Below are 46,652 nucleotides of genomic sequence, written 5' to 3' on the forward strand. Positions count from 1 at the left end.
CCGGCATCACTTCTCGGCCCGCTGGGTGATGGCCGCCTCGGTACGGTCCCCCAGGAACTCGTACCAACGGCGTTCGAGGCAGACGTAGCGCACGTCCGCTTCGACGAGGCTGAGGAAACCCGACACGGTCTCGGTGAGACGTTGCTGCAACCCCGGGTCGGCCAGCGTTCCGTCTTCGGCGAAGGCCTGGTAGCTGTTGGCCACGCTGAACATGTCCGGGTAGACGCGGGTGCCCAGGTGCTCCAGGGGAATCCTCAGAGCCCACAACCCGCGGTTGCCGCCGACCAGCGACGGCGACGCTGAGACGAGCAGCGCGTGCTTGGTCTTGAACGGCTGCGGCCGGACACGCGAGACCCAGTCGATCGCGTTCTTCAGCACTCCCGGCACGGAGGCGTTGTACTCCGGCGAGGAGATGACGAAGGCGTCGCTCCGCTCAAGCCGGTCGCGTAGGGCGAGTGCGCCGTTCGGCAGCCCTTCGCCGGCCTCCATGTCGCCGTCGTACAAGGGCATGTCGAAGTCGCGCATGCCGGCGAGGTCGACGGCGGCACCGGTGTCGGAGATGAGCCGGGCCACGAGGGAGGCGAGGCGGGCGTTGGCCGAATCGGCCCGCAGTGCCGCGCCGAAGACCAGGAATCGCAGCGGGCCGGGAAGCGTGTCCGTGGGCATGGGTCCGTCCTTCCGTCGCGGGCACGCGCCTCGAAGAGGGCGCCCCACCGACCAGTGTGGTTCCCCGGCGGACGCCACGCGACAGGGCCGAGAACCGACAGGCCCGAGCCGGTCAGGACGATGGCCGGGCCCCGTGCCACCGCCCTCCTGGCCGCTCAAGCAATCTATTGGGTCGCGGCCGGTGGCGTGGCAGGTCAGGACGCGGTCGTGGTCACTCCATTTTTGAACATCCAGGGACGGGCCGAGGATGGTCCGCATCGCTGTCCTTGCTGCGGCTACCTGACGCTCGACGAGCGTGGCAACTTCGAGATCTGTCCCGTGTGCTTCTGGGAGGACGACGGCCAGGACGACCACGACGCCGACCGAGTTCGGGGCGGCCCGAACGGCCGGCTGAGTCTTACGGAGGCGCGTCGGAACTTCCAGGACATGGGAGCCTGAGCCTGTGACGAGCGGTGCACCCAGTTCGTACGCGCCCCTCTGCGCCGCGAACACCGCATGCCTGGTCCTGCTGGGATGTGAACCCACGGTGACATGGCTGTCACGGGGAGCTTCGCCCGGCAGGGCCGTGCGGGACGTCGCGGGCGTCCTGCCGAGATGAGTCAGGCTGTTCCGCCGGACCGATCTCGTCGAGCAGGCCCCGGATGCGCTTTTCGATCTCGTCGCGGATCGGGCGGACGGCGTCGACGCCCTGTCCGGCCGGGTCGGGGAGTTCCCAGCCGAGGTAGCGCTTTCCGGGGAAGACGGGGCATGTGTCGCCGCAGCCCATCGTGATCACGACGTCGGACGCCTGAACGGCCTCGACGGTCAGCACCTTGGGCATTTCGGCCGAGATGTCGGTGCCCGCCTCGGCCATGGCCTCGACGTCCGCCGCGTTGACGGCGTCGGCGGGAGCGGAACCGGCCGAGCGGACCTGGCAGCTGCGGCCAGGGCCTGTCCGGCGGATCCTGCCGAACAGGCCCCTGGTCCCGAGGAGGGCTCAGCGCTTGAGCGTGAAGGTGAAGTCGTCGGAGAGCTTGCCGCTCAGCCGGACTGCCGAAACGAGCTTCCCCTCCGTGATCAGTCTCTCGACCTCGGCCCGCGAAAGACCGCAACCTTCGGCGATCAGTCGCACCGGCCGGACAGGGATCCGCGCCGCAAAGCGGACCGAGACGTCGATCACCTCGCGGTCCAGGTGATCCGATCCGCCGGTGTCGAGGCGCCAGGCGTTGTCCCAGTCGAGGGCGATGCGATTACGGCGCCGCACGACCGGATCCCGGAGCAGTTCGGCTGCCAGGCCAGGGTCGTTGTCATGCATCCGGTCCAGCAGCTCAGGTCGTACGGAGCGCACGTTCATCCGCTCCAGGACGGTGAGCTTTGCCGTGTCCCCGCAAGCGGTACAGAGCACGAGGAGCCAGGCGTCGAGGAGCTTGTGGTTTGCGTTGACGCGAAATTTGCCGTTGGCCCGGAAGCGCTCGCACGCGCACGCGTGGCAACGGCGGAGGACGGTCGGCAGGCAGGTGGGCATGACCACCCAGCTATTGAGCACAGAAGTACACCGGTTTCAGTGAGAAGTCCGCAGCAAAAAGGAGCGCGGCGCACATGCGCGACGCGCGACACATCAGCTCTCGGGGGGTCTCACAGGGTGTACAACGGCACGTCCTTGCCTTGACGACTGGGTTCGGCAGCACGGTAGTGGCGCACAGCGGCGCTGCTCCACCGGTTTTCGAGCCTCACCGCCGGACAGGCCCCAGGCGTCAACACCACGCCCGTGACTGATGCGGGTGTTGCCGCAACATCTGACAGTGCACCAGTCCTGAGCTGTGGATCGGGAGTGTTGCGGCCTGTAGGGCGGCGGCCGCAACGGGCCTTGGATGTTGCCGGTTTGCCGATTGCCTGGCGCAACGGATTCATCTGTCGTCATTGTGTGGCTCGCAGTAAGGCGGGCCCATTCGGGGCGCGCTGCCCCGGCTGGTGTCCGGTGGGGTGAGGAAGGGAAGGTTCGATGGATCGTTCGCTTGTGTCGGTGAGGGCGGCGCTGGTGCTGTTACTCGCTGCGCTGGCCGGTGTGGGGGTCGGCCTGTTGTCGGTGCTGGCCGGAAACGGGGTGGTGGGCGGTGTGCTCGCCGGGCTCACTGCCGCGGGCGGGGCCGTGCCCGTGTTCAACCAGGTGATCGCCCCGGATGCCACCCACAGCAGCCCGGTTGTACGCGGGGCGGGAACGAAGGGCGGTAGCGCCCGTGGCTGAGTTGCGTCCTCTCGCCCCGGACCTGACACCGGAATCCCGTGCACTGGCCATGGCGCTGCGGGAGCTGTTCGAAGGTCTGGAAGTCTCGGTCCGCCGCTACGCGGCCCGCCGCGTTCGGGATGCCGGCACCTTCTCCCGCTATCTCGGTGGCACCCGCGTGCCGCCGTGGGAAGTGGTGATGGACCTGTTCACCGACATCGCCGAACACCGTGGCATGGCCGCCACCCCGCACGCCATCGAACTGGTGCGCCGCCTGCACCGGGCAGCCGTCGAGTCCAGCACCTCACCCCGCCACGCGGTCGCGGTACTGGAGCAGCAACTCGCCGAAGCCGACCGTGACTCACGCCGCTCCACCGCCCGCGGCGACGCACTGAGCGACGCGCTGCTGGACCGCAAACACCGCATCGCCGACCTGGAGGTGCGTCTGAACCAGCTGGAAGCCGAATGGAGCGCGGAACGCGAACGAGCCGAACGCCTGGCCGCAGCCAACCCGGACGTCAGCGAGCTGCTCCACGAACGCGACCAGCTGCAGGACGAAGTCACCCGCCTGTCCGCCCAGCTCCACGAAGCGCAAAAACAGCGCGACGAAGCCGAACAGCGCTGCACTCTGCTGGAACGACAGCTGGAAGCGGTGGAACAGGTCCAGACCGTCGCCGCCGTGACCCCCGCGGTCTCGCGGGTCATGCCCAAGGTCCTCATCGTCGACGATCAGCCGGACAACCTGATGGCCATGACCGCCGTCCTGTCCACCCTCGACCAAGAACTGGTCGCCGTCTCCTCCGGCCGCGAAGCCCTCAAAGCCCTTCTCGATCACGACGACTTCGCCGTGATCATCATGGACGTCCAGATGCCCGACATGGACGGCTACGAGACCGCCGCCCACATCAAACGTCGCCCTCGCACCCATGACGTCCCCATCATCTTCCTCACCGCCATGGGCACCGATCCCGAACACTCTGCCCGCGGTTACGCCGCCGGAGCGGTCGACTACATCGGCAAGCCCTTCGATCCCTGGGTCCTGCGTGCCAAAGTCGCGGTCTTCACCCGTATCTACCTCGAACAACGGCGCCTTGCCGGAGACCAGTGACCACCGGGTCCAGCGTCACCGACCAGTCAGCACCAACAGCGGGCCGACTGGTCGGCTCTTCGGCCGGCCCGGCCATGACAGCCAGTCGCGTGTTTCTCGGTGGGGGCGGGCGGACAGAGAGTCGGTCAAGGCCGTACGGACTCCCTTGCGATCCCTGCATACCCCATCGCACCGGCCGCGGTACCGCCAGAGCCGGACCGTGCCTGCCCCTGCTCCCGCGTCGACGGAGCACGCACAGAAGTGAATGCGAGTGATTCCGTTAACGGGCAAGGCCGCACAGGACGTTCACTGTTGCTCTCCTTCCGTAACGGTATCTCGCCTCCCTAGCCTCGGACTTCGCGACTCGATTGTCGCGATCATGCCATTACGTGGCGAGTGGGTCCGCCGACGGGGAGGGGATCGCATGCGCAAAAGACATGGCTCCATCAGGCACGCCTGCACGGCTCTGACCACCAGCCTGCTGCTCTTGGTCGGCGGGCTGGGACTGTCGGCGGCGCTGGCCGCCCCCGCACAAGCGGCGACGGTCGGTACGGTCGTCGATGTCACCCGCAGCGCGGGCAACCAGGCCGAGGGATCCATCGCGGTCGATCCGACCGACCCGAGCCGACTGGCGGCCGTGTCCAACAACGGCGACGGGGCCGGAGACGGCATGACCGCCGCGTACAGCACGGACCATGGCGCGACCTGGACGCACCGGGCCATCGCCGACGGCAACGACGGCCTGCCGAAGGCATGTTGTGATCCCGGTCTGTCCTGGGACTCCTTCGGCAATCTCTTCCTGGTCTACCTGGACGCCGACACGAACGCCGGCGGCGTACACGTCCTCCTGTCGACGGACGGCGGCAAGACCTTCTCCCGGCTGGCCGACCTCGCCGCCGGTGACAAGCCCGACCAGCCCACCATCACCACCGGGGCCGGCAGCGTCTGGGCCGTGTGGACCGACGGCGGCCACTCCGATGAGATCACCGCGGTCGGCGCCAAGGTCACCGGCGCCGGAGCCTCAGGCGTCGGGGCCTTCTCCGATCCCCAGAGAGCGGGCACGGGAGACTTCGGGGACATCGCCGTAGGCCCCACGGGCGCCGTCATGGTGACGTACCAGCGGCCGTACGGCGATGACAAGCCCAGCAAGCTCTACACGGCCCTCGACCCGGACGGTCTGGGCGGCGGGGGATTCCAGTCCGAGGTCACCGCCGTGGATCTGCACATCGGCGGGTTCCACCCGATCCCCGCGCAGAGCAGCCGCACCGTCGACGCGGAAGCCGGGCTGGCCTGGGACCGCAGCGGCGGTGCGCACAACGGGCGGCTGTACTTCCTCTACACCGATGCCCCCTCCAACGGCAGCGCGGATACGAACATCTTCGTGAAGTACTCGGACGACTCCGGGGCACACTGGACTTCACCGGTCCAGGTCAACGATGACAGCGGGATCAACAGCCAGTTCCTGCCGAAGATCGCCCTGGACCAGACGTCCGGCAAGATCGCGCTGTCCTGGCACGACGCGCGCAACGCCGGCTCGGCGAACAACACCGCACAGCTGTACGCCACCACCAGCGACAACGGCACTGACTTCGCCGCCAACGACCGGGTGAGCGACGGGACCTCGAACGCTTCCCAGGCGCACAACGGCATCGACTACGGCGACTACTCGGGACTCGCGTACGAGGACGGCAGTTTCTACCCGTTCTGGGCGGACAACTCCAACAGCACCGGCGACAACCCGGACGGCGCGGGCAACAGCTTCGACATGTACACGGCCCGGGTCCAGCCGGCCAAGCCGCCCACCGCGAGCAAACTGACCTACACCGGTCCCACCACCGCCGACTACCACGACGCCTTCACCGCCGGCGCCCAACTCACCTCAGGCGGCAGCCCCGTATCCGGTGCGAACGTCGACTTCACCCTCGGCAGCCAGAGCTGCACCGGCACCACCGACGGGTCCGGGAACGCGAGCTGCTCGCTGACTCCGCAGGACGTCCCCGGCCAGACCACGATCACTGTCAGCTTTGCGGGCAACGCCACCACAGCCCCGAGCAGCACCACCGTGGCGTTCACCATCACCAAGGAGGAGACCGCACTCGCCTACACCGGCCCCGCCAAGATCGCGAACGGAACCCCGGTGCACCTGTCCGGAGCCCTCACCGAGGACGACACGGCCCCGATCGCCGGACGCAAGGTCTCCTTCGCACTCGGCACGGGTATCTCCCAGCAGTCCTGCACCGGCACCACGGACTCCGCCGGACACGCGTCCTGCACCATCGACAAGGCGAACCAGCCGCTCAACGACGCCGCCACCGTCCCGATGACGGCCTCTTTCGACGGTGACCCCTACTACCTGCCCTCCAGCGCGACCGCCCAACTCAAGCTGGAGTACTACACCGGACGCGCCTATGGGATCACCGGCAAGGTCGACCTGCTCCTGACCCGGCTCGACCTGAAGCCGACCCCGGACACCGGCGCCGTTCGCACGGCCCAGGCATCGAGCAGCGACACGTCGTGCACCGCGTCCGTCGACGCGTTGATCATCACGGCCCATGCACTGTGCCCGAAGGTGGTGACGACCCTTGCGCCGGGGACGTCCAAGGCCACCACCACCGTCAAGGACGCCTCCATCGGCATCCCGGGCCTTCCGGTCATCGGCATCAGCGCACTGACCGCCTCCTCCACCAGCACCTGCCAGAGGACGACCGGGAGCGCCACCCTCACCCTCACCATCGCGGGTCTGCCCACCACGGTGCCCACCGCCCCCAACAGCACCATCGACCTCGGGGGCGGCGCCAAACTCGTCATCAACGAGCAGAAGCCTGTGCCCGGCGCGGACTTCGGCCTGACCGTGAACGCCGTGCATCTCACCGCCGCCGGAGGGCTCGTCGACGTCGTCGTCGGCTCCGCCACCAGCGACACGCACAACTGCGTCTGATCCCCACCCCAGTGCCTGGGGGCGGTGCCCGGCAGGGAACGCCGGGCACCGCCCCCACGTCGAACCGACAACGCCACCCGTGGTCCGGCGTCCCGCACGCGGGCCGGACAAGGAGGAACCGATGTCTGCCCGCCGTCAACTCCTGCCCACGGCGATCGCGTTCGCTGCCGCCGCACTCCTGCTCGCCGGCTGCTCCTCCGGAGACGGCGGTGGCGGAACCTCCGCGAGACCGAGCCCCACCCCTACGGCACCCACGACGTCGGCAACGAACACGGCACCGTCGGCAACGCACACCACACCGGCCCCCGGGACACCGAGCACGGCCGAACCGTCACGGCCCGCCACCACCCCCGAACTCAACATCACCACACTGCGTCCCGGCGGGACCGTCACCCTCCCCGCGACGGTCGGCTATACGATCAGCGGCCTGCACTTCTCCGCATCCGACGGGTACCAGCTGCGCCTGAGTCTGGGCGGCTCGGCCTCGTACAGCCTGGATCTCCCGATCAACAGCCCCGCCGGCTCGGTGACCATTCCGCGCGACAAGATGCTGCCCGGCAAACGCGACCTCACGTTCACCGTCGTACGCGAAGGCGGGGCGTCGGCATGGTCGACCCGGCATGCAGTGCATGTGGACGACGTCACCATTCATGGCCCCAAATGACTTGACGTTCGGCTCACTGCACCGGATACGCCGCCACACTCAGCCGGAGCGTGAAAAGGGGCGTGCTCTGCGGACCCCAAATGACGGTCACCGAGCCGGTGCGCGCGGCCCGCACCGTGACCCGGGTGACGCCCTTGCCGTCCGTGGAGGTCGAGGTCACCAGTGCGAGCATCGGGTTACTGCTGCGCGGCTGCGGCCAGGGACCCTGTGCCCGGGGCTCCAGGATCACGTTCACCGTCGTACCGGATCGCACACACAGGGTACGGACGGAGGTGTCGCCGGGGCCGTGGGTGACGGTGGCGGAGCCCGCGACGCACCCCGGGGACGCGGAGGCTGCCCCATGCGGGGACGGGGCTCGTGTCGACGGAGACGACGGTGGTGCCGCCGGCCTTGTCATGGAGGGCGAGCTGGGGGTTCCCGGCGTGCTGGGCCCGCTCGCGGAAGGGGCGGTGGTCGGTGGCTTCGCGGAAGGACGCGGCGGTGGCGGGTCCGCCTCGGAGCCGCCGCCGCTGCCTGCGCAGGCGGTCAGGAGGCAGGAGAGGGCAACCAGTGCGGCCGAGAGCGAGGGCCAGGATCCTCGGCCTCGTCTGCAGCTCTCCATCATCATGACCACTCCCTTGTGCCCAGGACGTCACTGCGACGTCCTCGGCCGCAGTTCGGTTCCGTCGGCACCCGAGGAGTGGCGGAGGCCTCAGCGGATGCCCGAGTCGAAGGGGATGACGATCGTGGTGAACCGCCCGCTGGTGACGGTGACGGACATCGGTTGGGCGATCGGGGCGACGGCGCCGGTGAGGTTGGCGGGGCGGATGGTGTAGGTGCCCGGCGGCAGCGAGACATGGAAGTGGCCGTCGGCGTCGCTGGTGGTCTCGGCGACCGTCCGTTCGGGATCGCCGCTGGTGATGGACAGCCGGGCGCGCAGGGGCCGGCCGGGACAGGGGCTGTGCTCGCGGATCACAGGGCAGCCGCCGTCGACCATCGTGCGGCCCTTGATCCCGGAGTCGGGCGCGTCCGGCGATCCGGCCCCCTCGGAGTCCCCGCACCCGGCGGCCGAGACCGCAGCGGCGAGCGCCAGGGCGGCGAGCGCGGTCCGGAGGTGGCTCTTCATGAGGGTTGGACTTCCCATGGTGCTGGTCGGTTCCTCTGCCGGCATGGCCCGGGGGCGGGCGGGAGCGGTCCCCCCGCCCGGCCCTCGGGTTGCTCACTGTAAGTGATGCTAGGAGAACAGAACGTTGTGCGGCTCGGGGTAGGCCCCGGTGGCGCCGCAGTTCCCGCCCTTCATCGCATAGCCGGCGGCGACCCAGCGGGTCGGGTCGGCCTTGTACGTGCGGACGGTGAGGTAGTCGCCCCAGCGGGGCAGGCCGGCGTAGGTGCAGGTGTTGCCGGCACCCCACAGGTAGTAGTTGGGATTGGTGTCGATGGCGTTGGCGGGCTGGGAGTTGATTCCGCTGCCGGGGTAGTAGTGAGCGCCGCCGGTGCCGCCGCCCCAGGCGAACTCCAGGCCCACCCTGCCGAGCGAGTTGGGTGCGAGCGAGGCGAACTGGATGGCGCCCCAGCTGCCCCACAGGTCACCGGAGCCGTTGAGGTTCTTGTCGGATTCGTTGAACCAGACGAACCGGGTGTAGGGGAACGGGTGGCTGCCGTCCTGCTTCGCGTTGAAGGAGAAGCCGATGAGCCCGCCGGCCCGGTAGGCGCCGAGGACGCGGGAGTCGGCGTACTGGCACCAGTTGGTCACCACGCCGTCGGTGCTGGCGCAGTTCTGGCCGCTGTTGCGGGTGTAGAAGCCGTACGAGGGGACGGTGCGGTCCCACCAGGAGTAGTTCCCGGAGCTTTCCGGCCACGCGAACACGCGGAAGGAGCTGCCGTTGGTCTGGCCCCAGTTGCTGCCCCAGTAGAGGGTGTCGGTGGAGCCGGGCACCAGCTTGAAGGTGAGGTTGTCGGTGCGGGTCAGGTAGCTGTAGCCGAAGCCGCTGCAGGTGCTCATCGGACTCTTCGGCAGTCGGAGCAGCCCGGCACCGCTTCCCCCGCTGCTGGGGAAGAAGTTGGTGGAGATGTTGACGTTGCTGTTGCTGATGGACATGTCGTTGAAGTCCAGCGCGGTGGTGTTCGCCAGACCCATCCAGCTCGGGGTGATGTTCCAGTAGCACCAGCCGGTGTACGCGCCCGATCCGGAGGCCGAGGCGTTGGCGATCACCAGATGGTCGCTGAACTGGAGCAGCCAGAACTGCCTGCCGGTCGCCGGGTCGTACTGGGTGACCTGGTCGCAGCAGAACCCCGACCCGAACAACGTGTACGGGTCGAGGTAGGACCAGGTCGCGCCGTTGTCGATCGAGCGGGTGGCGTACCAGTTGCCGGTCTGGAAGATGTTGGAGCCGTTGGCGTCGGTGCTCGGCTCCTGCGTCGACGACAGGTAGGAGGCGCCGCCCGATATCCCGGACGTCGGGATGGCGCTGTCGCGCACCGTGGTGGCGAACGACCGCACCGAGGACGGCTGGGCGACCGCGGTACCGAGCGGGGCGTGCCTGGGCTTGGGCCCCGCCTTGCCCTTGTCCATGCTGTCCTCGTCGTACAGCCGGGAGTTGAGCTGGGCGAGCTCCTCGGCCGTGTACTGCCGCGGCTTGTCGGAGACGGCAGCCGTCACCCGAGCACCGCCGCCGTGCGCCGCCCGGGCGGCATGGCCCTGACCGTGCGGGGCGGCCGACGCGGGCATGGAGTCGATGCCCGCCAGCCCGAACGACAGGATCAGGAGCACGACCGCCCAGACCGACAGTCTTCGACGTCTGGGCCCGGCCAGGGGCATGCGGATGGAACCGGACATGCTGAAATCCCCCCTTGATGATGGGTGAATCGGACGCACGACGACATCGATCGCCACTCACCCCACACGTGCTGGGCAGAGCACTGCCGCCGCACGGCAGCGAACCTAGCGATCCGTGACCGGCCCACCAAGAGCCTTCGGAAAGGAACCGAAATAGGTCCGAATTCCCTTCCTATGAAAGGGAACTGGAGCATCACCAGGCCCGAAGGACGGCGGCAGTCACGATGCCTTGGGGCCGCAACAGCGCATAGCGGCCAAGTTCTCACTGCAACGCGTGGCCGAAGTGCGCTCCGGCGGACACCGGAACGCACCTCGAACGGACAGCGGAGAGATCAGCGCCGGAGCGGCAAGGGGACCGATCCGGCGGTCCTGTGCGGTGCGACGACGGTTGCCGCGCCGTGGGACGTGGAGGGCGTGCTGCCGCCGGTGACGGTGAGCGGGCCGGCGGTGTAGAGGGCCTCGTCGAAGGCCTGCCCGTTCGTCGGTGTCCTGCCTACGGCGAATACGGAGACCGCTCTACCGCCGACGACGGAGGTGGACAGGTAGTCGCCGACCATACGGCCCTGCGTGGAGTCGGCGATCCGGGACAGGGACATGGGCCCGGCGACAGTGGTCGGCGTGCTCCAGGTGCTGCCACCGTTGACGGAGGAGACGTAGCCGACCTCCAACTGGCAAGTGGAGGCCGAGCAGTTGGCGCTCGGGTAGAAGTAGTAGTAGAGGCCGATCTTCGCCGTGGCGCCGGAGGTGGCGGGGTCGATGCCGATGCCGGGGATGAAGTGGTCGACGCCGCTGGTGGTGGCGTCGATCGGGACGCGCGTCACCGACGACCAGCTGGTGCCGTTGGCCGAGGTGGCGTAGACGATGTCGTTGGCCGGGCAGCCGGAGCGGAAGCGGCAGTCCTGCCAGGCGACGTAGATCGTGCCGGATCCGTCGATCTCGGCGGACGGCAGTCCCTCACCGTCGCGCAGGTTGCCGGCCACTGCGTGGCTGCTGATGTTGGCGATCAGCGTGCTGGAGGACCAGCTGGAGCCGCCGTTGGCCGAGCTGAAGGCTCGGACGGAGGAGCCGTTGGCGGAGTAGGGGACCACGACCGTGCCATTCGGCTGGACCAGCGGCTGGCCGCCGAGCCCGCTGGGGTTCCCCGAGGGTGAGACCGGGCTCGACCAGGTGGCGCCGCCGTCGGTGGAGCGGCTCATGACGATGCGATTGCCGGACGAGGTCACGTCGACCTCGATGTAGCAGGTGCCGTAGTACGGGCTGGTGGCCGTGTTGTCGCAGACGATCCATTCCTTGTCGTAGCCCTTGCCGTCGTTCCCGACCGCCATGACGGGGCTCTGCCAACTCGTGCCGTTCGTGGAGCGGCTGACCGTCACGCCCGCGCCGTTGACGCTGGAGTCGATGACCAGCCCGGCGACCATCCAGGTGCTGTGCTTGGCGTCGTACGCCACGGCTGGGTCGGACACGCGGGCCCAGGTGCCGCCCTGGTAGGTGGTGATGCCCGGCAGCATGCCGTGCTGCCAGGTGGTGCCGCCGTCGGTGGAGGTGTTCCAGCCGATGTCGGAGGCTCCGCCGTCGGTGAACCGGCCGACCTGGGAGGAAGCGACGATCGTGTTGCCGTACGCGAAGGTGTCGGGTTCGAGTTCGGTGGCGTGCTGGCTGGAGGCGTTGGTGAACGGGTCGGTGCTGACCTGGGTCAGACCGGGCGGCGGTGCGGCGGTGGTGAAGGCGACGTCGTCGTAGAGGGTGTAGGTGGCGTCGCCGGTGTAGTTGTCGTCATGGCTGACGAGTTTGAGGGTGTAGCTGTGCCCTGCGGTCACCGAGGACGTGACCTGTTTCCAGCCCTGGCCGTTGGTGCAGGTCTTGGCGAGCACGGTCGTCGTGGTGCCGACGGTGGTGTCGGTGAGCGTGGCCGTGGCCCAGTCGTAGGTGAGGGTGTCCGGGCAGGTGACGCTGTACCAGAACGACAGCTGGTTGGCGCCGGTCGGCGCGGTGAAGGTCTGGGCGATCGACGAGTCACCGTTGGTCGGTGACGTCCCGCCGACGCGGGCGGCGTAGGTGCCGCTGTGGGCACCGGAGCTGACCACGGAGGTGGTACCGGTGGTGGTCCAGCCGGTCAGGCTGCCGGACTCGAAGCCGCCGTTGCTGACGTCGGCCAGCGCCGGGTGCGAGGCGAGCAGGAGGCCGCCTAACGAGACGAGGACGGTGGTGGTGGTCGCGACGGATCTGCGGACAGCGGTACGCGACATGAGGAGACCCCTTGTCGTTGGTGGGGTTCGGGTGGAGTGGACCGCCGGCGCCGGGCCGGCGGTCCACCCCTGAGGACGACGTCGACGGATCAGGAGAGGGTCACGTCGTCGTAGCGGGTGTACGTGGCGTCACCGGACCAGTTGTCGTCATGGCTGATCAGGGTGAGCGTGTAGCCGTGCCCCGCCGTGACCGAGGCGGACTTCTGGAGCCACCCGGAGGACGACACACAGGTCTTGGCGAGCACCGTGGTGGTCGTGCCCGTGGTGTTGTCCTTGAGCGTGGCCCTGGCCCAGTCGTAGGTGACCGTGTCCGGGCAGGTCACGTTGTAGTAGAAGCGCAGCGTGCTGGTCCCGGACGGAGCGGTGAACGTCTGGGCGATCGACGAATCACCGTTGGTCGGCGAGGTGCCGCCGACGCGAGCCGCGTAGGTGCCGCTGTGCGCCCCGGAGTTGACCACCGAGGTCGTCCCCGCGGACGTCCAGCCGCTCAGCGTGCCCGTCTCGAAGTCGCCGTTGGTGATCGAACCGCCGCCGCTGCCGTTGACGGTGAGCGTGTACGTCGCCGTGTGCGTGGCCGAGGAACCGGTGCCCGTCACGGTGATGTTGTATGTGCCGGCCGGCGTCGACGAGGACGTGGCCACCGTCAGCGCGGACGAGCCGCCCGCGGTGACAGAGGTCGGGGTGAAGCTCGCGGTCGCCCCACTGGGCAGCCCCGAGGCCGACAGGTTCACCGACTGCGCCGCGCCGGAGGTGACCGCGGTGGAGACCGTCGTCGTCGCCGACGAGCCGGCCGTCACGCTGGACGAGGCCGGGCTGACCGACATGGAGAAGTCGTTGGTCGCCGAGGAACCGCAGTTGGGCAGAGTGAACGAGGCCAGCCTGGTGTGCCAGTTGAAGTTCCCGTTGGACGGAATGTACTCGCTCGTGTACCAGAACGTGCAGTCGTCCACCGGGTCCACGGACATCGAGGTGTAGTCACCCCAGCGGCTGTAGCTCGTCTGCGATCCACCGCCGGTGATCGCCGTGACCTCACCCTGCGTCATCGAGCCGAGCGTGTCACCGGCCAGCCGACCGGTGTACCGGATCGACGGGTGCACCGCGGAGGAGGACTGGGAGTAGCCGAGCGCGATGTTGCCGACCTTGTCCTCGGCGATCGAACCCATCCAGCGGTAGGTGGAGTCCGGCGCATACGTGCCCTGCTGGAAGACGGTCGGATTGCCACCGGACATCCGCAGCTCGTACCACCGGACCCCCACCGAACTGCCCGCCGTGACCGCGTGATTGACCACCAGCGACTCGTGGTCGCCGAAGTTGCGGTAGGCCAGCCGGAACATCAACCGGTCCGAGAGCGAGTCGAGCTGCGTACTGGTCCCGCTCTGCGGGATGCAGGTGCCCGAGCTGCCGCAGGCCGTGGTGTATGACGCCACGGTCAGCGAAGTCGGGCCGGTGAACGTCGAGTTGGCAGGGGTCGTCCAGTCGGTGTGGAACTTCCAGTACGCCAGTGTCGTACTCGTCGTCCCCAGGCCCACCATCAGCTCAGGTGCCCCGGACGGCGGTGCGGTTGAGCCGTCCAGGTCCGCGCCCAGCAGACCACCGTAGGAAGACGAGGTGGTGAAGCACTGCTGGGTGGCGCTCGCGCCGGTCAGCATGGCGGACCGATTGAGCGCGCATGCCTCGGCGTTCAGGAAGCTGCCGGAGGCGGTGAACATGTTGTACGTGATGTAGTACGCGTCCGGCCACACCGAAAGCTTCGGGTAGTCGGGGAAGTTGGCGTACTGGAACGAGTAGCGGTAGTAGCTGCCGGTCGCGTCGGCGCTGGTGGAGACGGCCACGCACTCGTAGTACGGGCCGGCGGACGAGGAGACGTTGGCGAACTGCGTCACCGCCCAACGGTTGGCCATGGTGTCCCAGCGGACCACCGCGTCACCGTCGTTGGTGGACTGACACGAGCCGCCGAACCCCGACCACAGGGTGCTCGTGTCGGTCGGCGCGAGCACGGTGGCCCCGGACTTGGAGTACACCGCGTGGGCAGTGTTCACCGTCTCGACGATCTGCGTGGAGCCGACAGCGGAGTTCGGGTCCGGCGGGACACCGGTGATCGAGTAGTTGCCGGCGCCGATGCCCTCGAAGTTCGTGCCCGTCGAGGGGACGGACGGGCCACCGGGGCTGGACTGTACGACCGGGTCGGGGAGGGGAGAGGCGGGCGGGTGCGGCAGCCGCTCCTCGCCGGGATCGTCGTCCTGCTCCTTCTTGCCGTGGTGGCGGTGGTGCGCGTGGGCGGCCATGGAGCGCAGAGTCGGAGAGGTGTCGTGCCGGACGGCGGGGCCGGTGTCGGCCGAACGGTGGGCCGCGGGGATGTGGGGTGCGGGGTCGGCCTGGGCCGCTGGAGCGGCGAGCCAGAGGGCGGGGACTGCGGTCAGGATCGCGGTGAGCGCGGCTATCCGGCCGCGTCTGCGTCTGGATCGGGACACGGAACATCCTTTCGGGCAGCCGGAGATCATCCGGTCTGTGGGGTAGAGAAGGACGTTCACGCCGATAGAGCGCGTGTTCGCAATCCGGGATGCTTGCACCGGACATGACACACAACAAGAGAAGTTGCGGCTGTATCGAGCCAGGCAACCGAGAATTTACGAAGCACAGTCAACTCACAGTAAAAACACAGGGTTTCTCCTGTATTGGCACGGGGGCCTCCCTGCGTGCCGAGGGTCGGCTGCGCCCGCTACGGATCAATGTGCACGAGCAGTGGCCACAGCCGGGTCTGCGGACCGAACCGGTCCCCGTGGAATGACGACGTCGAGCGCAACTCCGCCTCCCCGGGAGCGGTCGCCCGCACAGCAGCCCGGGCGGTTCCCGCGACCGCTTCCGTCTCGATCAGTGTCATGGGGCCGGGGACGACCTCGACCGGGGTCCAGCCGTAGGCGGGTGACCCGTACAGAGTGATCGAGACTTCATGACCTACCCGCAGCCGCAGCTGCGGGCTCTGTGGGTCTCCCGGGCGATAAATGATCTCCACACGTGCCGAACCGTTGTCGGACATGGCGCGAGCCTAGCGGAGGGTGTCCCTATGCCTTTGGTCAAGGGAAATGGGGGTGCGTTGGGCCTGGGAGCCGGGCAGCATGGCGGCGTGGCTGATCTGCTGTGGGATGACGTGAAATGTTTCTTCGACCCGGACTTGATGGGGTCGCTGCCGGATGTGCGTGTCCCGGATGCCTCGGTGGAGGACTGGCAGGCGGTTCTCGACCTTGTTGCGGAGAGGGGCTGGAAGTGCCAGTACTCCGAGGGAGAGACGGTGCTTCCGGTGCCCCGGGCACAGGGCGTGCTGTCCCGCCCGGTGGATGCCGAGTGCCCGGAGCTGCGGGTCTGGCCGACTGCCGATGTGCTGGCGATCTTCCGTTTTCATGCCGACGACGAAGTCGACTTCGACGTCGATCTGCGGGAGTTGCAGGGCCAGGAGCGACTTGGAGTGTTCTGCGGCTTCCTTCGGGAGATCGGGCGACGGTTGGGCAAGCCGGTGCTGATGGATCCGGAGGGCGACTACGGCCATCCGGTGCTCGGCTTCGACGTCGAGGCTGATCGAGTCGTTCTCCTCGCAGAGCCGCTGATCAGGTGACTGAGGCCGACGGCTGGGGTGGGAGCCGTCAGGTGTCCCACCGCCTCGTGTGCTCCCTGTGCGCCTCGGTCAGGCCGTCCCGGAAGAACCGTTCGTAGTAACCGAGTTCGGGATGGTGCGTCTGGAGCCAGATGCCGGGCACCTGAATGGCGTCGACGTGTGCGGGGAACCGGTCGTGCGTGGAGTGGATGTACTCGCACACGTCGCGGGCGCACTCGATGACCCGCTGGTCGTACTCGCGGGCCTCGGCGAGGTAGCGCTGCCCGTAGTCGTTGCGGTAGATGCCGGTGAAGAGGTCCTTGTCGTGGTAGATGCCCTTCGGGCCGAACTTCGCCTGGACGACCGCGTCCACGGCCTCCGACATCGACGGGTGGTACGGGGGACAGGCCGCTGTGATCAGCGGTTCGCCGTCGATGCTGAGCCCGACCGGATGGGACCGCCCGGTCGCGAACCGGGGCAGAGGCAGCTGCCAGCGCGGGAGGTCCAGCGGGCGCCAGCGGGGGGTGACGAAGTCGAAGCCGAGCATCCGCCCGTACCGGGCCGAGAACTTCGGGTCGCCCAACATGATCTGGGGGTTGATCGAGGCATGGATCCACGCGCCTAGCCCCATGGCGTCCGCGGTCAGCATGAGGTTCTGCAGCAGCAGCTCGGCCTCGATCTGGGTCCGCAGCGGGCCCAGCACACCCAGCGGAAGCTTGAGGTCCTTGTTCAGGAAGCCGTTGCGCACCCACTTGCGCACCCCGGCGGGGCGGTAGAAGTTGCGGTCGTCGACGAGCGTGGGCCGGGCCCCGTCCGGCTGGGTGAGCAGGTACATCAGGCCGTTGATGTACTGGTGCGAGAGGTCGACGACCGGCAGGAAGACGGTGCTGCCCGGCAGGTTGGACAGCACGCGGTTGGAGTCGAGGTAGGCCGGGAAGTCGCGCATGCCCTCGGCGACGTCCAGTCGGTGGTCCAGGACCCGCACCTTGGCCTGCCGAGCCCGCTCGACCAGCGCGCCGGGCTCGAAGGTGGCGTCCGGGGACGGCGGCAGCTTGCGCAGATAGTAGGTGCCACTGTCGTTGATCATGAAGAAGTGGGTGCCCTGTGCGTTGTCGGGACTGCCTGCCGTCCGGCCGAGCATGTTGAGGTTCGGCTTGGCCATGATGGGCTTGCCGTCGCGCGGATCCTCGAACGGCCGGTCCGGCATGGTGAGGCCGGTGCAGCCGGTGAGGGCGATCAGCACCGCCTCCTCCAGCTCGCCGAGTGGGAGCGGGGCGTCGGACGAGCGATAGCTCATCGAGCCGGCGGGGACGGCCGCTCCCCGGCTGACCCGGTGGGTGCGCCGCCGCCAGATGGTCTCCAGGAGCGGCCGCGCCAGCAGCGCTTCGAGCCCCCGATGCCGGGTGGACACCGTCATGGTCCTCTCCTTGCCTCAGGAACACCCTGCGACTCAGGACACCCTTTGACTCAGGACTCCGTTTGACTCAGGACTCCGTGGTGCGGTGACCGTTCGGCGGTGCCAACACCGGCCGCCACGGTACGAACGCGCTCGCGTCCCGGGGCAGGAAGCTCGCCAGCTCCGGGCAGTGCCGCAGGATGACCTCGGTCATGCCACTGCGCTCGATCCAGTCCATGCCGAGCGGTGTGTACAGCTCGGGGCGGTAGTCCACGGTGAGGAAGCGGTCGCTCTGCAGCCTCCGGGACGCCATGAGGATGAAGATGCGGAAGGCCGTGTCGCTGAATCCGAATCCGGTCGGCGGATTCTCGGCGAACAGCCCGACCATGGTGTCGATCTCGTCGACCGACCGGTAGACCTCCTTCAGCCGCGCCAGCGTCCCGGGTTCTTCCGTCAGGTCCTCGAAGCGGCGGACAGGCTCCTTGTGCAGGCCGGCCCGGAAGTCGTTGTAACGGGGTACACCACGGCGGCGGTTGCGTACCAGGTCGACGACGGACAGGTCGATGATCTCGCCGTCCCGCTCGAAGTGCTGCAGCGCGCGCGGGAAGTTGTGCAGGGTGATCGCGCCCGGATGGGCGATGCCGAACGAGTACAGCGAGTCGGGCAGCCCGGTCTTGCGGATGAGAGGCTCGGCCGCGGCGCCCTGCACGTCGTCGAAGCCGAGGACGTCCAGCCGCCGCCCGAAGCGGTGGTCGCAGATCTCGAAGTCGTCCGGGATCAGCGGATGCATGCGGTAGACGGTGACGAAGTCCTCGGTGAGGGAGTAGGGCGCGCCGTGGTGGTCGGGCACGGTCTGGGGGATGCCGGTCAGCGAGTGCGCCTCGAACAGCCACAGCCCCAGCCGCTCCAGCCACTTCGCGGGCGGACCCTGCCAGTTGGTCTTCAGCGCGATGTCGATCGCCTCGGTGGCGAGGATCGCCGGTGTCCACTCCACCGTGTGGATCTTGGCGATGAGCGCGGACACGACGAGCCGCGCCGTGTGGTAGACGCGCTCCTCCTCCATACGCGGATACTCGCGCCGCAGCGCCGCGCACACCGCGTTGTGCTCCCTGGCGAAGAGGGTGTGCATCAGGCTGAGGCCCAGCCACCAGTTCTCGCGGACCCCGGTGAGCGGGATGCCGTTCGGGCCGAGCGGCAGATGGCCGTCCTCCAGGCGCAGGCCGGCGCCACCGTCGGCGTCGCGCAGGGAGCGGGCGGCCTTCTCGTCGCCGCCGTACAGCTCCGAGCCGTCCCACCAGTGGGAGGCCGAGTCGGCGAAGTGGACCGGACCGCCGACGCCGGGCATCGCCACGTTCTCGGCGAAGCGCATCATGTGCTCCGCGGGACCGCCCGGGGTGTTGTGCCACTCGACGCCCGGCGGGAGGGGTACCTCCACGCTGGAGGTACCCGTCGGGTAGCGGCTGTGGTTGACCCAGTCGTGCACCTGGAACTGGATCCACGCGGCGGCGAGCAGGTTCAGGGACCGTGCGGGCAGGAACACGTCGCGGTGCAGCAGCAGCCTGCTGACCTCGTACGGGCTGGGTTCGTCGAACAGGTCCGGGCGCAGCACGGGCGGCATGTTGCGGCCGAAGGCCGCGCCCACGGCCCCCATCGCGGGTGCGGACAGGTCGTTGAACGTGCCGTCGTAACTGCGGGCGACCCGCAGCGACTCGTCGATCGGCGGCGACACCGGGACGGGCCGCGGCGGTGCCTCGTGGTGCTCTGTGTCGATGAGGTTCTTCGTACGCAACGTCTTGCGCAGGAAGACGAGGTTGAGCAGGCCGGCCGGCAACGGCAGCCGGTACCAGGGCACCCACCGGTTGAGGACGCGGAAGCCTGCGCCGACCGGAGCGCTCAGCACCCTGTTGCGCCGGGGCTCGTCGGTGGTGAAGCGGTAGCCGAGCCGCTGCGCGCTGCTCGCCTGGTAGGCGGCCTTGCGGGCACGGTTGAGATTGCCCAGCGGTCGGAACTCCTCCGTGGTGTGCCAGGGGTTGAACGCCAGCTCCTCGATCCGGCGCGCGGCCGCACGAGCCTCGGCGGTGGCCACGTTCTGCCGGGGGATGGTCAGCGTGGCCACGGGCAGCGCGGGTGCGACGTCCTCACGCCATTCCACCGAGCCGTCCTCGACCGGGGTGATCGCCTCGTTGACATACCGCTGCACGAGCAGCTCGAAGGCGACGTCGCCACGGGCCAGGCGCTGCGCGAGTTCCCGGCTCAGATGGTCCGGGTCGGCGCGGGGCGGTGTGGGCGCGTCCGGTGCGCCGCGCACGGGGCGCATCTGGTAGCGCACCGGGCCGGCCTCGCCCCACAGGATGGCGCCGCGGCTCCAGTACGTCTCCAGAGCCAGGCTGCGCACACCGCCGCGCGCACCGGCCCGCACGTTGCGGCGCATCCGGGCGGCGGTGGACCAGCCGACGGCGAAGGGCAACTTGACGAACAGCGCGAACGCCTTCTGGAGGCGGGTGCGGGCGCCCGCCATCGCCTTGGCGAACGCCACGAACTCCCGGGCGTTGCGCGCGTGGGACACCGGAAAGTTCGTCATGAGAAGGTCGTGCGTGCCGTCGGTGGCCTCGACGCGGAGCGCTGCGCCGCGCATGTCGGGCAGGGAGTCTGCCTGCGGGGCGCCGCCGGCGTTCGACAGCCGGACCGTGACCGGGTACTCGGCACCGGGCCGGACGAAGCCGGTCTGCAGCTCCGGTGGCACCTGGTCGTGGATTCTCAGCCGGGCGTGCTCCACGCCGAGCACCGGCTTCGCATGGAAGGTTCTGGCGAAGGCCGCTGCCCCGCCGGCCTTCCTGATCCTGGCCTGGACACGCATCAGTTCCTTGGCCAGTTCCTCGAAGACCAGCCGCTCGGCCTCCGCGCTGCCGCCCTCGTACCGCTCGTACTGCTCTGTCCTGCCCATGGTTGCGCCATGCCTTTCCTACGCCGGTCAGCGCTACCGCCCGCGCTTCACGCCGCGGACGCTGCCCGCAGGCGTCCAGGACCGGGAGCAGCTCCGCAGGCAGACCGCATACGGGATCCTCCATCCTCCGGCGGGGGTGGAGCGGCACTGAGCCTCCGATTGAGGAGGGGCAGCCGACGGGTCTCCTCACCGCCGAGCCACTCGACCATGTTCGCGCAACCGGTCGCCGCTCGCATTTCGCGGCGGCCGCGAGACCGGATGCCTACGCGGCAGGTCTGTTCTACGCTGAAGAGCGGGAAGATCCACCCCGCACAGCTCGCGCAGGCGATCGGCCGGATGCTGCCGCCGCAGGGCGTGCTGCTCGCGGACGCCGGGGCTCATCTGGCTTGGCTCGGCTATTACGCGGAGCTGGAGGAGGGCCAGAACTTCCGCAAGGCCGGGGCCTTCGGGCCGATGGCCATCGGGTGGAGAGGCTCGACGAGTTCGAGAAGGCGTTCCGAGCGGCACTGGCCTCACCAGTACAGCAGCCACCGGTCGTCGCACCACACGCCGTGCCCCTGGAGGGTGAGCCGTTCGTCGTCGGGCTCGACGCGGGGGCTGGGGGCGACCTGGTGCAGTGTGTGGCCGGAGTGGATCACCATGCGGCCGACGGTGTAAGGGATGTACCGCGTGGCGTGGAAGCGCCTGAGATCGGCCACGGACTCGATCCAGCCCTTCTCCAGCGCATGCCGGAACTGGTCGTGACTCACCTCCCAGAGGTTCAGGCCGCCGCCTGCCGCGGGCAGCCGGACCGGCAGGGTGAAGGAGATCTGCCGCTTCAGATCCGTGCCGGGGGGCCAGGAGAAGGCCCGGTACTGCAGATCGAAGTGCAGGGGTGCGGTCGGCTTGGTGAACACCGCGGCGGACAGCCAGACATGGAAGCCCGGTAGTGCCAGGTGCTCGGGGTAGTGGACAGGGGCGCCGAGATGCTCGCCGAGGACGTCCGCCAGGCGCTCGTACAGCCAGCCGAAGGAGTTCTGGAGCACGGGCCGTGAGATGTCGGCCCGCTTCTGGTAGACGCCGGACTCCGGGTCCGGTGCGAGGTCGAGGTAGCTCGGCGCGCCCAGGGTGAAGAAGGCGGCCGGTTCCGGGCCGCGAGAGGTCCAGTGCCGGCGCAGGCTGTGCACGGTGTCGCGCAGTGCGGCGCTGTTCGCCCCGGTGAGTACGGTCAGCGAGTCGATCACGGGTGGACCCCCTGCAGCAGCCCGAGGAGCGACGCGCTGATGGCTCCGCCGAGCCGCCGGTCGTACCAGTCGTACGCGGGCATCGGGTTGACCTCCAGGCACCAGTAGGTGCCGTCACCGGCGACCTTGAAGTCCCAGCCCGCGAAGGCCATGCCCAGATCAGCGGTGTGGCGGACCACCTGCCCGGCGAGCGGTCCGGGCAGTTCGCAGGGGGCGAACTCCGCGTCCCGGTCGGTCCGGTAGTCCACCGAGCCGGAGACGATCTCCTCGGCGTGCACCCGGTCGCCGACGACATGGGCGCGGACGTCCCGGCCGGCGACGTACCGCTGGAGGTGCACCGGGCCCTGCCCGGGTTCAAAGCCGTCCAGGTCGGCCGTGCTCACCAGCCTGCTGGTGGCCCGTACCCCGGAGACCGCCTTGACCAGGGTCGGCCCGGCCGCGGCGAAGGCCTGCAGACGCTGCGGCGACGAACTGGTGATGCTCGCAGGCACCCTGAACCCGGCCTGGGACAACGACCGTTCGTGCAGCGGCTTGGACCCGTTGTCGGAGCGGATCGAGGGCCGGTTGACCACCAGGCCGGGAATGTGGTCCAGCCACGCCGCGAGCGCCGTCGTGAGCCAGCGCCAGCGTTGCGCCGACTCGCGGTCCTGCTGAAGGGCCGCCAGATCGGCGACCCGGCAGTAGTAGGACGCCTCCGGGTCGAGATCACGGCCGCCGAGACTGGCCGAGCGGTCCCCGCCCACGACCAGGCGCCAGTCGCCCGCCTCGACGGCCTGCCGCAGGTCGACGACCCGGACCGGTACGCCTCGCTCCTCGGCCTCGGCGGTGAAGTGCGCGAAGGTACTCTCGGCGGCGAGGCCGACCGCATAGATCATGGGAACAGCACCTTTACGAGTTGGGGTCCGAGCCCGAGCCACACCATGCGCAACTGCTCCACGTCGGGGAACGGTTCCACCACGATGGGCCGTGCCTGGGCGAGGTCGTCCGACAACCGCCAGACCACGGACGAGAGTTGGAGTCCGAGCCGGGCGACCATCTCCGTGCTGCGCTCCTGAAGACCGAGGTGGTCCAGATCGACGGGACTGCTGCGCCAGGCCTGGTCGCCGAGGACGACCACACTCTCGAAGAGGGGTTCGGGGTCCGACCATCTCGCCCGATAGGGGCCGGAGCCGACCGCCGAGGGGGCGAGTGAGTCCGAGAGTTCGTGCCAGGGGCGCGTGGTCCAGGAGTCGAGGTCCTGGACCCACCACTGGTCGCCCTGGCCGTCCGTGGGTTCGCCGCGCGGCCCGCAGGGCCGGGAGGAGAAGATCTCCGGTGAGCCGTCGCCCAGACCTGCCCGCAGTTCGGTGAGTGCCGCGGACGCGGACACGCGGGTGCCCAGGCCGCCGGGCTCCGGGCGGTTGATCACGGGCGCAGGGGTCAGGGCGGCGACGGCCCACAGGTGGGCCAGGCATTCGCTGAAGTGGAACTCGGCGTCGAAGCTGATCCGTTGCAGGGGCGGGGCGGGCAGCCGGAGGAACATCGGCAGCGCGGGCTCGACCACCGCGCTGGAGCCGTCGACGGTGACGGTGAACAGCTGCGCGGCGTCGAACACGTCGAGGATCGTCGCCTCGCGGCCGCTGTCCTGTACGAAGTCGCGTACTTCGATCGCGACGGGGTCCTCGGGGTCGGCGACGACGACGAGTCCGGTGGGATCGCCGCCGGGTGCCTCAGATGACGACACCGCGCCTCCTCAGCAGGCGGTTGATGCGCGAGGCCCGCAGTGCCGCCGCGGCCTGCTCCGGACCGTCACCCGGCAACTCGGCGGCCATCGCGAAGCGTTGCGGCATCCCCGCCGAGCCGGGGGCCGACGGCTCCTGCGGCTGCCGTACGACGGCGGCCGGACCGGGCGGGGCCATCGCACCGTCGAAGCTGTCCTTGCCGTCCTTGAAATCCTTGCCGTCCTTGTTGTCTTTCGTGTCCTTCCTGTCCTTGCCGTCCTTCGTGTCCTTGACATCCTTCATCTCCTTCATTTCCTTCACCTCCTTCCCGTCCTTGCCGTCCTTGTGGTCCTTGCCGTCCTTGAGGTCCTTGAAGCGCTTCCGGGCCTCCGGCGGGCGGCCGGCATCGGGCACTTCGGTGTCCTGCTGCCCGGGGAAGGCCCGGCCCGGTTGCGGGGCGTTCCACAGCAGCGCCGGGACATCGTGCCGCTCGTCGGCCGTGAGGAACGGCCGCACCCGTGACTCGTCGATGGTCCAGGTCATGTGCTCAGCACTCCTGTCGTCGGACGGGACGCCGCGCGGTACAACCGCAGCGCAGCGGCCAGTTGCCGCTGTGTGTCCCTGTGGTGCGGATTGAGGTTGAGGACCAAGTGGTCAACGCCGAGTGACTCGTACGTCAGGAGGCCATGCGCAACGTCCTGCGGTGAGCCGCTGAGGATGTCGGTCGGTGGTGGTGCCGTTGCGTCGGCGTCGAGCCGAGTGCCGTCCTCCACCCTGACGTTGACGCCGAGCGTGATGCCCAGCGTCGCCGGATCGCGTCCTTCCCGCCGGCAGCTCTCCCTCACCCGGGCCAGGGACTCCTCGGCGCTTGAAGGGGAGCCGAACCAGCAGGCGTTCCACAGGTCGGCGTACCGGGCCGCGAGCGCGGTCATCCGGGGGCCGCGCGCCCCCACCAGGACGGGTGGACCACCGGGGCGCGGACCGTGGGGGCGCAACTCTCCGTCATGCACCCGGTGATGGCGTCCTGAGAAGTCGGTGCGGCCCGTCCGCAGCAGCGCGAGGATGATCTGCAGCGCTTCCTCGAAGCGGTCGACCCGGTGGTCGAAGGGGATGCCGAAAGCCTCGAACTCCGGGGCGTGCCATCCGCATCCGAGGCCGAGGACGAGTCGGCCGCGGCTGACTTCGTCGAGGGTCACGGCCATCTTGGCCAGCACCGCCGGGTTGCGGAAGGCGGTGCACAGCACGAGGGTGCCGAGTTCGACGCGATCTGTTGCCTCGGCCAGGGCCGACAGCACCGTCCAGGACTCCCAGATGCCCTCGCTCGGTCCCTGGGCGTCGCGGAACAGCAGGTGGTCGAAGACCCAGACCGAGTCGAAGCCGGAGTCCTCGGCCTGGAGGGCGAGCGCCCTGATCTCCCCGTAGGACGGCTGTCGCCACGGATACTCGGCGAGCGGCAGAACCAGGCCGACCTTCATCGTCCCCCCCAGGTGACGAACCCGGAACCCGCAGCGAGATTACATCGGGCGACGGGGCGTCACAATGGGCGCACAGGCGGTTGGTTGGGCATATTTTGCGCTCCGTTTCTCTCGACACATTGCGGGCATTACGGCGATCCTGGTCGGGGCGGGCGTGGGGGCTTGCCCGGCCTCGGGGGAGAGGGGTGCCGGACCATGGCGGCAGCATCAGGAGGGGCCAGGATCGCGGCGGCGGTGGCGGTGCTCTGCGCCCTGTGTGTGCCGGGGCTCGTGCTGGTCGCGGTGCTGGTCGACCTCGACACCGCCGACCGGATGGCGAGTCTGGCCGGGGCGGCGACCGGGCTGGTCGGGCTGGCGCTCTCCGTGCTCGCGCTCCGGCGTGCGGATCCGGCGGCTGTCCGGGCGAGCGGAGACGGCGCCATCAGCGTGGGCGGGAGCGTCGGCAACAGCGCGGTCGCGGCGAACAGCAGGGTCAGGGGCCGGTCCGCCGCACCGGCGGCCGGAGCAGCCGCCGCCGGCCCCGTCGTGGCCGAGGGCGGCAGGGCGTTCGCGGCGGGTGGCGACGTCACCGGCAGTGCCCTCGGCGAGGGGAGCGAGGTCGACGGCCGGTGATCCCGTTCGACTGGTTACGGCGCCGCCGACGCGGACCGGGCGGTGGCGCCGCCGACCCGCCGGCCGGTGTGATGCCGCCACCCGTGCCGGCCGCCGGGACTTCCCCGCGGGTGACGGCAGACGGCGCCCGCGCCATCGGCGTCGGAAGGGACGTCAGCGGCAGCGCGCTGGGCCAGGGGAGCAGCGTCACCAACTACTACGGCCCCCACCCCGAGCCGCCGCCCGACGAGGACGAGATCCAGCGCGAGCTGGCTCGGTACGCGGCCCGCGTCCGCGCGTCCCACGGCCGGCTGGACCTGGAGGTGCTGATCCCCTCCGAGGTGGGGGAGCACCCGGCGGTGGAGCTGCAATCGGTGTTCGTCCCTCCGGAGTTGCGCGCGGACCCGCCGCCCGTCGAACTGCCCAGGGAACTACGGCAGCGACTGGAAGGCCGTGCCGAGGAACTGCCGTGGGGCGAGTTCCCGCCGGGCCTCGACGAGGAGTCGTTGGAGCGGGCGCGTCTGGCCTACCGGGACCGGCCCCCGGTCGAGGCACTGGAGGTGCTGACCGATCCACAGCAGCCGCGTGTGGTGCTGCTGGGCGATCCCGGGGCCGGGAAGTCCACGCTCGCCCGCTACCTGGCGCTGACGCTCGCCTGCGGGCCCGTGCCGGAGCAACTGGCCACACTGGCCGGCCGCGTGCCGGTGGTGGTGGAACTGCGCAGATACGCCGACGAACGGTGGCACGACCGGTCCTTCGAGGACTACCTGCACCACCTGAGCACCTTGGAGCTGATGTCGGTTCCGCGTGGTGTCCTGGAGACGTTGCTGCATGCGGGTCGGATGCTCGTGGTCTTCGACGGTCTGGACGAGTTGTTCGAGCCGGGAGTGCGGGCCGAGACGGGGCGGCGGATCGCCGCCTTCGCCGAGCGGTACCCGGGCGTGCGCATCGTGGTGACGTCCAGGGTCATCGGCTACCAGCGGGCGACCCTGGACACGGCCGGCTTCCGGCACTACATGATCCAGGACCTGACCATGGACCAGATCAAGGAGTTCACGCGCCACTGGTACCGCGCCGTCTGCCCGGGCGACCCGGCCACGGCGCGCCGTCTCGGAAAGCGGATGACCGTCGCGGTGGAGTCCTCCCGGCCCGTACGGGACCTCGCCGGCAACCCGCTGCTGCTCACCATTCTGTCGATCATCGGCCGGCGGCGGGCGCTGCCCCGCGACCGGCAGGGCGTGTACGGGCACGCCGTGGACATCCTGGTCGCCCGCTGGGACCAGGAGGCCAAACACCTGCCGCACCCGGGGCACGCCGAGATGCCGTACATCAACGACGTGGACCGCAGGGCTCTCCTGCGTCTGTTGGCCCGGCGGATGCAGGAGGGCGAGGGCGGCATCGCCGGCAACCACATCCACGGCGAGGATCTGGAGGCGGTGTTCACCGGTTACCTGGAGGAGCGCTACCGCCTGCCGAAGCAGACCGCGGTCACTGCGGCGAGGGAGATGATCCGGCAGTTCCGGGAGCGGAACTTCATTCTCAGCCGCTTCGGCGACGAGGTGTACGGCTTCGTCCACCGTGCCTTCCTGGAGTACCTCGCGGCAGACGACATCGCCCGCCGCTACCAGCGGGACCGTGAGTGGGGGGAAGAGGAACTGATCCGGGAGGTGTTCGAGGCCCGGGTGAAGGACCCCGCCTGGCACGAGGTGCTGCTGCTCCTCGTCGGAATGCTGGGGGAGCGCGACGCCGGACGCGTCGTCGACGCACTCCTGCGACTGCACGCCCAGGAAGTCCGGGTGGGCCGGCACGACATGCTCGCCCTCGCCGTACGGGCGCTGGCGGAGGTCGACCGGATCGACCTCATCGAGGTCCAGAGCACCGCGGTGGTGGACGCCCTGACCGACTCGCTGGAACGCCACTTGGGCTGGACGGCGCTGAACGCGCTGGAGAGCACCCTTCCCGCCCTCTCGGTTTTCGGCCCCGAGTGGCCCGGGCGGGAGCGTTACCTGCGGTGGTATCTGCTGCGCGGCCAGTTCCAGGCGGAGCACCGCATCGCTTCGGCGATCGTCTGCGGAGTGCACTCCGCCCCCGAGGGCCTGCTCCTGCTGGCGGAGCACACCCCTGATCCCGCGAGCCGTACGGAGTTTCTGCGCCTGGTGGTCGAACGGTGGCCCGACCTCCGCCCTGCCTGGGACCTGGTGCTGGGAGAGGTCGACGCGCCGTACGCGGAGTCCCGCAGGGGCGCGATGGGGAACCTCGCCCGGTACTGGCGCAACGACGCGGACGTGCGCCCGCTGCTGTTCGAACGCGCCGTGTCCGACCCGGACCCGGAGCCGCGCAGACAAGCACTGGAGTCCGTGGCGGCACGATGGCCGGACCGCGAGGACACCCATGAGCTGGTCGTCCGGCGGGCCTGCGCCGACCCCGACCCGGCTGCCCGCCGGCTGACGCTTCAGCTCCTGCTGCGCCACTGGCCGGACCGCGAGGACAGCTGGGAGATCATCACCGACCGTGCCGTCACCGACCCGGACCCCGCACCCCGGCAGGAAGCCCTGCGACTGCTGGCCACGCACCGCGCGACCCGCCAGCCCGTACGGCTGCTGCTCATGGAGCGGGCCGTGGCCGACCCGGACGCGGCCCCTCGGGCAGAGGCGCTGATCAGCCTCGCTCGCAACTGGAAGGACGTCGGTGATGTCATCGAACTGGCGCTCCGGCAGGCGGTCGCCGACCCTCACCCCGAAGTCCGGCGGGCCGCACTCGAAGTACTGGCCTGGCGTGGGACGGAGCACGAGGGAGTCCGGGAGGTGTTCTTCCGGCGGGCGCTCGCCGACCCGGACCCGGTCCCCCGGGCCGAGGCGCTGGAAGGGCTCATCTGGCGCTGGCGGGACGAGGAGGAGACCTGGGAACTGCTCCTGCGGCGGGTGGTCGCCGACCCCTGTCCGGATGTCCGACGCGGGGCGATGCAGTTCCTGGCCCGCCGAGGGGGAGATCGCGAGGCCGTACGTGACCTGCTGTTCCGGCAAGCGGTCGCCGATCCGCACCCGGAACCGCGGGCAGAGGCGCTCTGGCTGCTGGCGGAGTTCTGGAACGGCCACGAGAGTGTGCGCAACCTGCTGTTCCAGGCCGTGACCGACCCGAACCGGGAACCACGCTGGCTGGCCCTGCAACTCCTGGCCCGCTACTGGCCCGAACGCGAGGACGTCCAGCGGCTGATCCGGGACCGTATGACCGCCGATCCCTCGGCCACCAACAGGCGCAACGCCCTGAACTGGTGCGCCTGGCTGCGGGATGCGGAGCCGGACACCCACGAGACCATCCGGTCCGTGGCCCTCAGCGACCCCGCCGCAGGGGTTCGCGTCACCGCACTCCGCGTGCTGGCCTTCGGCTGGCCGCGGCTGTCCGCCACCACCTGCTTCCTGCGCGAACGCGCCGACGAAGACCCGGACGAGAGAGTGCGCGAGGCGGCCGTACTGGCCCTCGGGACCGCCGAAGCCTTCGCGGCGCTACCGGACGGCACCAACTGACCAAGGAGACGCATGGATCCGCTGCCGGTGGAATCGCTCGTGGTCGACGTCGACGTCCTGGACGAACGGGGGTGCGCCGAGGTGAGCGACCGCCTGGAGGTGCTGCGACCGAACTGGCTGACCCGGGGCATCGGTTGCGCCACGTTCGGTCTGGCGACCTACCTCGACGTCCTGGCCTCCGAGTCTCCGGAGAACACGTACTTCGGCCGGCTCGACCGGCACAACCACCTGATACGTGAGCACTTCGGCGACCTCCTCGACCGGGTCGCCGAGTCGCTCGCCGAGCTGCTGAAGACACCGACCCGGTACGACGAGAGGGTGGCGCTGCCCGGCTTCCACGTGTTCGAGGGAGAGGGCATCGCCACCACCCCCAGGCCGAGTCAGCACTTCGACCTTCAACACCGGTGGCTGCGCTGGCCGTTCCCGATCGCTCCGGTGGAGCAGGCCGTGTCGTTCACGCTGCCCCTTGCCCTGCCGCGCCGCGGTGGAGCCCTGGATGTCTGGGACATCACCGAGGCGGACATGCTCCGGCTGGAGCGACTCGGCCAGACGTCCGAGACGATCGAGACGACGAGGCCGGCCCGGCGGCACGAATACCGGGTCGGCAGGATGGCCGTACAGCTCACGCCGATCCTGCACCGCATCGCAGCGATTCCCGAACGGCAACCCGACGACCGGCGCATCACCCTGCAAGGGCATGGAATCCGCGATGCAGACGGCTGGGTCCTCTACTGGTGACCGTCCGGAGTGGGCCGGTTACTGGATCCGCTGGTCACCGTGGTGGTCACCCACCCCGTCCGCCCGAACCAGATCGACGACTTCCTCGACTGGCAGCACCACATGGTCCAGGAGGAGAGCAAGTTCGAGGAGTTTCGCGGGACCGAGCTGGGCCTGTACCCGACCGTCGTGCTGCTGACGCTCGCCCTGTCCCCGCTGCACCTGCGGCTCTGGATCGGTCTGCTCGTGGGCAAGCTGCTGTCGAGCTTCATCATGAGCTTCCTGACCATGCCCTACTACGTGAACCCGCTGCTCGGGCGATGGCTGCGGCCACCGCCGCACGAACCGGCGGCAAGGAGCAACCTCCATGGCCTCGGGGTCGTAGCAGTGGCGATGGTCTTCTGGGCTGCCGTCTTCTACCTCGTCACGGTCCGGTTCTGGACACTGCCCTGACCGCAGGCCTGCCTTCCAGGGATGCCCAAGTCTGCCTGGATGCAGGCTGTTTTGTGCACCCCGGGCTTACCACGCCTTGACGATTCGTTCCATGAGGGTTCAACCGGCCGACTGTGCCTGCGTTGTGAGCCGTCCCTAGGGTCCCTGAAGGTTTCGAAAGCAGGGACTCGAAGAAGGGACTCATGGACACACTCCTCGCAGTCCGGGCTCGCGGGATCACCAAATGTTTCGGCGACGTCGTCGCGCTCGACGGCGTCGATCTGGATGTGGCGCAGGGTCAGATCCACGGCCTGGTCGGACCGAACGGCGCCGGCAAGACGACCTTGCTCGGTCTCCTGCTGGGCCTGGCCGTCGCCGACGGCGGCCGCCTCGAGATCCTGGGTACGCCGGTCCAGCGGGCACTCGACGCTCCCGACGGTGTCGCCGGCTTCGTGGACGGGCCCGGTCTCTACCCCTCGCTCACCGCCAGGCAGAACCTCACCTCGCTGGCCGCTCTCCGCGGCCGCGACGCCAGGACGGCGGGGGTGGACGACGTGCTCGACCAGGTCGGGCTCACCGATGTCGCCGACGACCAGGCCCGCGGTTTCTCCCTCGGCATGCGCCAGCGACTTGGGCTCGCCGCGGCCCTGCTCACCAAGCCCCGGCTGCTCGTGCTGGACGAACCGTCCAACGGCCTCGACCCGGCCGGCAAGAAACACGTACTCGGTGTCCTCACCCGGCTCGCGGCGGACGGAACCGGCGTCGTGCTCTCAAGTCACCGCATGGACGACCTCCAGGCACTGTGCTCCGAAGTCACCATCATCGCCACCGGACGGGTCGTCTTCTCCGGCCCGCTCAGCAAGCTGGCCGCCGAGAACCGTGAACTCGACTACCGGCTGCTCACCTCCGACCCGCAGGCCGCCCGGCGGCTCGCTGTCGACGCGGCCGGGATCCGGATCGTCGACGACGCCGGGGCACGGCACGACACATCGGCGCTCGTCGTGCGCGCGCTGGTGCCCGCCCTGGACGAACTCGTGGTGCAACTCGTGCGCGCGGGCATCGCGTTGCGCGAACTCGCACCCGTGGTGTCGCCGCTCGAAGCCGCGTTCCTCGCCCTCACCGAGCCGGCGGGGACCGGCCGGTGACCGCGACCGTCGCCGCCGACAACGTTGCCTCTGCCCGCCCCGTCTCGATTTCGCGCGGCTACCGCTTCGAGCTGGTCAAGCTGGTCTCACAATGGCGGATCCGCTTGCTGGTCCTCGCCTGCTGGATCGCGCCGGCGCTCTTCGTCGCCGCTGTGAGCCGGCAGAGCACGCTGCCTGTCGACACGCTCTTCGGCCGCTGGATGCACGCCACGGGATGGGCCGGACCGCTGGTGATGCTCGGGTTCGCGGGCAGTTGGGCACTCCCGCTGCTGACCTCGGTGGTCGCCGGCGACGTGTTCGCCTCCGAGGACCGGCTCGGCACGTGGCGCCACCTGCTCGTGGTGGTCCGGTCGCCCAGGCGGATCTTCGCGGCGAAGGCACTGGCCAGCCTCACCGTCCTGCTGCTGCTCGTGGCCGGGCTGGCCTGTTCCAGTACGGCCGGTGGTCTCCTTGCAGTGGGCGACCAGCCGCTGGTCGGTCTCGACGGCCACCTGCTGACGCCTGCGGACGCGGCAGGGAAGGTCCTGCTCGCCTGGGTCTGCGTACTCGCCCCGACGCTGGCGCTCGCCGGGATCGGACTGCTCGGGTCCGTCGCGCTGGGGCGTTCCCCGATGGGGCTGCTGCTGCCCGCCGGTGTCGCGCTTGCGATGCAGCTCGCGCAGATGATGCCGCTTCCCGCCGCCGTACGACTGGCCCTGCCCAGCTACGCCTTCATCGCCTGGAACGGTCTGTTCACCAGCCCGGCTCAACTCGGCCCGCTCCTGATCGGCATCGTGGTCGGCCTGGTGTGGGCGGTGGTCGCGACGCTGCTGGCCTATCTGCTGTTCGTGCGGCGCGACTTCACCAACGCCGCTTACGACGGCTCGGGGCGCCGCGCGGTCACCGCCGGAGCCCTGCCGCTGGCCGGGGTGGTCGCGGTGAGCGTCGCGGTCGTGGCCGCGACGACCGGGGCCACGGGCTCCGGCGTCGAACAGGACAAGGTGCAGCGCTCGCTGGCCACGGCGTTCGCCCACCTCTATCGCATGCAGACGAAGCAGCTCAACCGCCCCGACGTCACCGAAGCGCAGGTGAAGGCCACGGCGACGTGCAACAAGGGCAGCGTCAGGGTCACTGCCGAGGGACCGGGCAACGACTGGCGCTGCGTCGTCTCGTGGCATCTCCCCGGCGTCGAGGCCGCAGGCACGGCCATCTATCAACTCGACGTCACCCCAGACGGGCGGTTCATGGCCGACGGCGATGGACCGAAGGAAGTGAACGGCTACTTCCTGGTGCGGACCCCGACCGGCGACGCACCGAACCCACTTTGGCAGTTCGACGGCAACGTCGAACTTCTCCGCGTCCCGAAGGAATGACTCCATGCAGGTAACCCGCAACCGCAGGACTGTCGAGACGAGCCTTCTCAGCAGACGACTCGGTCGCCGGAGCACCCTCACGGCAGCCGCCACCGCGGTCGTCCTCGCCGTCACCGCCGGCATCGGTTACGCCCAGACGCACCAGTTCGGCACCGATCAGGTCGGTCAGACCACCGACCGGGGCCAGGTCATCTCCAGCGACCAGTACATCGCCCCGTACGGTGACCGCCTCGTCATCAACAACGGCAAGATCATGTCGTCCTCCGCCAGCCCGGACGGCACCCACCTAGCGGCTGCGGTCACCGACGGCGGGAGTGCGCTGGCCATCGTCGATGTGCAGAACTGGAAGGTGCAGCAGGTCGTCGGCACCGCCGCGTCGTCGGTCCCGCGCCTCAGCAGCAACAGTGTGGGACAGGAAGGCCCCACGTACTCGCCCGACGGCAAGCAGCTGTGGCTGGGCCAGACCGACGGCTACACCCGGTTCACGGTGAACCCGGACGGCTCCGTCACCAACCCGACGTCGATCAAGATCCCGGCGGACGGGTCCAAGCACGCGCTGGTCGGCGAGGCGGTCTTCTCGTCCGACGGCTCCACCGTGTACTCGGCGGTCAACGGCCAGAACCGGGTGGTCGCCATCGACGCGGCGACCGGTGCCGTCAAGCAGAGCTGGGCCGTGGGCAACGCCCCGCGCGACATGGTCCAGGTCGGCGGGAAGCTCTACGTCAGCAACGAGGGCGGCCGACCGGCCAAGCCGGGCGACACCACCATGAACTCGTACGGCACCCAGGTTCCGGCCAACCCGAAGACCGGTGCCACCACCACCGGCACGGTCAGCGTCATCGACCTGGCGAACCCTCAGGCCGCCCCGTCGAGCATCGACGTCGGCCTGCACCCGACGGCCCTGTACGCCAAGGGCAAGGCGCTGTTCGTCACCAACACCGCCACCAACGACGTGTCGGTCATCGACACCGGCAAGGACGAGGTCGTGCAGACCATCGACACCCGGCCGTGGCCCGAGGCGTCGGTGGGCTACGAGCCCAACGCGGTGACGCTCACCGACGACGGTCGTCTGCTGGTGACGCTCGGCCGCGCCAACGCGGTCGCCGTCTACCGGTACAAGAGCGCGCAGGAGCCGGTCAGTTACGTCGGCCTGCTCCCGACGGACTACTTCCCCGCGGAGATCACCACCGTCGGCAACCAGGTGCTGGTCTCCAACACCCGTGGTGTCGACGCCCGCCGGCCCACCAACAGCGCCGGGCACGGCACCCACGACACCACGTCGAGCGTGCAGCGCTTCACGCTGCCGGACGACAGCGTCATCAGGTCCCAGACGGCCAAGGTCTTCCAGCAGAACGGCTGGACCCCCGGCTCGGTCAGGCTGGCCAAGGGCACGAGCCACAGGATGCCGGTCCCGGTCCCGCAGCGGCTCGGCGACCCCTCGACGATCAAGCACGTCTTCCTGATCGTCAAGGAGAACCGGACCTACGACCAGGTCTTCGGTGACATCCCGGAGGGCAACGGCGATCCCTCGGTGACGCAGTTCGGCGAGAACGTGACGCCGAACCAGCACGCGCTGGCCGACCAGTTCGGCCTGTACGACAACACCTACGACATCGGCACGAACTCCGCCGAGGGTCACAACTGGCTGATGCAGGCCGACGACCCGGAGTACACCGAGTCCTCGGCCGGTGAGTACGCGCGCAGCTACGACACCGAGAACGACGCTCTCGGCCACCAGAAGTCCGGCTTCCTGTGGACCGGTGCGCAGGCGGCGGACAAGACCGTACGGGACTTCGGCGAGTTCCAGTCGATCGAGAGCAAGCCGTCCGACGCCTCCTGGCAGAACCTGTACTGCGATGCCAAGAACATGGACGCGACCGGGCAGAACACCGCCTACCCGATACAGACGGGCTCGGCGATCCCGTCCCTCAACGACGTGTCGGTGCCGGGCTTCCCGATGTTCGACACGAGTGTCCCGGACATCTACAAGTACGAGATCTGGAAGCAGGACTTCGAGAAGAACGGCCCGGCGAACCTGAACATGTTCTGGCTCTCCAACGACCACACCGGTGGTCCGGCGAGCCCCGCGGCTCAGGTCGCGGACAACGACCTCGCGGTCGGCAGGATGGTCGACGAGATCTCGCACAGCAAGTACTGGAAGGACTCGGCGATCTTCGTCGTCGAGGACGACTCCCAGGCCGGCCTCGACCACGTCGACGGCCACCGTGCCCCGATCCAGATCATCAGCCCCTGGGCCCAGCACGGCACCGTCGACAGCCACTACTACTCGCAGATCACGATGATCCGCACCATCGAGCAGATCCTCGGGATCCACCCGATGAACCAGAAGGACAGCGCGGCCAGCCCGATGGCCGGGGCGTTCACCAGGAAGCCGGACTACACGCCGTTCACGGCGCTGCCCAACCGCACCTCGCTGACCGACGGTCTGAAGACCCCGCCTTCCTGCGGTGTGGACACCCCCGCGCCGCAGGACCCCAAGGCGGCGGCCGTGCCGCCGTCGAAGGTACCGGCGGACAAGCGGCAGCTCGCGGCCAAGTGGGAGGACTGGAAGTCCAAGCAGCGGCTGACCGGGCCGCACGCCGTGCCCGACTACGCGAACCCCGCGCAGCTGAACCACCTCACCTGGTACCAGACGCACAACTGGGCCAAGCCGTACCCCGGCGAGAGCAAGATCTACGCCCCCAACGACGTGCCGGGCGCCTACATCCCGTCTTCGGAATCCGACGGCTGACGTAGCCCGACCGCCCGCAGAGCCCCTGGCCGGCCGCACCGCCGGCCAGGGGCCCTGCTGCGCCATGACTGCGTCCTCCGGGCCGTGCCCACCCCGGTTCGTCCCGTGCCCACCCTGGCCGCCGCTCGGCCCTCGACCGAGCGGGTGCCTTCCGGCGTGCCGGACGGTGGCTTCACCCGAGCGGCCGCGGACGCCTCCTAGCCTCGGCGACATGCTGGGGCTTCCTGCTCATGTCCGTGCCTGCCTGTTCGACCTCGACGGTGTCCTCACCCAGACCGCGAAGGTGCACGCGGCCGCCTGGAAGGAGATGTTCGACAACTATCTCCGCGAGCGCGCCACACGTGAGGGGACCGAGTTCGTGCCCTTCGACGCGGTGGACGACTACGACGAATACGTGGACGGGCGGCCCCGTGCGGACGGCGTTCGCACGTTCCTCGCCGCACGCGGGGTGCACCTGCCCGAGGGAACGCCGGACGACACGCCGCAGGCGGAGACGGTGAACGGACTGGGCAAGCGCAAGAACGACCTGGTGCTGCGCCGGATCCGCGAGGACGGGGTGGAACCTTACGAGGGCTCGGTCCGCTTCGTCCACGCGGCGCGGGAGGCCGGCCTGCGCTGCGCGGTGGTGTCGTCCAGCGCGAACTGCCGGGACGTCCTGGCAGCGGCCGGCATCGAGGACCTGTTCGAGCAACGGATCGACGGAGTGGTGGCGCACGAGCGCCGTCTGCGCGGCAAGCCCGCCCCGGACACCTACCTGGAGGCGGCCCGCGTGCTCGGCACGGATCCGGACGCGGCCGCGGTGTTCGAAGACGCCCTGGCCGGGGTCGAGGCCGGGCGAGCGGGCCGGTTCGGCGTGGTCGTGGGCGTCGACAGGGTGGGCCAGGCGGATCAACTGCGGGCGCACGGGGCGGACATCGTGATCCGTGACCTGGCCGACCTTCTGCAGTCGCGATGATCACCCATCCCAGCTACACGGTCGAGCCGTGGTGCCTGCGCGAGACCGAGCTGAACCTGGACGTGCTCGCCCAGAGCGAGTCGGTGTTCGCGCTGTCCAACGGGCACATCGGGTGGCGCGGCAACCTCGATGAGGGAGAGCCCCACGGGCTGCCCGGCGCCTACCTCAACGGCGTTCACGAGCGGCATCCGCTGCCCTATGCGGAAGCAGGCTACGGATATCCCGAGTCCGGCCAGACGATGATCAATGTCACCGACGGCAAGGTCATCCGGCTGCTGGTCGACGACCACCCGTGCGATGTGCGCTACGGCCGGCTGGTGGCACACGAGCGGGTCCTGGACTTCCAGTCCGGCGTGCTCAGCCGCACGGCCCGGTGGACATCGCCCGCCGGCCGCACGGTCCGGATCACGTCACAGCGGCTCGTGTCCTTCACCCAGCGCGCGGTGGCCGCCATCGTGTACACGGTCGAGCCGATCGACGGACCGACCACGGTGGCCGTGCAGTCCGAACTGGTCGCCAACGAACAACTGCCCGGCCTGAAGGGCGACCCGCGCGTGGCCGCGGCGATCGAGTCCCCCCTGCATGCCGAGGAGCACTTCGCGCAGGACACCCGCCTGCGGCTCGTGCACTGCACCAGTCGCAGCGCACTGCGGGTGGCGGCAGCGGCCGACCATCTCATCGAGGGGCCCGACGGCACTCGTTGGACGGCGCAGAGCGAGCCAGATGTCAGCCGACTGACGGTGACCGCGGACCTGGTGCCCGGCCAGCCGCTGCGACTGGTCAAGTTCGTGGCCTACGGCTGGTCGGGGGAGCGTTCGCTGCCGGCCGTGCACGATCAGGTGGACGGAGCCGTGGCGGCCGCGGTCAGCACGGGGTGGGACGGGCTGGTCGCCGCGCAACGGGCGTACCTGGACCGCTTCTGGGCCGGCGCGGACGTCGAGGTCGAGGGCGACGCGCAGATCCAGCAGGCGGTGCGGTTCGCTCTCTTCCACGTGCTCCAGGCGGCGGCCCGCGGTGAGAACCGGGCCATCCCCGCCAAGGGCCTGACCGGAACCGGGTACGACGGACACTCCTTCTGGGACACCGAGTCCTACGTGCTGCCGGTCCTGACGTTCACCGCGCCGGAGACCGTCGCGTCGGCACTGAGATGGCGGCACCAGATGCTGCCTGCGGCCCGGGAACGCGCGAGCCAGCTGGGCTTGTCGGGAGCGACGTTTCCCTGGCGGACGATCGACGGTGGCGAAAGCTCTGCCTACTGGCCGGCCGGTACGGCTGCCTTCCACATCAACGCCGACATCGCCATGGCCGCCGCCCGGTACGTCATGGTGACGGGGGACGAGGACTTCGAGCGCGGTGTGGGGCTCGACCTCCTCGTGGACACCGCTCGGCTGTGGCGTTCCCTCGGACACCACGACCCGGCAGGCGTGTTCCACATCGACGGGGTCACCGGACCCGACGAGTACAGCGCCATCGCCCGCGACAACCTGTACACCAACCTGCTGGCCCGGCAGAACCTGCTGGCCGCCGCGGAGGTGGCAACGCGTCATCCCGACCGGGCCGCGGAACTCGGTGTCGACGACGAGGAGACCGCCGTGTGGCGGGACGCCGCGGCGCGCATGGCGATGCCGTACAACGAGTCCCTCGGCGTGCACGAACAGTCCGCCGGGTTCACGAGTTTCCAGCGCTGGGACTTCGAGGCGACCCCGCCCGAGAACTATCCGCTGCTGCTTCACTACCCCTACTTCGACCTGTATCGCAAGCAGGTCGTGAAGCAGGCCGATGTGGTGCTGGCGATGCTGGAGTGCCCACACCTCTTCTCCGACGAGCAGAAGGCGCGCAACTTCGCCTACTACGACGCGCTCACCGTCCGCGACTCCTCCCTGTCGGCGTGCTGCCAGGCGGTGCTCGCCGCCGAGACCGGGCACCTGCGGCTGGCTTACGCCTACCTCGGCGAGGCCGCGCTGATGGACCTGGACGATCTGGAGCACAACACCCGTGACGGGCTGCACATCGCCTCCCTCGCCGGGACGTGGATCGCCCTGGTCGCCGGTTTCGGCGGCTTGCGCAGGTACATCGGCGAGGAGGGACAGCTGGACCGGCTGGCGTTCGCACCGCGCTTGCCGGAAGCGCTCTCCAGGGTGGCGTTCACGGTGCTGGTACGCGGACGCAGACTGAAGGTGGACATCGGCCCGGCCCATGCGCGTTACCGGCTGGTGGAAGGTGAACCGCTGGTTCTGCTGCATCACGGGGAATTGATGACCGTGACCACCGACGCCCCGGTGGACCGGCCGGTGCCCCCGGCACCTGCGCGCCCCGAGCCGCAGCAGCCGCCGGGCCGCCGTCCGGAGGGCCTGCTCGCAGGGGAGGAGCACCAAGCGGACACACAGGACTAGGTTCTGTCTGCTTGGGTTCCCCGCCCCGGGTGGACTCCTGCGACCTGCAGTCCCGCCAGCGAGGTCAGCACAGTGTCGTTGGCGTTCCGGTTGCCGACGGTGAGCCGGAGTCCCTCGCCGGGGTAGTAGCGCGCCTGGACACCGGCGTCCCGCAGAGCGGCGAGGCCGTATGCCTTGGAGAAGGTACGCAGGACCAGCAGGTTGGGGTGTGCGTCCAGGAGCGCGGGTGTATCCGGCAGGTTGGTGTCGCGGGCGAACTCGACATGAGCCTCATCGAGGAGCAGGGTGACGTGTCGGGGAACCTGATCCAGGAACGCCGACAGCGCGCGTCGGCGGTGACCAGGCTTCCGGTGGGGTTGTGGGGATTGCACAGCACCACGACTCGGGTGCGGTGGTCGGGCGCCGTGAGCAGGGCGCCCAGATCCTGGTGTCCGTCTGGCGACAGGGGTATGGGGACAGGGCAAGCGCCGATCATGGCGGCCAGGAGAGGGGAGGCGTCGAACGTGCGCCAGGCGTAGGCCACTGTGTCGCCGGGCAGGACCACTGCCTGGAGCAACTGCAAGGCCCCGCCGACCGATCCGCTGCCGACCGCGGGCAAGTCCGTGCAAGGCGGGGATGTTCACGGCTCAGTCCCGTCCGCCGTGCCGGCGAACGGCGACGGCACCGGCGAAGTCGCCCGCCTGGGCGAATCCCCCGAGCACCATCAAGTTGCCGTCCTCCACCTGCCCGGAGCTGATCGCGCGGTCCAAGGAACTGGCGCCCGCCAATGGGGAAAACTCCAGGTCCTAGCATTGCTGGCGACGATTGCCGATCGACTGGACAGCCGAAGCACAACGCATAGGGACACAGGAAGTGGCAGCCTGACGACTCGTCACTCATCCCAGGGGCGCCAGCCGCCCTCGTCGTCGCTCCGCCACAGGCCGATCCCGCGGTCGCGCAGCGCAGCACGCAGCTCGTGCGGTGCCAGCCAGGAATGGAGCGGGACGAGGCCGGTGGTGTGGAGTCGGCCTGCCAGCAGGTGGTCGACGGCGATGCCGGCGAGCCGTGAGGGAATGCGACCGCCGTCCTGCCGGGCCGTCATCCCCAACCGGCGGGTGACCGGCCGCCCATCGCGCTCCCCACTCGCGGTGACCGTGAAGCCGCCTGCCTCGTCGCCGACCCGGCCGACGAGCCACGACGCCGCGCGCACCAGCGGGGTCCAGCGCCGGGTGGCACGGGGCCGCCCGGTGCGGGCAATCAGCGTGGCGAAGAGCCCCAAGGCCCGGTTGACCGCGGTGAATTCGGTACCAGCCTTGAAAGCGATCGTGCGGGCACCGCACAGTTCGGCCAGGACATCCACCCGGGGAAGGAGCGGGAGCCGTGGCCGCAGAGGTGTCGGGGACCTTCGAGTACAGGATCATGCACACCGTCACCAAGGAGGTCAGTGACCAGCTGACCCGGACGATCGCCCTCACCAACGCCGAGGCCGGCCGTCTGGAACGCTTCGACGAGTGCAGGAACGAAACCCGTGCGACGTGCGACCACTGCGGCGCTCAACTCAGGGTGGAGCTTCCGTCGTTCGCCGAAGTGCGCCGTGAGCGGCGCAGGCACGGGGTGTTGTGGAAGGTGTGTGCCCTGGCGACGGTCCTCAGCGGCTACGGCTTCCTCCACGTGATCCGCACTGCCACGGGCACGGGATACGGGCCCGGCATCGCCTTCGCCGTGACCGTGGCCGCGACGCTCTTCTTCGCGTACCGCACGCTGATCAGCGGATTGCTCTCGCGCAGCAACGGAGGGCCTGACGTCACTCGCGTCGACCGCAGGGAACGCGGAAACATCCGGCACAGCTGGACCTACGTGAAGGCAGGCGGGGATGCGTGACGCGATCAGGCGGACCGGCCGGCTCCCGTCCCCGTACCTCGTGCGGCTCAGGCCGTCGCATCCTCGTACTGGCCGAGAAAGCGGAAGCGGCCACCGGACGCCTGGGAGAGGTGCAGCGCCTTCATGGTGTAGCCGGTGCTCGACGACGTGTAGCGCAGCCGCTTGGTGATCCCGCGGTAGTCGGTGTCGCCCAGCCGTCCCACGAGCGCCCAGCGTCGTCATCGCGCGGCCGACGAAGAGCGCCGCGTCGTAGGCCCCGGCGGAGTACCAGGGCGGGGCGGTGTCGAAGCGTTCGCGGTAGACGGTGACGAAAGACTTCGCGGCCGCCATCCCCGTCGGATCGAGGAAGGCGGTGGCGAAGACCCAGCCCTCGGCGGCGACGCCCGCCGAGGTGAGGAAGCGGGGGTCGAGAGCGCGCTGGGTGGCCAGTCGCGCTGCGGAGTAGCCGGCGCTTCGCAGCGCGAGCGCCAGTTTCGCGGCGCGCGCAGGGCCACCGACGAACACCACCGCGTCCGCTTCCGCGTCGGTCACCGACACGGCGAAGGCACGGAAGTCGTCGGCTGTGTGGTCCTCGGCGGCGAGGGTACGCCGGGACGCGGGGTGCCGCCCGGAGCGCATGGCCTCACCCACCCATGTGCAGATGTTCCAGCTGAAGTCGCCCTCGGCCGCTTCGTCGATCAACAGCGTCCTGCGGGCCCGGGCGGTGCGGACGAGGTACGCGACCAGGGGCGCAGCCAAGTTGCGGTCGGGGGGCCGGGTGGCCGCGTACGTCCGGTACTTGACGGGGGACACCCCGTCGAGCCCAACCGATACGGAGACCATGGGCAGCAGTGCCTTCTGATATTCGGCGAGGACGGCCTCGGCACAGGCGTCGGTGGTCGGCCCGATCACCGCGCACCTGGAGCGCGAGGTCGAGGCCGCGGTCTGTACGGGAGTTGAGATGGTCGACGGCGAGTCGGACACCGTCCTCCTGGGCGAGTCCCACCGCTTTTTGTCCTCCCGTCAGATCCGCGTGCAGGGTGACCACCAGTCGCGGAAGCCGGGTGCCGCCGCCCCGTATCGATGCGTGACCGGGGCGGTCCGCCGTCCACCAGGCCGCCGTCGCGCCCGCCGTCAGAACCCCGGCGGCCGAGCCCAGCACCAGGAGCTTGGGGACGGGTGCGTCGCAGGGCGGGGCAAGAAGGGTGCGCCGGGAAGACGCGCACGCTGCTCGGCCATGGAGTCAGGAGCTGCCCGGTCCCCACAAGGCCGCGGTGCAGTGCGAGCAGCTTCTCGCCTAGAGTCCGCTGTATGACGGAGGCACCGGCCCAGGACCGCGGCGCACGGTCCCGTGACGCAATTCTCGACACCGCCGGCGAACTGATGTCGCGGTATGGCTACGCCGCCACATCCATTTCCATGATTTCCTCCGAGTGCGGCCTGCCGGCCAGTTCCATCTACTGGCACTTCGGCAGCAAGGACGGGATCTATGTCGCGGTGCTGGAACGCGCCAGGACCGCGCTGCTGGCAGCCCTGCCCCCGGCCGAGGTGCCCGGCGCCGACGTCGCGCAGCGTCTGGACGGCTTCCTCGCGGAGGTCGAGGACGCCTTCCAGCGCCACCCACACGGTCTGAAACTGCTGCTGGGGCTGGGCATGGTGCAGCAGGACGCCAGCGCGGCGGCCGTGGCCGAGGTGCACCACTACCGCGACGCGCTGGTGGCTTGGGCTCAGGATGCGCTGAGCGCCGTCTTCGGGCTGAACGACCGCCCGGACGTTGCGGACGAACTGGCGCGCTTCACACTCAGAATGGCGAGCGGCACCGCCGTCGCCCGCTGGTTCGAACCGGGCGCCGTCCTGGAGACCGGGCCGTTGCACGTCGCGTTGCTGGCGCTCGCGGCTCACCACAACGTTCTGGTGCGCGGAACCTTGGGGGAGGTCGACCTGTCGCGTGACGTCACAGACAGGGAATGACGACTCTGATCGGCTGCGGCGACGGGCCGGAACCTCAGTTTCACCGTGGTGGGCGACGTCTGGACGATCCCGGACAGGTCGATGTCGGGGATGCACATCGCAGGGCCATTCGCGCAGACAGCCGTATCCCAGGACGAGGGCCCGTTGCGGCCGCAGCTGCGTCGACGTCATCGCACGGCTTCCGGGGAAGTGGGGGACGGGAGCCAGAACGCGCAGTGATGGTCGGTGGCGAAGTCGCTGGTGGGTGCGACCCGGTCCGGCACCAGCACCTGGATGCGGTCCCCTTCGGCCGTGTAGCGGGGCCAGGCGGGGGCACGGGAGCCGTTGGGGTTGCCGGTGGCCGCGAACCGTGCCCAGTAGGCGGTCATCGTGGCGGACAGCCGCCGCTGGGCGGGCGTCAGGCGCACGGAGTCCATGGGAAAGAGATAGGCCAGTTCGGAGGCGTGGAACGCGCCCTGCGGCGTGTGCGGTGCCGGGATGAACGGTGGAGCCTGGGGGTCGTGGAACTCATAGGCGTAGACAGGCGCTCGGGTGCCGTACAGCCGGCTGTCGTCCCATGCCGGGCAGGCGAACCGCCAGTCCGTGTTGACGGCGGAATAGGCCAGGTTCGGGGATGGATACGCCGAGGCCGGATAGGTGTGCAGGACTGCCCCTGTGCGGCTGCCGTGCTGGAGCCCGATCAGGGCGGCGTACGAGGCGGCGGTCAGGGGGCCGCCGCCGAGCAGATCCACGTACAGCGCGGTGAAGTACCTGTACTCGTCATGGGTGTTGCCGTTCAGTGTCGGGACTGCGTTCACTCGTCCCTCGGCCCATGCCCTGTGCGGAGCACGCGGGAGGACACGTGGCCCGGTGTTCGGGCCCCACAAGGAAGCGATCCCGGTCCCGGTGCCGCGAAGGAGCTCGGTGGTGGTCAGGGCGCGCAGACAGGTCGCCGCGGTCGTCCGGTCCGCGCAGCCGACCGAGGCCGCGAAGTCGCTGCCTCTCTGCTCGGCCGCGCCGAGCGTGAGCGGTGTCAGACCGCCGTCCGAGGTGCAGCTCCCGCTCTGCTGAATCGCTCGTTGGAACAGGCCTTCGGCGGTCGGGGAGGCGATGTGGGCGCAGGTGTCCACCGATCCGGCGGACTGGCCGCCGAGGGTCACTCGGTTGTGGTCGCCACCGAACGCGCCGATGTTGTGCCGAACCCAGCGCAGCGCGGCCTGCTGATCCATCAAGCCGTAGTCGCCGGAGGCGTGGTCCCCGCTCTCCGACGAAAGGGCGGGGTGGGCGAGGAACCCCAGTGCTCCCAGGCGGTAGTTGACGGTCACCACGATCACGCCGCGTGCGGTCAGCATCGAGCCGTCGTAGTCGCTGCCGGCGCCGTGGGCGTTGCCGCCGCCGTGCAGCCACACCAGCACGGGGAGAGGCCGGCCACCAGTGCGGGCGGGTGTCCACACATTGAGGTACAGACAGTCCTCCGTCGTGCTGCCGGTGCGGTTGGACTCGCCGGGCAGGACGGGGCCGCCGTCGGGGAGCAGCGTCAGCGGCAGTTGGGGGCAGGGTCGGCCCGGTGCGGTGGCGTCCCGCACGCCGGGCCATCGCTCGGCCGGCCGTGGGGGACGCCAGCGCAGCTCGCCCGTCGGCGGGGCGGCGAAGGGGATGCGCTGGAAGACCCGGACGCCGTCGCGACGAGCCGCGCCGCGCACCCAGCCGCGGTCGGTGCGCACGACCAGGGAGCCGTGAGCGGCATCGGCCCGGGCTGTGGGCGGGGGAACGGCGAGCGAAGACAGCAGCAGGGCCAAAACCGCGATCATGGTGCGGGCCAGGGTGGTGTTGCGCAGGCTCGGCGATCTCATCGCATCTCCTGATGCCGGTGCGAGCGGTGTGGTCATGCCGTGTCCTCGTAGGCGCCGATGTCGCAGGCGGCGCCCTGGGGGCGGGCGATACCGCGCTGATCGGTGGCCGGGCAGTCGGCCGCCGCGTCCAGGGCGGGGCTTCCCGGCAGCAGCGCGGCGGTGTCCGTGGGGCCGCCGTTGTCGGCGAGCGGGCCGATCAGCGGCGCACGGCTGGGCAGGTCGCCCGCAGCGGTGAGCCGGCAACTGCCGTCACTGTCGATGTTGTGGCCCTCCGATGCGATGGTGGCGAAGGCCTTCTTGCAGTCGGCGTCCTTGCCGTCGACGCGGTTGCCGGCGACGACGGAGTTGCGCAACGTCAGTCGCCCGAGCGGCAGATCGACGACGTCGGGGATCGGATGGGGCAGGCTGTCGAGGTAGGCGGGGGCGATGTTGATTCCGCCTCCGCCGTCGCTCGAACTGTTGCCGGAAATGGTCGAATTGAGGATCTCCACGGGTCCCCGGCCGCGGATGTCGATCCCGCCGCCGTAGCCGGCGAGGCTGCCGGGGCGGTCGCCGGGGTTCGTCACGCGGTTGTCGGCGACCGTCGAGTTGGTCACGGTGCCGCTGTCGTCGAACCTGATGCCCCCGGCCTCTCCCGCGGCGTTCCCGCTGACGGTGCTGTCGATCAGATCCAGGTGCGAGCCAGGGATGTTGAAGATGCCACCGCCGTAGCCCGCGGAGTTCCCGGTCACGGCGACCCGGCGTAGCGTCATGCGGTGTCCGTTGGCGATTCCGCCGCCACCGGTGTCGGTGATGGGCAGTTCGCGCTCCTGAGCCGTTCCCCCAGTGATCGTCAGGTCGGACAGCCGGGTGTCCGCCTGCATGCGGAATGCGCGGTCCAGGTGGTTGGCGTCGATGATGGTGGTCCGTGCGCCGGAGCCGTGGATCGTGGTGGGCGCGTCGACGTTCAGGTCACCCGTGGTCGGGTCGGGGTGGTCTCCGATGATCTTGCGGGGATCGGGTGGGATCGTCAACTGGTAGCGGCCCGGAGGCAGTGTGATGGTGCTGCCCTGGCGGGCATTGGCGGCCATCACCGCGGCGCGCAGGCTGCAAGCGCCCGACGCGGTGCGGCACAGGCCGTCCGACGGGTCGGCATCGACCGCGTCGGACGTGGTGTCCACAGTGAACTCCGTCGGTCCGGCGGCTGCGGGCGTCGCGACAGCCCTGGCTGTGGGTGCGGCGAGTGCTGCGGCCGTGGTGAGGACGACGGCGAGTGCCGCCGGGCTGGTTCGGACGTTCATCAGTGCACTCCTCTCAGCGAGGAAGGGGAGGACTCGGCTGATGCGAGGACTTCCTGCTGGTGCAGATGCGGCTCGTGTGAGAAACGCGGCCGGGCGCCTTCTGGTGTGGCGCTCGAGCGGCGGGGCGGGCCGGAGCAGGGGCTGGCGGGCCGCGAACGGCGTGTGAACCGTTCGTGCTCTGTAGGGAGCGTTCCATTCACTGAGTTCACGTGTCTACTGGCCGGCAGGAGAATGACCGGATAGAGCGGCATCGTGGAAGCCGCTTGAGCGCCAAGGAGGGTGGGCGCACCGCCTCGGCAGCGACCATGCGAAAAAGCTCGACGCGTACCTCTTGACCGCCCATACCTACTGGTCCGTACCCTCGCGCCATCCTCAACGACATCGGTGTTCTCCCGTGCCACCGCGGCGAACCGGCCCCTCGGCACGCTCCTGCACGCCCACAGCTGAGTTCCCGTGACCCGGGCAACGCCCCACGCGGTCTTCCAGCCAGTCCGCGCCGTCGAGCGCTTTCCTGATACCCACCCTGAGAGTCCATCGCGAGGAGAGCCCTCGTGACCGCTGCCGCCGCCGTGGCCGGCGCCCTTCTCGCCGTGCAGGCCTCAGGTCCCGCTCAGGCTCGAGCGGCTCCACCCGCAATTCCGCCGGCGACCCGATCCTGTTCGTGCATGGCTACAGACGCCGGCAACTGGAACACCATGGCCGACCGATTCAGAACCGGCGGCTGGCCGTGCTCCTACCCGACAGAGGTCGACCGTCTGCTCGTGGCCGCCGGCGCCACCAAGATCGACATAGTCAGCCACTCCATGGGCGGGCTCACCTCGCGCTAGTTGTATTGATCACGAGCGTTGTTAACGCGGGCCGGTCTTGATCGTGGCGAAGGCCTCCGTGTGTGGTGGAGGTGTCGAATCTTCACCGCACGGAGG

At 69.6% G+C, this 46,652-nt stretch carries 40 protein-coding genes and 2 pseudogenes; 18 read left to right on the top strand and 24 right to left on the bottom strand.

Annotation, left to right across the window (positions count from 1 at the left end; all coding sequences use genetic code 11):
• Window positions 1–6: 6 nt before the first annotated feature.
• Entirely contained in the window at window positions 7–666 is a 660-nt protein-coding gene (locus ACFY3C_RS41625; protein WP_386575272.1) for an NADPH-dependent FMN reductase, read from the bottom strand.
• 120 nt (window positions 667–786) lie between these two features.
• Here ACFY3C_RS41625 and ACFY3C_RS41630 point away from each other — a divergent pair, with 120 nt between their 5' ends.
• Window positions 787–1,104, top strand: a complete 318-nt coding sequence (locus tag ACFY3C_RS41630) for a CPCC family cysteine-rich protein (RefSeq protein WP_390774571.1) — start codon at window positions 787–789, stop codon at window positions 1,102–1,104.
• Window positions 1,105–1,204: 100 nt separating this feature from the next.
• Here ACFY3C_RS41630 and ACFY3C_RS41635 read toward each other — a convergent pair whose 3' ends face one another.
• Together ACFY3C_RS41635 and ACFY3C_RS41640 are read right to left on the bottom strand one after the other, a co-directional pair.
• Window positions 1,205–1,621: a phosphotyrosine protein phosphatase gene (locus tag ACFY3C_RS41635; RefSeq protein WP_390774604.1), complete on the bottom strand. Its 417-nt coding sequence runs from the start codon at window positions 1,619–1,621 to the stop codon at window positions 1,205–1,207.
• A gap of 21 nt (window positions 1,622–1,642) precedes the next feature.
• Entirely contained in the window at window positions 1,643–2,191 is a 549-nt protein-coding gene (locus tag ACFY3C_RS41640) for a DUF1062 domain-containing protein (RefSeq protein ID WP_386575274.1), read from the bottom strand.
• A 456-nt stretch (window positions 2,192–2,647) separates the two neighbouring features.
• Between ACFY3C_RS41640 and ACFY3C_RS41645 the strand changes: the two genes are divergently transcribed.
• The 4 genes from ACFY3C_RS41645 to ACFY3C_RS41660 all read left to right on the top strand — a co-directional run bounded on the left by ACFY3C_RS41645 (window position 2,648) and on the right by ACFY3C_RS41660 (window position 7,558).
• Complete coding sequence (locus tag ACFY3C_RS41645) at window positions 2,648–2,890, top strand: hypothetical protein (protein WP_390774572.1); 243 nt, start codon at window positions 2,648–2,650, stop codon at window positions 2,888–2,890.
• On the top strand, window positions 2,883–3,977 hold the full coding sequence (locus ACFY3C_RS41650; protein WP_390774573.1) for a response regulator: 1,095 nt from the start codon (window positions 2,883–2,885) through the stop codon (window positions 3,975–3,977). Before ACFY3C_RS41645 ends, ACFY3C_RS41650 begins: the two co-directional genes overlap by 8 nt.
• 403 nt (window positions 3,978–4,380) lie before the next feature.
• A complete protein-coding gene (locus tag ACFY3C_RS41655) occupies window positions 4,381–6,894 on the top strand; it encodes a choice-of-anchor P family protein (RefSeq protein ID WP_390774574.1) in 2,514 nt (837 codons plus the stop codon).
• 121 nt (window positions 6,895–7,015) lie between these two features.
• Window positions 7,016–7,558, top strand: a complete 543-nt coding sequence (locus tag ACFY3C_RS41660; RefSeq protein ID WP_390774575.1) for a hypothetical protein — start codon at window positions 7,016–7,018, stop codon at window positions 7,556–7,558.
• Between the two features lie 13 nt (window positions 7,559–7,571).
• On the opposite strand, the gene ACFY3C_RS41665 is transcribed toward ACFY3C_RS41660, so the two are convergent.
• The 6 genes from ACFY3C_RS41665 to ACFY3C_RS41690 all read right to left on the bottom strand — a co-directional run bounded on the left by ACFY3C_RS41665 (window position 7,572) and on the right by ACFY3C_RS41690 (window position 15,656).
• A complete protein-coding gene (locus tag ACFY3C_RS41665) occupies window positions 7,572–7,793 on the bottom strand; it encodes a hypothetical protein (RefSeq protein ID WP_390774576.1) in 222 nt (73 codons plus the stop codon).
• A gap of 456 nt (window positions 7,794–8,249) precedes the next feature.
• Complete coding sequence (locus ACFY3C_RS41670; RefSeq protein WP_390774577.1) at window positions 8,250–8,663, bottom strand: hypothetical protein; 414 nt, start codon at window positions 8,661–8,663, stop codon at window positions 8,250–8,252.
• Window positions 8,664–8,771: 108 nt separating this feature from the next.
• On the bottom strand, window positions 8,772–10,373 hold the full coding sequence (locus tag ACFY3C_RS41675; protein ID WP_390774578.1) for a hypothetical protein: 1,602 nt from the start codon (window positions 10,371–10,373) through the stop codon (window positions 8,772–8,774).
• A gap of 332 nt (window positions 10,374–10,705) precedes the next feature.
• Window positions 10,706–12,619, bottom strand: a complete 1,914-nt coding sequence (locus ACFY3C_RS41680; RefSeq protein ID WP_390774579.1) for a sialidase family protein — start codon at window positions 12,617–12,619, stop codon at window positions 10,706–10,708.
• A gap of 89 nt (window positions 12,620–12,708) precedes the next feature.
• On the bottom strand, window positions 12,709–15,090 hold the full coding sequence (locus ACFY3C_RS41685; protein WP_390774580.1) for a hypothetical protein: 2,382 nt from the start codon (window positions 15,088–15,090) through the stop codon (window positions 12,709–12,711).
• A 248-nt stretch (window positions 15,091–15,338) separates the two neighbouring features.
• On the bottom strand, window positions 15,339–15,656 hold the full coding sequence (locus tag ACFY3C_RS41690) for a hypothetical protein (RefSeq protein WP_390774581.1): 318 nt from the start codon (window positions 15,654–15,656) through the stop codon (window positions 15,339–15,341).
• Between the two features lie 87 nt (window positions 15,657–15,743).
• Here ACFY3C_RS41690 and ACFY3C_RS41695 point away from each other — a divergent pair, with 87 nt between their 5' ends.
• Window positions 15,744–16,229, top strand: a complete 486-nt coding sequence (locus ACFY3C_RS41695) for a hypothetical protein (protein ID WP_390774582.1) — start codon at window positions 15,744–15,746, stop codon at window positions 16,227–16,229.
• 28 nt (window positions 16,230–16,257) lie between these two features.
• Here ACFY3C_RS41695 and ACFY3C_RS41700 read toward each other — a convergent pair whose 3' ends face one another.
• The 7 genes from ACFY3C_RS41700 to ACFY3C_RS41730 form a co-directional block, all read right to left on the bottom strand.
• Window positions 16,258–17,625, bottom strand: a complete 1,368-nt coding sequence (locus ACFY3C_RS41700; RefSeq protein ID WP_390774583.1) for a hypothetical protein — start codon at window positions 17,623–17,625, stop codon at window positions 16,258–16,260.
• A gap of 67 nt (window positions 17,626–17,692) precedes the next feature.
• Window positions 17,693–20,548, bottom strand: coding sequence for a peroxidase family protein (locus ACFY3C_RS41705; protein WP_390774584.1), 2,856 nt, complete (start codon window positions 20,546–20,548; stop codon window positions 17,693–17,695).
• 512 nt (window positions 20,549–21,060) lie between these two features.
• Window positions 21,061–21,771, bottom strand: a complete 711-nt coding sequence (locus ACFY3C_RS41710) for a hypothetical protein (RefSeq protein WP_390774585.1) — start codon at window positions 21,769–21,771, stop codon at window positions 21,061–21,063.
• Complete coding sequence (locus ACFY3C_RS41715) at window positions 21,768–22,646, bottom strand: RimK family alpha-L-glutamate ligase (RefSeq protein ID WP_390774586.1); 879 nt, start codon at window positions 22,644–22,646, stop codon at window positions 21,768–21,770. The genes ACFY3C_RS41710 and ACFY3C_RS41715 overlap by 4 nt, the downstream gene beginning before the upstream one ends.
• On the bottom strand, window positions 22,643–23,494 hold the full coding sequence (locus ACFY3C_RS41720; protein WP_390774587.1) for a hypothetical protein: 852 nt from the start codon (window positions 23,492–23,494) through the stop codon (window positions 22,643–22,645). Before ACFY3C_RS41720 ends, ACFY3C_RS41715 begins: the two co-directional genes overlap by 4 nt.
• Window positions 23,481–24,014, bottom strand: a complete 534-nt coding sequence (locus ACFY3C_RS41725; protein ID WP_390774588.1) for a hypothetical protein — start codon at window positions 24,012–24,014, stop codon at window positions 23,481–23,483. The genes ACFY3C_RS41720 and ACFY3C_RS41725 overlap by 14 nt, the downstream gene beginning before the upstream one ends.
• Window positions 24,011–24,946, bottom strand: a complete 936-nt coding sequence (locus ACFY3C_RS41730) for an LLM class flavin-dependent oxidoreductase (protein ID WP_390774589.1) — start codon at window positions 24,944–24,946, stop codon at window positions 24,011–24,013. The genes ACFY3C_RS41725 and ACFY3C_RS41730 overlap by 4 nt, the downstream gene beginning before the upstream one ends.
• A 195-nt stretch (window positions 24,947–25,141) precedes the next feature.
• On the opposite strand from ACFY3C_RS41730, the gene ACFY3C_RS41735 reads away from it, so the two are divergent.
• From ACFY3C_RS41735 to ACFY3C_RS41775, 9 genes are all read left to right on the top strand, one after another.
• A complete protein-coding gene (locus tag ACFY3C_RS41735; RefSeq protein ID WP_390774590.1) occupies window positions 25,142–25,558 on the top strand; it encodes a hypothetical protein in 417 nt (138 codons plus the stop codon).
• Complete coding sequence (locus tag ACFY3C_RS41740) at window positions 25,555–29,061, top strand: HEAT repeat domain-containing protein (RefSeq protein WP_390774591.1); 3,507 nt, start codon at window positions 25,555–25,557, stop codon at window positions 29,059–29,061. The genes ACFY3C_RS41735 and ACFY3C_RS41740 overlap by 4 nt, the downstream gene beginning before the upstream one ends.
• A 12-nt stretch (window positions 29,062–29,073) precedes the next feature.
• Window positions 29,074–29,799, top strand: coding sequence for a hypothetical protein (locus ACFY3C_RS41745; RefSeq protein WP_390774592.1), 726 nt, complete (start codon window positions 29,074–29,076; stop codon window positions 29,797–29,799).
• 9 nt (window positions 29,800–29,808) lie between these two features.
• The gene (locus ACFY3C_RS41750) at window positions 29,809–30,231 is read left to right on the top strand and encodes a hypothetical protein (RefSeq protein ID WP_390774593.1); all 423 of its coding nucleotides are present in this window, start codon (window positions 29,809–29,811) and stop codon (window positions 30,229–30,231) included.
• Between the two features lie 182 nt (window positions 30,232–30,413).
• Window positions 30,414–31,355, top strand: coding sequence for an ABC transporter ATP-binding protein (locus ACFY3C_RS41755; protein ID WP_390774594.1), 942 nt, complete (start codon window positions 30,414–30,416; stop codon window positions 31,353–31,355).
• Complete coding sequence (locus ACFY3C_RS41760; RefSeq protein WP_390774595.1) at window positions 31,352–32,707, top strand: ABC transporter permease; 1,356 nt, start codon at window positions 31,352–31,354, stop codon at window positions 32,705–32,707. The genes ACFY3C_RS41755 and ACFY3C_RS41760 overlap by 4 nt, the downstream gene beginning before the upstream one ends.
• A 4-nt stretch (window positions 32,708–32,711) precedes the next feature.
• Entirely contained in the window at window positions 32,712–35,459 is a 2,748-nt protein-coding gene (locus tag ACFY3C_RS41765; protein WP_390774596.1) for a bifunctional YncE family protein/alkaline phosphatase family protein, read from the top strand.
• A 211-nt stretch (window positions 35,460–35,670) separates the two neighbouring features.
• The gene (locus ACFY3C_RS41770) at window positions 35,671–36,414 is read left to right on the top strand and encodes an HAD family hydrolase (protein WP_389177649.1); all 744 of its coding nucleotides are present in this window, start codon (window positions 35,671–35,673) and stop codon (window positions 36,412–36,414) included.
• The gene (locus ACFY3C_RS41775) at window positions 36,411–38,807 is read left to right on the top strand and encodes a glycoside hydrolase family 65 protein (protein ID WP_390774597.1); all 2,397 of its coding nucleotides are present in this window, start codon (window positions 36,411–36,413) and stop codon (window positions 38,805–38,807) included. Before ACFY3C_RS41770 ends, ACFY3C_RS41775 begins: the two co-directional genes overlap by 4 nt.
• Here ACFY3C_RS41775 and ACFY3C_RS41780 read toward each other — a convergent pair.
• The 4 genes and pseudogenes from ACFY3C_RS41780 to ACFY3C_RS41795 all read right to left on the bottom strand — a co-directional run bounded on the left by ACFY3C_RS41780 (window position 38,804) and on the right by ACFY3C_RS41795 (window position 40,146).
• Window positions 38,804–39,178 (bottom strand): aminotransferase class I/II-fold pyridoxal phosphate-dependent enzyme, encoded by a 375-nt coding sequence (locus tag ACFY3C_RS41780; RefSeq protein ID WP_390774598.1) that lies wholly within the window; start codon window positions 39,176–39,178, stop codon window positions 38,804–38,806. The genes ACFY3C_RS41775 and ACFY3C_RS41780 overlap by 4 nt on opposite strands.
• 17 nt (window positions 39,179–39,195) lie before the next feature.
• Window positions 39,196–39,351, bottom strand: a pseudogene (locus ACFY3C_RS41785) (aminotransferase); the annotation flags it as partial.
• 82 nt (window positions 39,352–39,433) lie between these two features.
• Window positions 39,434–39,556, bottom strand: coding sequence for a hypothetical protein (locus tag ACFY3C_RS41790; protein WP_390774599.1), 123 nt, complete (start codon window positions 39,554–39,556; stop codon window positions 39,434–39,436).
• Between the two features lie 122 nt (window positions 39,557–39,678).
• Window positions 39,679–40,146, bottom strand: coding sequence for a hypothetical protein (locus tag ACFY3C_RS41795; RefSeq protein ID WP_390774607.1), 468 nt, complete (start codon window positions 40,144–40,146; stop codon window positions 39,679–39,681).
• A 20-nt stretch (window positions 40,147–40,166) separates the two neighbouring features.
• Here ACFY3C_RS41795 and ACFY3C_RS41800 point away from each other — a divergent pair, with 20 nt between their 5' ends.
• Window positions 40,167–40,667, top strand: coding sequence for a hypothetical protein (locus ACFY3C_RS41800; RefSeq protein WP_390774608.1), 501 nt, complete (start codon window positions 40,167–40,169; stop codon window positions 40,665–40,667).
• A gap of 47 nt (window positions 40,668–40,714) precedes the next feature.
• Here the strand turns inward: ACFY3C_RS41800 and ACFY3C_RS41805 are convergent, their stop codons facing one another.
• Window positions 40,715–40,870, bottom strand: coding sequence for a hypothetical protein (locus ACFY3C_RS41805; RefSeq protein WP_390774609.1), 156 nt, complete (start codon window positions 40,868–40,870; stop codon window positions 40,715–40,717).
• A 13-nt stretch (window positions 40,871–40,883) separates the two neighbouring features.
• Window positions 40,884–41,630 (bottom strand): annotated as a pseudogene (locus ACFY3C_RS41810) (ABC transporter substrate-binding protein); the annotation flags it as partial.
• Between the two features lie 327 nt (window positions 41,631–41,957).
• Between ACFY3C_RS41810 and ACFY3C_RS41815 the strand changes: the two are divergent.
• Entirely contained in the window at window positions 41,958–42,617 is a 660-nt protein-coding gene (locus tag ACFY3C_RS41815; protein ID WP_390774600.1) for a TetR/AcrR family transcriptional regulator, read from the top strand.
• 167 nt (window positions 42,618–42,784) lie between these two features.
• On the opposite strand, the gene ACFY3C_RS41820 is transcribed toward ACFY3C_RS41815, so the two are convergent.
• On the bottom strand, window positions 42,785–44,449 hold the full coding sequence (locus tag ACFY3C_RS41820; protein WP_390774601.1) for a carboxylesterase/lipase family protein: 1,665 nt from the start codon (window positions 44,447–44,449) through the stop codon (window positions 42,785–42,787).
• A gap of 32 nt (window positions 44,450–44,481) precedes the next feature.
• Window positions 44,482–45,729, bottom strand: a complete 1,248-nt coding sequence (locus ACFY3C_RS41825) for a choice-of-anchor Q domain-containing protein (RefSeq protein ID WP_390774602.1) — start codon at window positions 45,727–45,729, stop codon at window positions 44,482–44,484.
• A 665-nt stretch (window positions 45,730–46,394) separates the two neighbouring features.
• Between ACFY3C_RS41825 and ACFY3C_RS41830 the strand changes: the two genes are divergently transcribed.
• Window positions 46,395–46,556, top strand: coding sequence for an esterase/lipase family protein (locus ACFY3C_RS41830; protein ID WP_390774603.1), 162 nt, complete (start codon window positions 46,395–46,397; stop codon window positions 46,554–46,556).
• Window positions 46,557–46,652: the final 96 nt, after the last annotated feature.

Source organism: Streptomyces sp. NPDC001410 (genome assembly GCF_042895235.1).
GTDB lineage: Bacteria > Actinomycetota > Actinomycetes > Streptomycetales > Streptomycetaceae > Streptomyces.

Bases quoted from the DNA above. Each gene is read 5' to 3' on its own strand.
- ACFY3C_RS41625 (WP_386575272.1), bottom strand. From the start codon at position 666: ATGCCCACGGACACGCTTCCCGGCCCGCTGCGATTCCTGGTCTTCGGC.
- ACFY3C_RS41630 (WP_390774571.1), top strand. From the start codon at position 787: ATGGCCGGGCCCCGTGCCACCGCCCTCCTGGCCGCTCAAGCAATCTAT.
- ACFY3C_RS41645 (WP_390774572.1), top strand. From the start codon at position 2,648: ATGGATCGTTCGCTTGTGTCGGTGAGGGCGGCGCTGGTGCTGTTACTC.
- ACFY3C_RS41655 (WP_390774574.1), top strand. From the start codon at position 4,381: ATGCGCAAAAGACATGGCTCCATCAGGCACGCCTGCACGGCTCTGACC.
- ACFY3C_RS41660 (WP_390774575.1), top strand. From the start codon at position 7,016: ATGTCTGCCCGCCGTCAACTCCTGCCCACGGCGATCGCGTTCGCTGCC.
- ACFY3C_RS41670 (WP_390774577.1), bottom strand. From the start codon at position 8,663: ATGAAGAGCCACCTCCGGACCGCGCTCGCCGCCCTGGCGCTCGCCGCT.
- ACFY3C_RS41675 (WP_390774578.1), bottom strand. From the start codon at position 10,373: ATGTCCGGTTCCATCCGCATGCCCCTGGCCGGGCCCAGACGTCGAAGA.
- ACFY3C_RS41680 (WP_390774579.1), bottom strand. From the start codon at position 12,619: ATGTCGCGTACCGCTGTCCGCAGATCCGTCGCGACCACCACCACCGTC.
- ACFY3C_RS41690 (WP_390774581.1), bottom strand. From the start codon at position 15,656: ATGTCCGACAACGGTTCGGCACGTGTGGAGATCATTTATCGCCCGGGA.
- ACFY3C_RS41700 (WP_390774583.1), bottom strand. From the start codon at position 17,625: ATGACGGTGTCCACCCGGCATCGGGGGCTCGAAGCGCTGCTGGCGCGG.
- ACFY3C_RS41705 (WP_390774584.1), bottom strand. From the start codon at position 20,548: ATGGGCAGGACAGAGCAGTACGAGCGGTACGAGGGCGGCAGCGCGGAG.
- ACFY3C_RS41715 (WP_390774586.1), bottom strand. From the start codon at position 22,646: ATGATCTATGCGGTCGGCCTCGCCGCCGAGAGTACCTTCGCGCACTTC.
- ACFY3C_RS41725 (WP_390774588.1), bottom strand. From the start codon at position 24,014: ATGACCTGGACCATCGACGAGTCACGGGTGCGGCCGTTCCTCACGGCC.
- ACFY3C_RS41730 (WP_390774589.1), bottom strand. From the start codon at position 24,946: ATGAAGGTCGGCCTGGTTCTGCCGCTCGCCGAGTATCCGTGGCGACAG.
- ACFY3C_RS41735 (WP_390774590.1), top strand. From the start codon at position 25,142: ATGGCGGCAGCATCAGGAGGGGCCAGGATCGCGGCGGCGGTGGCGGTG.
- ACFY3C_RS41745 (WP_390774592.1), top strand. From the start codon at position 29,074: ATGGATCCGCTGCCGGTGGAATCGCTCGTGGTCGACGTCGACGTCCTG.
- ACFY3C_RS41755 (WP_390774594.1), top strand. From the start codon at position 30,414: ATGGACACACTCCTCGCAGTCCGGGCTCGCGGGATCACCAAATGTTTC.
- ACFY3C_RS41765 (WP_390774596.1), top strand. From the start codon at position 32,712: ATGCAGGTAACCCGCAACCGCAGGACTGTCGAGACGAGCCTTCTCAGC.
- ACFY3C_RS41770 (WP_389177649.1), top strand. From the start codon at position 35,671: ATGCTGGGGCTTCCTGCTCATGTCCGTGCCTGCCTGTTCGACCTCGAC.
- ACFY3C_RS41775 (WP_390774597.1), top strand. From the start codon at position 36,411: ATGATCACCCATCCCAGCTACACGGTCGAGCCGTGGTGCCTGCGCGAG.
- ACFY3C_RS41815 (WP_390774600.1), top strand. From the start codon at position 41,958: ATGACGGAGGCACCGGCCCAGGACCGCGGCGCACGGTCCCGTGACGCA.
- ACFY3C_RS41820 (WP_390774601.1), bottom strand. From the start codon at position 44,449: ATGAGATCGCCGAGCCTGCGCAACACCACCCTGGCCCGCACCATGATC.
- ACFY3C_RS41825 (WP_390774602.1), bottom strand. From the start codon at position 45,729: ATGAACGTCCGAACCAGCCCGGCGGCACTCGCCGTCGTCCTCACCACG.
- ACFY3C_RS41830 (WP_390774603.1), top strand. From the start codon at position 46,395: ATGGCTACAGACGCCGGCAACTGGAACACCATGGCCGACCGATTCAGA.